We start from the raw sequence: 57,671 nt of genomic DNA, 5'->3' as shown, positions 1-57,671 counted from the left end.
AATACGGCGGCAAAGCTGATAATCCTCATCCACATGAAGTTCCTCACCTTCCCGCGCGCTTTCAAAAAATCCGTAATAGATCCGCTCCCGTCCCTTTAACAGCACCTGAATATCAATGTACTCCCGATGCTGCTCCGCTTTTTTCGCATCCGGCGGCTGGGTGGAAAATTCCATAACGTTCATAAACAGCGTCTCGCCCCGCAGGGGATAGCTGCCCGGCGCCATATGCTCCGGTTTGTGCGCAAGCGCCAGACGAATGGCGTTAATCAGCGGCTCGGGTAGCCCTGCGGATTCAGGGTAAAGACTCTCTCCGGTAATCATGACATAACTTCCTGTGCTAACAGCGCGGCCCCAAGCAGGCCCGCATTATGTTGATGGCGAGCGGCCAGCAGCCGGCTACGATAGGTTGCCGGCTCCTCGTTAAGAAAGGTGCGGACCAGTTCCAGGTAGCCTTCGCTCAGGCCAACGCTGCCGCCGATGACCACGCACCGGCAGTCCGTTGCCGCCTTAATATCGGCAATCAGGCGCGCCAGGGTTTGCGCCGAACGCTGCCTTAGCGCATTGGCCTGAGGATGTCCCTGAGCCGCCCTGACAAAAATCGCTTTTGCGTCGCTTCCCGCCAAATCGCCCTTTGCCGCCGCCGCAATACCACGGCCTGAAGCTATAGCCTCTACGCAGCCGATGCGCCCGCAGCCGCAGCGCGGGCCGTTTGGATCCGCAAGGGTGTGGCCGAGATGACCGGCAAGCCCGCCCGCTCCGACCAGCAGCCGGCCATTGCTGACGATGCCGCCGCCGACGCCGGTCGAGACCGTCAGAAATACCATGTCGTTGATATCTTCGCGCAGCGGGTGATATTCCGCCCAGGCAGCCGCCTGGGCATCGTTGACGGCGATGCACGGAAGCCGGGTCAGGCGCGTGACGACCTCAACCAGCGGGAAGCGGGCAAGGCCGCCGAGATTTTCGGGGTTAATAGCGTTCAGCACGCCGTCCTGAATAATGCCGGTCGAGGCAATGGCTACACGCTGCGCGCGAGACGCAAAGGGTGCGACCACTTCCGCCAGACAGGCCTGCAAAGCTTCCTGCGTTTTGCTGGCGGGCGTCGCCGCTTCGCATCTGTCGATAATGTGCATGTTCTTATCGATCAGCGCGGCGGCAAGCTTGGTGCCGCCAAGGTCAATGGCAAGCGTCGTCATTTCACCGCCTTGTGCACTAAAGCGCTTTTGCTGCCCGCGCGCACCGCGCCGCTAAAAGGCTTGCCGTCAATGGCGTCGTGGGTGCGCAAGGCTTCAGGGTGGATCCAGCGCTGAACGCGCGATGGCATATCAAGCCCGATAAGCAGGATGACGACAAAGGTCAGGCTGAATGAGAGCGAGCCCAAAGCGGTTCCCAGGTCCAGCCGCTGGGCGATGGTGGCGCCGATAACCGGCGCCAGCGCGCCGCCGAGAGCGCCGACGTTGTAGGTAAAGCCTAACCCCGCCGCCCGCTGCTCGGTATCGAAATAGCCGCCGATGAGTTTTGGCAGGATGCCCGAAATCCCCTGGCCAAGCATTTGCTGGAAGAACAGCAGCAGCCCCAGCACCCAGATATTTCCGCCGCCGATGGCGAACACGGGCACGATCAGCAGCTGGGAGACCAGCAGGCTGCAAACGTAGGCTTTGCGCGTGCCCAGCCAGTCGCCAAGGAAGCCGCCCACGCAGCATCCTACCGCCGCGCCAAAGCCGCTAAAGAAGAGTACGTGGGCGACGGTGGTGGGATCGTAGGCCAGCTCGGTTTTCAGATAGGTCGGCAGTAGCGCCTGAATCGGCCATGAATAGAGGAAGGCGAAGAGCACCACGAACATAAGGGTGACGCCCGTCGGCCAGCGTTTACCGCTGCTTTGCACCATAAAGCTGATGAATACGGCGGCGCAGATAAGCCCCAGTACGGCGATGACGGCCGCATTGCCCACGTCGCCCGCAAAGCAGAAGTAGAGCGCCGTCGCCACCACGGCAGTCAGGCCCATATTGATAATCCGGTGTTCGCCGCGATAAAGAATATCGACCATGGTTTTAACCGGCTTTTTATCGGCGAACTTCTCGTGCCAGTCTTCCGCCTCGGGGATATTTTTACGCAGCCAGAGCGCGAAAATAATAGGCACAATGCCGATGAAAAACAGCGCGCGCCAGCCCCATTCGGGCACCACTACGCTGTAGACCTGCGCCGCCAGCACGGCGCCGACGGAGAAACCTGAGATTAAGAAGCCGCTGGCCTTGTTACGCAGATGCTTTGGCCAGCTTTCAATGACGTAGGTCGCGCTGGAGCCATATTCGCCGGCCATTCCCATGCCGATAACCAGGCGGGCGATAAACATGGTGGTAAAACCTGGCGCGAAACCGCAGGCCAGGGTGCCGACGGAAAACAGGACGATGCTGGCGATCATCGCAAGCTTACGCCCGTAGCGATCGCCCATCGCGCCCAGCACCAGGCCGCCAAACCAGCGGGAAATAAACGCCGCAGAGATCAGGCTTGCGGCCTGTACGGTGGTCAGGCCAAATTCACTTTGTATTTCAGTCAACACTAACGCTATCAGGACAAAATCAAAACCATCCAGCAGGTAGCCAATCCAGGCTGCGGAAAATGCCTTCCATTGCGGCTTAGTTAAATGGCGATACCAGGGGATCTGTTGGGCAGTGTTATTCATAAAGCACTCCCGGCGCGGGTTAGCAGTAACCCGCCCTTTAGTGAGGTCCGATTAGGTTTGATAAACGCCGGTCGCCCGGCATCGCGTATCAGAACGTGGCGCGTTCCGCCTGCAGCTCAGCCGCCAGCGCCTTAAGTTCCGGCTGGTGCTGCTCGTCCACCGGAGAGAAAGGCCTGCGGCATAGCGGCACGGCGACGATATCCATGTAGTGCAACAGCGTTTTCAGCCCGCGGAAGACGCCGACCTTAATCAGCAGATCGATAACTTTGTTGCACTCGCTTTGCAGCTGCATTGCGCGCTGCACGTCCCCTTCTTCGACGGCCCGCTTAATGGCCAGATAACGCCAGCCCATCACGTTATAGGTGCTGCCGATACCGCCATCCGCGCCCGCCATCAGGCCGGAAGCGAAGATTTCGTCGTAGCCGTTGTAGAGCACCAGATCGGGATGCGCGCGGCGGATCTTTTCCATTTCATACAGATCGCCGGAGGTTTGTTTAAGCGCACCGACGCCGGGCAAGTTCACAAGCGTTGTCACCTGATCCAGCGTCAGCTTCACGCCGCTTAAGGCTGGAATATTGTAGACCACCATCGGCAGGCCGCCGGATGCGTCAATCACCGCGCGATAATGATCGCAGTGCTCGTTAAAACTAAACGGATAGTAGAACGGCGTCACGGCGGACACGGCGTCAAAGCCATAGCGGTGTGCCGCGCCTGCCAGGGCCTGGCTCTCCTCGGTGCTGATAGCCCCTACGTGAGCAATCAGCGTCAGCTTGCCTTTCGCCTCCTCGGCGACGACTTCCAGCACCTGCTCGCGCTCCTTCGCGCTTTGCAAAAACGCCTCGCCGGTAGAGCCGCCGACGTACAGGCCGTCCACGCCCTGCTCTATGTTGAAGCGTACAAGACGGCGCAGGCTGTCCGTGTCCACCTGCTCGTGTTGATTGAAGGGGGTCAGCAGTGCCGGCATCACGCCCCGAAGATTCTGTGTCATAAACATCTCCTGGTGGTCTGGTTTTTAAACATAACGATATACCTTTATACCTGTTATACCAGAGCGAAAAGTAAACGCCATACGGCCAGAGCATCAGGATGTGATCTTGTTCATATGAAATTACTATAGTTGATCGCGTATTGCAGAAAGTCGTGCAGCAGATCGCAACTCAGCGGGCGTTATTTTTTCAGGCTGCGCCTGCGCGGGGCGGCATAATAAGCGGCGAATACGCTTTTCAGATGGGCTTTCAGGGCGGCTTCCGCGGCATCGGGATCCCGCGCCTGGATAGCTTTAAGGATTTCAATATGCTGCTGGTAGCTCACGTTGTTATGCGCGTGCAGCTCTTCCTGGGGAACGGCGGGACGAGCCGCTATCAGCCAGTCCAGCAAGGCGACATGCACGGCCATAAAAATTGGGTTGGCGGGGATTTCGGCCAGCTCGCGATGAAATTCGATATCGGATCGAATAAAGAGCTCGTTGTCGTCCAGCGCCTGGCTGTTCATCTCCAGCGCCTTGCCAAGGCGGGCGATCTGCTCATCGGTGGCGAATTCCGCGGCATAGCGCACCAGGCTTGATTCAAAAAACAGCCGCAGCTGCTCGAAATGGGCGATACCGCCGGGACGAGAAAGGAAATCTTTCGCGACGCCAGACAGCTCGCCAATAATGGTGTCCGCGGAGGGGCGTGAAACACGGGCGCGCTCGCCATTGCTGATTTGCACCAGGCCTTTACGCTTGAGGGCCGCCAGCGCTTCACGAACGGAGGGACGCCCGACGTTAAAAAAGGCCATCAGCTCGCGTTCGGAGGGCAGCTGTTCGCCTTCGGCAAACTCGCGCCTGCGGATCATCTGCTCAAGCTCTTCTTCCACCATTTCCGAAAGCTTTTTACGCGCCAGCGGGCGACGGCGCATCGCATGGCCGATGGTTTCAGTCGTCTGGTCTGCCTGGTCGTCAAATGTGCTCATAGCGTCAGAAAGGGACCGTTTTTAAGGAAAGAAAAAGAGTAACCTTTTGGATCATAACACAGCAATTCCAGACTTACGAAAGAAGAGCTCGGCGGGCGCAGGCAATAAAAAAGCCAGTCAACAGACTGGCTTTCAGCTTTACTTCACCACGCGCAGAGCCGGACGGCCACCGCGCGGAGGGGGATCGTCATCCGGGCTATTGTCATCTTCTTCGCGATCCGGGCGATCGCCATCGATCACCTGCATTACCGTTTCCGGATCGGCTGCGGCCTGTTCGTCATCGTTGTGGCTTTCAACGTCGTCATAGCTGGCTTCCGGCTCAAACATAGTGCCGGCGCCGTTCTCACGAGCGTAGATCGCCAGCACCGCCGCCATAGGAACAAAGACCTGGCGCGGCACGCCGCCAAAGCGCGCGTTAAAACGCACTTCGTTGTTGGCCAGCTCCAGGTTGCCTACCGCGCGCGGCGCGATATTCAGCACAATTTGCCCGTCGCGCGCATATTCCATCGGCACATGCACGCCTGGCAATGTCACATCCACAACCAGGTGCGGTGTGAGCTGGTTGTCCAGTAGCCACTCGTAAAAAGCGCGGAGCAGATAGGGACGACGCGGTGACAATTGCGACATATCCATCAATTAGCCTCGGGTCTGCAGACGCATTTCGCGCTCGGGTTCGGTCAAAGAGGCGAGGAAGGAATCACGCTCGAATACACGAGTCATGTAGCCTTTCATCTCTTTAGAACCCGCGCCGGTGAGCTCGATGCCCATCTGCGGTAAACGCCACAGCAGCGGCGCCAGATAGCAATCCACCAGGCTGAACTCGTCGCTCAGGAAGAAAGGTTTCTGGGTGAAGACGGGCGCAATGGCCAGCAGCTCTTCGCGCAGCTGCTTGCGCGCATTGTCCGCTTCCTGAGCAGAACCGTTCAGCACGGTGTTCATCAGGGTGTACCAGTCTTTTTCGATGCGGTGCATGTACAGACGGCTTTCACCACGTGCCACAGGGTAAACCGGCATAAGCGGCGGGTGCGGGAAACGCTCATCAAGATATTCCATGATGATGCGGGATTCCCACAGGGTCAGTTCGCGGTCAACCAGGGTCGGTACGCTGTGATTTGGGTTGAGGTCAATCAGATCCTGAGGCAGGTTATCCGTTTCCACATGCTCAATTTCAACGCTGACACCTTTTTCAGCCAGTACGATACGTACCTGATGGCTATAGATGTCAGTAGGACCGGAAAACAGCGTCATCACCGAACGTTTGTTGGCAGCGACAGCCATGAAAACCTCCAAGTTTATTCAGAAAATTACTGCTAATAGCCGCAAGCGGCGACTAACCTGACTGTTTATTACCCAACTCACTCGGACTCCCATCAGCCGCCAGAAAACAAGGCGAAAACAAACTGATGCCGACATTTGGGCAGAAAATTGGTTGATAGTTTACCAGATTTTACCAGTTTTGTGGGGAGCGGATCCAAAATTAGCGATAAAGTTGAATAGTTTCAAACAGTTAAAACAAATAATATAAATTCAGGCATAAAAAAACCCGGTACAGGACCGGGTTTTTTGCCAATTGTTTTCTGCGCAATGCAGAACAATTAACGTTTGGAGAACTGAGGACGACGACGTGCTTTACGCAGACCGACTTTCTTACGTTCAACCTGACGAGCATCACGGGTAACGAAGCCAGCTTTACGCAGTTCGCCACGCAGGGACTCATCATACTCCATCAGAGCGCGGGTGATACCGTGACGGATCGCACCAGCCTGACCAGAGATACCACCACCTTTAACGGTGATGTACAGATCCAGTTTCTCAACCATGTCGACCAGTTCCAGCGGCTGACGAACTACCATGCGGGCAGTTTCACGACCGAAGTACTGTTCCAGAGAACGTTGGTTGATAACGATTTTGCCGCTGCCTGGTTTGATAAACACGCGAGCTGCGGAACTTTTGCGGCGACCAGTGCCGTAGTATTGATTTTCAGCCATTGCCATAATCCCGATTAAATGTCCAGAACTTGCGGTTGCTGCGCCGCGTGGTTGTGCTCGTTGCCCGCGTAAACTTTCAGCTTACGGAACATAGCACGACCCAGAGGGCCTTTCGGCAGCATGCCTTTAACCGCGATTTCAATCACACGCTCAGGACGGCGGGCAATCATCTCTTCAAAGGTCGCTTGTTTGATACCACCGATGTGGGCCGGTGTGATGGTAATACACTTTGTCAGTACGCTTGTTGCCGGTTACAGCAACTTTTTCTGCGTTCAGAACGATGATGTAATCACCAGTATCAACGTGCGGAGTGTATTCCGCTTTGTGCTTACCGCGCAGACGGCGAGCCAATTCAGTAGCCAGGCGACCTAAGGTCTTGCCGTCAGCGTCAACAACATACCAGTCGCGCTGTACGGTTTCTGGTTTAGCTGTAAAAGTTTTCATTAAAAGCTTACCCAATATATAGTTACACGTTGGTGAACACCCAAACGTTTAAAATCAGTTGAGGTTCACGCGACATTGTCCAGCAAACCTACCCCTTCGAATAGCCTATGCCGGCACGACAAAAGTTTTGGGAAAAAAACTTTGGTTGTAACGTGGGGTCGCAAGATTATAGAGAAGTCGTCCCCAAAGATCGACCACAATTTATCTTTCGCGTTACATAACGATATTCAGGGCATATGCGGCAGGCGCAAATACTCTTCGCTTTGCATTTCCTGCAGGCGCGAAAGGCAGCGCTGGAACTCAAACTTAAGCCTTTCGCCTTGATATATATCGAATAATGACGCCTGGGCGGAAACGGCCAGCTTCACGTGCCTTTCGTAAAACTCATCCACCATGGCGATAAAGCGCCGGGCTTCGTTTTCATTGCGGGTGGTCATGACCGGCACGTTAAACAGCATAACCGTGTGGAAGAGGCGCGACAGGGCGATGTAATCATGCTGGCTGCGGGCGTCCGCGCACAGCGTCTGGTAATCCACCGCCAGCGTTTGGTTGGCGGTGCCAAGAGTCGCCAGCGGGCGATGGTTAATTTCCAGCACCGGCGCGCCTTCCCGCGGCGCGCCCGCCAGCGCGGTATATAAATGCTCCATTTGCCGCGTCGTCGCCTCATTTAGCGGCGACAGCCAGAGATGCGCCTGGGTCAGGGTGCGTAGCCGGTAATCGATTCCCGCATCCACATTCATTACGTCGCAGTGTCGTTTTATCGCTTCGATAGCCGGGATAAATCGCGGCCGCTGCAGACCGTTACGATAAAGTTCGTCGGGCGGAATATTCGACGTGGGCCACCAGGGTTATGCCGCGGGCAAACAGCGCTTTCATTAATGTGCCCAGGAGCATGGCGTCGGTGATGTCCGAAACGAAGAATTCATCGAAGCACAGAATGTCCGTTTCGGCTTTAAAACCGTCCGCCACGATTTCAAGCGGGTCGCTATGCCCCTGCAGCTGGGTAAGCTCTTCATGCACGCGCAGCATAAAGCGATGGAAATGCAGCCGCAGCTTGCGCCGGCCAGGTAAACTCTGAAAGAACATGTCCATCAGCCAGGTTTTGCCGCGCCCTACTCCGCCCCACATATACAGCCCGCGCACCGGTTCATCGTTAACGGGCGCGGTGCGCTTGCCCAGCAGCTTGCCAAACTTCGCCATGAATCCACCGGCTTCGGCGGGCGCGGAACTTTTATTTGTAAGCTCTTGATAAATAGCCTCAAGGCGCGTTACGGCCTCGCGCTGAACGTCGTCGGGCTGATAGCCGCCCTCGGCCAAAGCCTGCTGGTAGCGTGATGTAGGGGAAAGATTTTGCATGGTATTATGGTGTTCCCTTAAAAATCGTATTGCCGTTTACTGGTGTTCTTTAAGTACGGATGTCGAAAAAAAGGTCGTTCTACCCTAAGCGATGCTGCGTCAGGATTCCACTTCTCTTAGGTTAGCGGTTATAGTGGCTACATTACCCTACGGAAACACAAGATAACGGGAGAAGTTCATGACCTGGGAATATGCGCTAATTGGGTTAGTTGTCGGAGTTATCATTGGTGCCGTCGCCATGCGTTTTGGCAACCGCAAACTGCGCCAGCAGCAGGCTTTACAGTACGAGCTTGAGAAAAACAAAGCGGAGCTTGAAGAGTACCGCGAAGAGCTGGTCAGCCACTTTGCCCAGAGTGCAGAGCTGCTTGATAACATGGCACACGATTATCGCCAGCTGTATCAACATATGGCAAAAAGCTCCAGCAGCCTGCTGCCCGAGCTTTCAGCCGAAGCCAATCCTTTCCGCAACCGTCTGGCCGAATCCGAAGCCAGCAACGATCAGGCGCCGGTGCAGATACCGCGCGACTATTCGGAAGGCGCGTCCGGATTGCTGCGTACCGAGCGTGCAAAACGCGATTAATCACAGCGGTAAATTTTTTTCCCGGGGCACGCGTTTCGTGCCCCAATTCTCCCCTCGCCGCAGCTATCATTTAATAGTCTCGTCTCATCTCATAACGACATTGTTACCCGGCTGATATTTCAATAACATCGGAGTGTTATCGGGTTTTCCTTTTTCCAGGTCACGAGAGCAAGCCATCAATGAAGAAACAAACACGGTTATTGAGTGCGTTAGCGTTAAGTGTCGGGTTAGCTCTGGGCGCATCACCTTTTGCAGCTGCCGCTATCCCCTCCCAGGTTCCCGGACAGGCTGCGGTGCCAAGCCTTGCGCCGATGCTGGAAAAGGTGTTGCCTGCGGTAGTGAGCGTGCAGGTTGAAGGCACGGCCGCCGCGCCCACGCAAAAGGTCCCGGAAGAGTTTAAAAAATTCTTTGGCGACGATCTGCCGCCTTCCGAATCACAGCCGTTTGAAGGCCTGGGCTCCGGGGTGATTATTAACGCAGCCAAAGGTTATGTGCTTACGAATAATCACGTCATCAGCCACGCAGAAAAAATCAGCGTCCAGCTTAACGACGGGCGTGAGTTTGAGGCCAAACTTATCGGCGGCGACGATCAGAGCGACATCGCCCTTATTCAGTTGCAAAACGCGACGGGGCTTACGCAAATCGCCGTGGGCCGACTCCGATAAGCTGCGCGTGGGCGACTTCGCCGTGGCCGTGGGCAACCCCTTTGGGCTGGGCCAAACCGCGACCTCGGGCATCGTCTCAGCGCTAGGCCGCAGCGGCCTCAATCTGGAAGGGCTGGAGAACTTCATTCAGACGGACGCCTCCATCAACCGGGGTAACTCCGGCGGCGCGCTGCTGAACCTCAACGGCGAACTCATCGGCATCAATACCGCCATTCTCGCCCCAAGCGGCGGCAGCGTCGGCATCGGCTTTGCTATTCCAAGCAATATGGCGCAAACGCTGGCCAAACAGCTGATGGAGTTCGGCGAAATCAAGCGCGGCCTGCTCGGCATTAAGGGCACCGAAATGAGCGCCGACATCGCCAAAGCCTTCAACCTGACCACGCAGCGCGGCGCGTTCGTCAGCGAAGTGCTGCCGCAGTCCGGCTCGGCGAAAGCGGGCGTCAAAGCGGGAGATGTTATCACCAGCCTGAACGGTAAAAACATCAACAGCTTTGCGGAACTGCGCGCTAAAATCGCCACAACCGAACCGGGCACCGTGGTGCAGCTTGGCCTGCTACGCGACGGCAAGCCGCTGGAAGTAAGCGTGACGCTCGATAAAAGCACCGCTTCCTCAGCCAATGCAGAACTGATTATTCCCGCGCTGCAGGGAGCGTCGCTAAGCGACGGCCAGCTGAAAGACGGCGCTAAAGGCGTGAAGCTCGACAGCGTAGAAAAAGGCACGCCGGCCGCGCAGGTCGGGCTGCATAAAGACGATGTCATCATCGGCATCAACCGTGAACGCATTCGCACCATTGCGGAAATGCGTAAGCTGCTGGAAAACAAGCCGTCGGTAATCGCCCTGCGCGTCGTACGCGGCGAAGATACTCTCTATTTGTTATTGCGTTAATTTGCTCAGTAATCGGACATCGCGAGTGCGGTGTCCGATTAACTCATGCTATTCTGCGTTCGTTTTCTCACGGACTTTTACAAACCCATGTTTCTGAAGATATTACGTTCGGTGGCAATCGGCCTGATTGTGGCGGGCATTCTGTTGGTATCCCTGCCTTCATTACGCCAGAAAATTACGCCGCTGGCCCCTTCGAAGTTTGACAGTGCCGACGAAACGCCGCTGAGCTATAACACCGCGGTGCGGCGGGCCGCGCCTGCCGTAGTAAACGTCTATAACCGCAGCGTGGGAAGCAATACTCAAAACCAGCTGGAAATAAAAACCCTCGGCTCCGGGGTGATTATGGACGAGCGCGGCTACATCATTACCAATAAGCACGTAATTAACGACGCGGAGCAGATCATCGTTGCGCTGCAGGACGGTCGCGTCTTCGAAGCCTTGCTGGTCGGTTCCGACAGCCTGACCGATCTGGCGGTGTTAAAAATTAACGCCACCGGCCTGCCGCTGATCCCGATAAACAGTAAACGGCTGCCGCATATTGGCGACGTGGTGATGGCCATCGGCAACCCCTATAACCTCGGCCAGACCATTACCCAGGGCATTATCAGCGCAACGGGGCGCATTGGCCTGAGCCCTTCCGGCCGCCAGTCTTTCCTGCAGACCGACGCCTCCATCAACCGCGGTAACTCCGGCGGCGCGCTGGTGAACTCGCTTGGCGAGCTGATGGGCATCAATACGCTCTCCTTTGATAAGAGCAACGACGGTGAAACGCCGGAAGGCATCGGCTTTGCCATCCCAACGCAGCTGGCCACTAAAATCATGGATAAGCTTATCCGCGACGGTCGGGTTATCCGCGGTTATATCGGTATCGGCGGGCGCGAGATAACGCCGCTGCACGGCCCGGCAACCGGACTCGACCGCATCCAGGGCATCATTGTTAACGAAGTTTCTCCTGACGGACCTGCGGCGAAAGCGGGTATTCAGGTCAACGACGTAATTGTCTCGGTGAACAATAAACCGGCCATCTCCGCCCTTGAGACGATGGATCAGGTGGCAGAGATTCGCCCGGGCTCGGTGATTCCCGTAGAGGTCATGCGCGAGGATAAAAAGCTCACGATGCAGGTCACCATTCAGGAATACCCGGCGGGGAACTGATGGCAGGCATAAAAAAACCGGAACATTCGTTCCGGTTTTTTTTAACTGTCAGCTATCGGACCATCACTTGTTAACGAACTCTTCGCCCAGCGCGATGTCTTTTTTCAGCGTGTCCAGCATGCCTTCCAGCGCCTGATGCTCAAACGCGCTCAGGGTGCCGTAAGATTTGTGCTCGGCGATGCCGTTTTTACCCAGCAGCAGAGGCTGAGAGAAGAAGCGCGCGTGCTGGCCGTCGCCTTCCACGTAGGCGCATTCCACGACGTTGCTCTCGCCCTGCAGCGCGCGTACCAGCGACAGCCCGAAACGCGCGGCGGCCTGACCCATAGACAGGGTTGCAGACCCGCCGCCGGCCTTAGCTTCCACCACTTCGGTGCCGGCGTTCTGAATACGTTTGGTCAGATCGGCAACTTCCTGCTCGGTGAAGCTCACGCCCGGGATCTGGGACAGCAGCGGCAGAATAGTCACGCCAGAGTGGCCGCCAATCACAGGAACTTCGATATCGCCGGGCTGTTTGCCCTTCAGTTCCGCCACAAAAGTGTTGGAGCGGATGATGTCCAGCGTGGTCACGCCAAACAGTTTGTTCTTATCGTAGACGCCCGCTTTTTTCAGTACTTCGGCCGCGATAGCAACCGTCGTGTTCACCGGGTTGGTGATGATACCGATGCAGGCTTTCGGGCAGGTCTGGGCAACCTGCTGGATCAGATTTTTCACGATGCCGGCGTTAACGTTAAACAGGTCTGAACGATCCATACCTGGTTTACGGGGCCACGCCTGCGGAGATCAGCACAACGTCCGCGCCTGCCAGCGCCGGGGTTGCGTCTTCGCCGCTGAAGCCTTTAATTTTTACATCCGTAGGGATATGACTGAGGTCCACCGCTACCCCAGGGGTAACCGGTGCGATGTCATACAGGGAGAGTTCTGAACCTGAAGGCAGCTGGGTCTTGAGTAGAAGGGCAAGCGCCTGGCCGATACCGCCCGCCGCGCCGAGGACTGCAACTTTCATCCTAAACTCCTTATTATGGTTAGCAAAAACGTGCCGTAACTCCATACGGTGGCGACCATAATCCAGAGATGGGGTAATTACAATCTTCCCGCCTTCAGATTGCGAGCTTGCGCAATCATCATGCGTTACTGCTGCATTTACTCGCCGGGTGGAAACGACGCCTGGGCGCCCGGTCACTACCTGATGTTGTCACATCAACAGGCGGTTACATTACACCTTAGGCCCGCATCAAAACAACATCATTTTGATAACATTTGGTTTACTTAAAGCCTTATTTTCGAGTCGTGACACAGGCATGTTTCTCGATAACAAAATTTGATAAAATTCGCCTCTTTCATAACGTTATTTCAGGCTAACGCCCTTCCATGCATTTGCATAAAAATTCATTTAAATGCATAATAATGTTATCCGTTTACCTATGCTCAGGTGACTCATGCGTAATTCCTCAAAACAAGAAGAATTGATCAAAGCCTTCAAATCGCTTTTAAAAGAAGAGAAATTCAGTTCCCAGGGCGAAATCGTCCATGCATTGCAGAACGACGGTTTCGACAATATCAACCAGTCCAAAGTCTCCCGCATGCTGACCAAGTTCGGCGCGGTGCGCACGCGTAACGCAAAAATGGAGATGGTCTATTGCCTGCCCGCAGAGCTTGGCGTGCCGACCACTTCCAGTCCGTTAAAGAACCTGGTGCTGGATATCGACTATAACGACGCGGTGGTGGTGATTCATACCAGCCCAGGGGCTGCGCAGCTGATTGCGCGTCTGCTGGATTCATTGGGTAAAGCGGAAGGGATTCTCGGCACCATCGCCGGCGACGACACTATCTTCACCACGCCCGCCAACGGCTTTACCGTGAAAGAGCTTTACGAAGCGATTCTGGTGCTGTTCGAACAGGAGCTCTGAGAGCGTTAAGACCTGCTGTACCCGCCGCCTTCACGGCGGGTTATCCTTCTTTATGCCTGTCTACCTGTGTAATCTGCCGCTCCGCTCCCATCCTGTAGCCCGTATCTCTGGCGATAACCCACTAAAGCAACATTTGTTCTGTGAGAGATCGCACAAATAATCAAATTCCGCTATCCGCCTGATTTTTATTATATTTTTTCCAGAAAAAGCATTAAACATCCATTTTTAATAGCTAAAAGTAATAAAAAATAAGTCTGTTAACGTAAAGTTTCATTGTGAATTGTTAGCAGGGTATTAATTTTTTCCGTTACTAGTGTATACTTGATTTTGTGATGAGGGTCACGAAACGATGGCCCCAATAAAAGAATACGACGAGGTAAAAATTATGAACATGAAAAACACTTTAGTGACCGCAAGCCTGCTCTCCATGCTGTCGTTTGGCGCTTTTGCCGCCACGTCCATCAATGCAGAACAAGCGCAAAACCTGCAGTCGGTGGGTACCGTCTCCGTAAGCAGCGTCGGGAGTTCGCCGATGGATATGCACCAGCAGCTGGATAAAAAAGCCGATCGGGAAGGGGCTTCTTCTTATCGCATTATCGAAGCCCGCACCGGCGACCAGTGGCACGCAACGGCTGAGCTGTATAAATAACGCCCGGCTTTAGCAGCCCTGCAATAAGCACGCAGAAAAGACAATCTCAGACGGCGGCCCCAAGAACAAAAAACGCTATTTAGCCCTTCCGGCCGTTGAAAAACCTGTTCAGGAGTAGACATCATGAAAACCAAATTAACCATCGCAGCCGTTAGCCTTCTTTCCGTTCTCTCTTTTGGTGCCAGCGCCGCGGCGCACCAGATTTCCGACGAACAGGCGCAGGGCATGCAGCCTATGGGCAGCATCTCCGTAAGCCAGGTAGGCAGCGCGCCTATGGATATGCGTCATGAATTATCACAGAAAGCGACAGAGAAAGGGGCTTCAGCTTACCGCGTAACTGAAGCGCGTTCCGGCGATACCTGGCACGCAACCGCTGAACTGTATAAATAAACCCTCGTCGTCACGTCCGACGACCTTGCCCCCGCTCGCCGGGGGCTTTTTTATGCCTGCTTAACCGCGAATATTAAAACGCAGCTGTCCTTCGAGCTCTTCTTCTGCCTCATCAAACAGCAAAATCAGCGCGCCGTAGCGCCGCCGCTGTATCTCCGGCAGATGGAGAAACTCAATCTCTACCGGCACGGGCAGGCCTCCTCCCACCACCACGTCCCACAGGCTGTCGAGATCGTGCACCTTTTTTTTCTCCAGTGAGAATGCCTGGGTAAAGAGGCGATAGAATGCCGGTTGATCTTCTATCTCATTAAAATCAAAGCTATATTTTTTCATCTCTGGCCACCCCAACCGGAACAAGCCGTGCCAACGCGCGTCTACAGGCCGCCGATATGCAGGGTTTTGACTTCCAGATACTCCTCAAGTCCCAGCACCGACCCTTCCCGACCAAGGCCGGACTCTTTCACCCCGCCAAACGGCCCCAGCTCGGTAGACACGGCACATTCGTTAACGCCAATCATCCCGCTTTCAAGCGCCTGCGATACGCGGAATACGCGCTGCAGATTCTGAGTATAGAAGTAAGCGGCCAGGCCAAAGGGGGTATTGTTAGCCCGCCGGATCGCTTCTTCTTCCGTTTTGAAGCTAAAGCAGGCCGCCAGAGGACCAAAAGTCTCCTCCTGCGCCAGCTTCATGTCGTCAGCGGCATTGATAATGACCGTCGGCTGCCAGAAGTTGCCCCCAAGCTCGTGGCTTTTACCTCCCACCAGCGCCTTACCGCCCTTAGCCAGGGCATCTTCCACATGCTCACGCACTTTATCTACGGCGGACTTTTCGATAAGCGGCCCGACCACCACGCCCTCATCCATACCGTTGCCGACTTTGAGCGCCTTCACCGCCTCCGCCAGCTTATTGACGAAACGATCGTAAATGCCTTCCTGAATAAAGAAGCGGTTCACGCTGACGCACACCTGGCCCGCGTTACGGAATTTATTGGCGATGGCGCCTTTTACGGCTTCATCGATATCGGCATCGTCAAACACGATGTACGGCGCATTGCCGCCCAGTTCCATCGACACTTTTTTCATGGTTTCAGCGGCGTTGCGCACCAGCGTTTTGCCTACGGCGGTCGAGCCGGTAAAGGAAATTTTGCGCACCTCGGGGCTGGCCATAATCGCATCGCTGATTTCCTGGGTGTTGCCCGCGACCGCGTTCAGTACGCCATCCGGCACGCCGGCCTGTTTCGCCAGCGCCAGTAAAGCAAAAGCGGAAAGCGGCGTATTGTTGGCGGGCTTAATCACGCCGGTACATCCCGCTGCCAGCGCCGGGCCGAGCTTACGGGTCAGCATCGCCATCGGGAAATTCCACGGGGTGATAGCGGCTACCACGCCAACAGGTTCACGCGTTGCGAAGATTCGCGATCCCGGCCTGGCCGGTGGAATGATTTCGCCGTTGGCGCGTTTGGCCTCCTCGGCAAACCATTGAATAAAGCTTGCGGCGTATTCGACTTCCCCTTCGGCCTCTTTCAGCGGTTTGCCCTGTTCCGTGGTCATCAGCTGTCCCAGCCAGCTTTTGTTCTCAATAATCAGCTGGTACCAGCGATAAAGAATCGTCGAGCGTTCTTTTGCGGTTTTGGCTCGCCACGCCGGGAAGGCTTTTGCCGCCGCGGCGATAGCCTCCTCGGTCTCTTTCTTACCGGCTTTCGCCACTTTAGCTATCGCTTCGCCCGTGGCAGGATTCAGTACGTCAAAAGTGTCATCAAGCCTGCGCCATTCCCCGTTGACCAGATAGCCGGTGTTGAAGAGTTCACCGTCCTGGAGCGCCTGAATTGTCATAATTTTCTCCCGTTATAAATTGCACATCCGCTAAGTATAGATACAAAAAAGCCGACGCATGGCGTCGGCTCTGGGGCGCTGATTAAGCGTCGATGAGGGTGTGCTGATACTTATGCAGCATATCCGCCAGCCTTTTTACCGGCTCGGTCACCTGTAACGGCGCCTCCCAGATGCGCAGCTTTTCCTGGTAGATATCCAGCTCGCCCAGCAGCTGCCTGAAGTAACGCCGCCGCTTATCATCGCTGGAAGCGGAGGTGACTTTGTCCGCCGTGTTGCGCAGCTGGCGGTGGAAAGCGGACAGGTCAGCGTTCACCGGAATGGGCGCGTCGCGCAGCCTCTGGTGTGCGATTATCAGGGTTAAAGCCAGGCGGTAGCGATCGATATCCCCCGGGAAGGTGTTCAACAGCAGGAAAAGCTGCTGGTAAAGCGCCGGCAGGTGGTTCTCTTTGCGGCGGTTATTGTTAGTCGTCAGCGCGGACACCGCAGCCGAAACAAACTGATTGAGCAGCGTGCGTCCGGTACGCTCCTTAGAGTTATCCCGCACCAGGAGAATAACCATCATCGCCAGGAAACAGCCGACGATTTGCCCCAGCGCGCTGTCAAGGAAGCTGCTGAAGTGAAAGGTCATGGGATTATCCAGCACGATAACGTTAATCGTCCCGGCCAGCGCCCCCATCGAGCCCAGCCGCCGCTTTTGCACCTCAATGCCCATAAAGAATCCCAGCAGCGCGAGGCTGATACACAGCAGCAGCATGCTTTGCTGGGTGGAAGGTATGATGACCAGAAAATAGAGCGCGCCAAGCGGCAGGGCGACCAGCATCCCGTAAAGAAAATCCAGCGACACCATGCGTGGGTTGGGCAGGCGCATCGCAAGGGAGGTCACGACCGCGATCATCACCATCGCCCCGCTGCCGGAGGTCCAGCCGGTCCACAGCCAGAACAGGCTTCCCAGCAGGCATGAGAGGGTGGTGCGCCAGAAGTTAATCATCGCATGATGGCGCTCGGCCGACTGAACCTTAATCACCACCTCGTCGGTCAGGATCTCTTCTTCGATAGCGCTAATGCGGGAGTTGCTGGTAACGCCGCGTTTTAGCAGCAGGAAGCGCGTCGCGGCTCCGACCCAGCTGCTGATGGTCACCGGGGTGTTTTTCTCACCGGATGAAGAGATGTAGCGCCTTAACGCCTTCATCTGCTTATGAACGTCCGCCGCGGTTTCTACCGGCATTTCAAACAGCAGTTTGAACTCAGGCGGGACGAATTCAGGGCGAGTGTTCTGAATCAGGAAAGTTTCGCAGGCCTGGGTAATCAGCGTCAGGGAAAGGGTGTTGATGGCCTTCAGGCGGCGGTTGGCCTGCCCCCAGCGCGCAGATTCGATCTTGAGGTTGCTGCGCATGCCCTCAAGGGCGGTGGTGCGCCGCACCATGCCGCTCCAGGCTTTATCGACCTCTTCTTTATCGCCGTGCGCGACGCAAAGCTGCATCAGCCGATAGTGATCCACCAGCAGGTTATCCAGCTCGCGGTCGATTTCCTGTTTGATGGAGCGCGGGGAAAAGAGCAGGTCCGCAAGAATGGCGCAGACGATGCCAAGCACGATTTCGCTGCAGCGCTCAACGGCGAACTGCGGCGTGGTAACCGGATTGAGCTGGATAGTGACGACGATAATCAGCGCCGTGTAGCCTGAAAGCCCCCAGGCATAGGAGTTTTCTACTTTGACCAGCGAAGAGATCCAGGTGCAGAAGCCGGCCCAGATACAGCACACCAGCAGCATCACGACCGGCGCGCGAATCAGCGAGGTGATGATAACCAGCGCCGCGATACAGCCGATAAAGGTGCCGATAATACGCAGCATGCCGCGATAGCGAATCGCGCCGGAATAGGGCTCGCCGCCTGCCGCAAACGCGGGGCCGGCCGCCACAATCGCCGCGGTCAGTACCGCCCAGCGCGGCGTTTCAAGCTGAAAGTGGAAACCCACAAACAGCGCAAGCACGATGGCGAACGCCAGTTTGAACGCAAAGCGCAGATGCAGTCGGGAGATAAAATACATAGTCGCCAGGCTTACCCAAACTCACGCAGACGATGCATGAATTTCATAAATGCCGAATCGTGTTCGGTATCGCGATCTTTCTCACCGGTGACGACGACCGTAGCCGTGGTGCCGGCCGGATACAGGTTGCCCTGCTGCTCATCCAGACGAATACGCACCGGGACGCGCTGCGCCAGGCGAACCCATTCCAGATTGGAATCCACGGTAGCCATGCCTTTCGCATCGCTGGTGCTGCTGGCGTTGGTTACGCCGGCGGAGATGCTGTCCACGGTGCCGCGTAATATGCGGTTGCTGCCCAGCGGCGTTATCTGAACGCGATATCCCGGGCGGATGCCTTCAAGCTTGGTCTCTTCCATATAGGCGAGAATGTAAAACGAGTGCTGTTTTACCAGCGCCACCACCGTTGAGCCACGGGTAATAAACTCGCCGCCGTGCACGTTCAGGTTGGTTACCCAGCCGTCAGCCGGGGCGCGTACCACGGTACGCTGCAGGTCAAGCTCCGCCAGATCGCGCGTTGCCTGCGCCTTCGCAAGCTGATGCAATACGGTTTGCAGCACGTTGTTCGACTGGTCGATTTCTTCGCGCGACATCGCCTGGATGCCCAGCCGGTTACGGCGTCCGGCCTCGCGGCGTTTTTCGCTCGCCAGAGCTTCATAATAAGCCACGTCCGCCTGCGCCTCTTCCAGCGCCTTTTGATAACGCGGCTGGTCGATGGTAAACAGCACCTGGTCTTTTTTAACCAGCTGGTTGTCGTGCACGTTCACGGCGGTAATCAGCCCGGAAACGTCAGGCGCAATCGCCACAACATCGGCGGTAAAACGGGCGTCGCGCGTCCAGGGCGACTCGGTGTAAAACACCCACGCGCGGAAGATAGCGATGAAAGCCAGCAGCACCAGAATCAGCGTGATGGCGGTACGGATCATTTTTCTTGTTAGTGTTTTCACATCAACCTCAAACAAACAGCTGCGAGATCAGATAAAACAGGCAGCAATAGAGCGCCGTATTGAATAATGCCGGGTGCCAGACGAAATCATAAATACCCGTCGGGGTAAGCAAACGGCGCACCAGCCAGAAAACCGCCAGTGAAACGAGCAGCTCAAAAAATATCGGCGGAAAGGAAAGACCGAATACCACGATAACCGGAAATAAACTCATGTTAACCTTGTTAAGGATAGTGCAGGCGCCACAGACTCTGGACAGTTATCCGCGACTAAAGGTGGCCAGGAACGGCAGGCGAGAACGCGGTTTAGACTGTGTTAATAATAATATATTAACGTAACTGTTATCCTGTTATCTATAATATGTGATCTAAATCACTTTTAACTCAGAGTGAACAATGGAAAGACTTAAACGCATGTCGGTTTTTGCCAAAGTGGTGGATCTCGGCTCTTTTACCGCCGCCGCAAGGCAACTGCAGATGAGCGTATCGTCCATCAGCCAGACGGTTTCAAAGCTTGAGGATGAACTGCAGGTAAAGCTGTTGAACCGCAGCACCCGCAGCATTGGCCTCACCGAAGCGGGTAAGATTTACTATCTCGGCTGTCGCAAGATGCTGCATGAAGTCCAGGAGGTGCATGAGCAGCTCTACGCCTTCAACAACACGCCTATCGGCACGCTGCGCATCGGCAGTTCTTCAACCATGGCACAAAATGTCCTCGCCAATATGACGGCGGACATGCTTAAAGAGTACCCGGGCCTGACGGTAAACCTGGTGACCGGCATCCCTGCCCCGGACCTGATTGCCGATGGCCTCGACGTGGTTATTCGCGTGGGCGCGCTGCAGGATTCCAGCCTGTTTTCAAAACGCCTCGGCTCGATGCCGATGGTTATCTGCGCGGCGAAAAGCTATCTGCTGCAAAACGGCGTACCGGAAAAACCTGCCGATCTGGCGAACCATTCGTGGCTGGAATACAGCGTGCGTCCTGACAATGAGTTTGAGCTTATCGCTCCCGAAGGCATCTCCACGCGCATGCTGCCGCAGGGGCGCTTCGTGACAAACGATCCGATGACGCTTTCACGCTGGCTGAAAGCCGGCGCCGGGATCGCCTACGTGCCGCTGATGTGGGTGATCGATGAGATCAACAATGGCGAGCTGGAGATCCTGTTTTCCCGCTATCAGTCGGATCCTCGTCCGGTATATGCGCTGTATACGGAAAAAGACAAGCTGCCGCTGAAGGTGCAGGTGTGCATTAACTATCTGACGGAGTATTTTGTGAAGGTGGCGCAGCTGTACCAGGGCGTCCGGGAAACAAACGGGCGCGGAAAAGAAACCGGCCGGGGTTGACCCGGCCGTTTCGTTTTATGCCGTACCGCCAACCGTTAGGTTATCAACCTTAAGCGTTGGCTGGCCGACGCCTACCGGCAGGCTCTGGCCTTCTTTGCCGCAGACGCCCACGCCGTTATCCAGCGCCAGGTCGTTGCCGACCATAGAAATCTGCTGCATGGTTTCGATACCGGAACCGATAAGCGTCGCGCCTTTCACCGGCCTGGTGACCTTGCCTTTCTCGATGAGGTAAGCTTCTGAGGTTGAGAACACGAACTTGCCGGAAGTGATATCCACCTGGCCGCCGCCGAAGTTTGGCGCGTAGATACCGTACTCGACGGATTCAATAATTTCCTGCGGCGTGGATTTACCCGCCAGCATATAGGTGTTGGTCATGCGCGGCATCGGCAAATGCGCATAGGACTCGCGGCGCCCGTTGCCGGTTGGCGCAACGCCCATCAGACGAGCGTTTAGCTTGTCCTGCATGTAGCCTTTCAGAATGCCGTTTTCTATCAGCACGTTGTACTGACCCGGCACGCCTTCATCATCGATGGCGACGGAGCCACGGCGGTTAGCCATGGTGCCGTCATCCACCACGGTGCACAGCTCGGAGGCGACCAACTGGCCCATCTGGCCGCTGAATACGGAGGTGCCGCGACGGTTAAAATCGCCTTCCAGACCGTGGCCAACCGCCTCGTGCAGTAGCACGCCGGGCCAGCCTGCGCCAAGCACCACCGGGAACATGCCCGCCGGCGCCGCGACGGCAGAAAGAGCGATCAGCGCCATGCGCACGGCTTCTTTCGCCCACGCATCGGCACGCACTTCGCCGTTGATGGTTTCGAGGAAATAATCATAGCCAAAACGACCGCCGCCGCCGCTGGAGCCGCGTTCACGCTTGCCGTCTTCTTCTACCTGAACGCTGACGGACAAACGCACCAGCGGGCGAACGTCCGCCGCAAGCGTACCGTCCGTCGCCGCCACGAGGATGAGTTCATAAACGCCCGTCAGGCTGGCGGTGACTTCCTGAACGCGGGGATCCGCCGCACGCGCTACGCTATCGACGCGCTTAAGGATGTCCAGCTTCTCTTCGCGCGTCATGCTCTGCAGAGGATCGGCGCTGGTGTATAGAACGCTGTGCTCTACCGCACCGAGGGTGCGCGCGCGGCCGTCGCCCTGCTCACGAACGATGCTGCGCGCCGCGTGGGCGCTTTGTTCCAGCGCCAGCAGGCTGATTTGGTCGGCATAAGCAAAGCCGGTTTTCTCACCGCTGACGGCGCGTACGCCGACGCCCTGGTCAATATTGTAGGAGCCATCTTTGATAATACGGTCTTCTAATACCCAGGATTCGTGGTAGCTGGACTGGAAATAGAGATCCCCATAGTCGAGCCGACGCTCGGACAGCTGGCCGAGAATGGAAAACAGATCTTGATGGGTTAAGCCATTCGCAGACAGCAACTGCTCACTTACCAGGTTCAGACTCATCGTTTGAATACTCTTCTTGTCTATCGATTGGGGATATCTATTGAGCTTGCGGCAATTAGCAGCCCGCGTCAAATCACTTAGCTTTGTTCACCCGCGGCTGACGCAGCACTTCGTTGATCTGCGGATTATCTACCGGACCGGTGATGTGGTAGCGCAGAACGGAGATTTTGCTCCACAAAGGCCCGAGCACCTTGCTGGCGGCGAAGACCGCCGCGCCCACGATAGGGTTGACCACAAAGGCGGCCGCAACGCCGACCGTCGCGGAAATTTCCGGCGCGACCACGGCTTCCATATTGAGCTGGCGGCGCACTAAATCCACCGAGCCTTTCATCGCAATATCCGCTTCCAGGCCGTCTACCAGCGTGTCGTCGGTATGCAGCACGCCGTCTTTTATCCACGCCGTGCTGCGGATGGAGTCAAAGTAGAAGCCGTCGCCGAAGGTATCGCTGAAGTCAAAACGCAGCTTACGCATCAGCGCATCAAAGCTTACCAGGCGCAGCAGCTGGCCCGCATGGGCCGGTGCCAAGATCGGCGATTTGTCCTTTACCCAGCCGGGTATGCAAAATGCCGTTCAGGGAGGATTCCTGCGGCCGCCACGGCACGTCGCGCCAGTGTAAATCATAGTCCAGGTCGAATGAGGAGCCCTGCACCGGCGTTTTCACGCCGAAGAAGTTGGTGGCCGCGTCCAGCTTCTGGCCTTTGAGCTTGCCTTTCAGAGAGGTGCGCATTTCCGTCGGGCTGTTCACCCATTCGCCCTCGCCCGTCAGGCGCGCGAAGCCGGTATCGACCAGGCCGTTCGTGAGCGCCAGGTTGTCGCCTTTGATGGCTAAATCGGCGTCAACGCGGCCGTATTTTTGCCCCCACAGCCAGCATTCAGCGCAGCGCAGCTGCACATCAGGCCAGTCGCGGAAGCTGATTTTATCCTGCGCGGGCGGCTGAGACGTACCGCTCGGCGCGGCGGTGGGCTGGATAACGCTCCAGTCAGGGTTGAAATAAAGATATTTGATCGCCGCCTGCCATGGCGCGTTATTGCGCATATTCAGCGTCGCGTTGATTTCACGGCCCTGGGCATTAATTTGGGTGCCGCCCGGCGCGGCGCGCGAAACCAGGCTGAGGTTGTTCCATTGCTGTCCGGCCAGGGTTAAAGCCGGCGTGCGCAGCGTAATATCAGACGGGAAAACCGCCGAGTCGCTGACGCCCGTCGCTGCGCCCTGGCTGAACAGCGCCAGCCACTGCGCGCCGTCCATAGCGGGAAGATCTAACTCCAGCCCCGGCTGCCCGGGCAGCGGCGGAACCGTATGGCTGTCCGTCGCCCAGATAGCGCGGTCGAGCCTGAGCTTTTTACTCAGCAGCCAGCGGCTGGAGAAATGATTGTTTGCCCCGGCGCTGCCCGTCAGGTTAAAGCCATTAAGATTGCCTTTCACCGCAGCCTTTAACGGCAGCGGCTCCCCGGCGGATTTATTGACCGGCGCAGGTAAGCGACTGCTTACATTTTTCAGATCGGCATTCAAATCGACCTGATAAGTGGCGATGCCGCGATAAGGCAGCGTTACGCCGACCACGCCTTGCCATGCCGCGCTGCCGCTCAGGGCTTTATTTATCTGCTCCGGCAATACGCCGGTTTTATTGGGCTGCCAGTTACCGTTGAGATTAACGCCGATCTGATAATCTTTTTCACCGGTTTTCGTTTTAAAATCGATATTGACCGGCTGGTTAAACCAGGTCGCCCGCAGCGGCTCGCTTTGCAGGTCGCCGTTGACGAAGCTGAACTTACCGCTCAGGTTATGCAGGGTGCTGGACAGCGGCTTTATCAGCAGCGTGTTGTTGTTCAGCACCACATCGCCCTTCGCCGTGGTCAGGCTGCCGTTTAGCGGAATATCAAGATGTAAGCGAGCATTCACATCGCCGCCAATCTGGAGTTCGTCAAGGGCCGCGGCCAACGAATCGTCAAGCGGCGTCTCTTTGAAGTACGGCCCGATAGCGCTGCCCGGCCCGCTGATATCAGAGTCAATCAGCAGCTTATCCTGCGAGTAGTCCGGGATAGTGGCGGTGAGATTGCGGCCGGTGACGCCGCCGAGTTTTACCTCGTCGCTCTTCATCCACAGGCCGTCATTGATGAAATCCAGCTCTATATCCAGATTTTCCAGCGCCGGCCAGTCCGGCTGGAAGGCGAATTTCGCGTTGCGTAGCGGCACCAGCACTTCAAACTGACCTTCGTTGTGCTGATAAGGGAACAGATGCGGGTTGCCGCCGTAAACCAGCGTGGCGTTTTCCGCCCGGCCGCCCTGAATGGCTCCGCTCAGGTAATCGACCAGCTCTTTGCCCATCAGGTTTTCGGGGAAGTAGCGCCAGGCGTCCGCGCCGTTGTCGGTGTTGATGCCCGCCAGAATGCTCAGCCACGGATCGCCCTCGGCAGGCTGCAAGTAGCGGAAGTCGCCGCGCGCCCAGACCGAGCGGGCCTTAACGTCAAGATTTTTACCGTCAAGCTGGAAGCCTGCGGCATTTTTGCGCCACTCAAGCGTGGCCACGCCGCGTTCGACTTCCAGCGGGGCGCGGAATACCGTTTTATACGGCATGCTGGCGTCGATAACCTGCGCATTGAGCTGGCCGTGCTCCATGCCGCCGGTGACCGAGCCGGAGAAATGCTGGATGCCCGGCAGCATCTTCCACTGGTTCCAGCTGACGTCCTTCCAGCGCCCCTGCATGCGCGTTTTTTCGGTTTGCTGCAGCGGAATATCCACCGCCAGCACGTCGATATGCCCGCGCGGCTGCAGGGCGTTCCAGATTTCGCCTAAATCAGGAGAGATTTTGGCGGCAATCGGCAGCAGGCCGTAAAAACTTTCCAGCTCCATATTCGTTGCCCGCACGCGTAGCTCTTCGCTACGTTGGCTTTCCTTGCCGCCCACGTCCTGCGGTTCGAACCACGCAAGGCTCAGGGAGCCTTTCGGCCATTTTTTATCATCAAGCGTGATGTTGGTGGCGGGAATCGCAAGGTTCCAGCCCGCGGCGGAACGATTCACGTGGGCCACTAAATTATCGACGGATAAATGGTGGGTGGTCTGGTCGCCTTTCCAGCTTGCGCCGCCCTGTTTGAGCCAGATATTGCCGCCCGCGATATCGCCGCCTTTAATGTCCATCCAGGCTTCAAGGCTAAAATCCGCGTCCTGCAGATCGACGTTTTCCTGCATCCAGCGGCCCAGCCACGGCTTAACGTCCACCCGGTCGGCCTGCAGCCATACCTTACCGTTGTTGAGAATGCCGTTTTCGTCGCGCAGATCCATGCGCACGTTTGCCAGGCCGTGCTGACCATTGAAGCTCGAAAGGCTCACCTGCCCCTCGGCGCGGTGACGGTTCGCCGAGTTAAGCCAGGTCAGCTGCGGGATGGCGAGCTCGGCGCGCTGGCCGGAGAGCGTAAGAAAGCTCAGGGAGCTGTCGCGCAGATCGAAGTGATCGAACTGACGCAGGAAGAGATCGTTGATTTTACCGGATTCGATTTTATCGTCGCTGCCGTTCTGGCTAAGCGGCGTATTGGTGCGCATATGCAGCTGATAGAAGGTGAGATCGCGAAACTGCCAGCGCGCATGGAGCAGGCTTTGCCAGACGTCGAGCGCCAGGGTGACGCGCTTAACGCTCAGTTCACCGCCGTCCTTCAGCCCGGCCCTGATGTCACGGACATCGAGCGTGGGGCCGAAGTTCTGCCAGCCGGCCTGAATCTGGCTGGCGTCCACCGGCGTACCCGTCATGGCCTCGATCTTTTCCAGCAGCGCCGGACGCCAGGCGTCCAGGTGCGGCAAAACGAGACGCAGACCACTCACCAGCAGTGCGACGATAACAATCAGCGTTGCGCCAGTGAGCAGCAGAATGCCGGGCAGTCGCCTCACATATCTCTCCTTGTCAGCCTTGCGGCTCGGTACCTCAAAAAGTACGGCCCGTAGATGGTTACATCATCACGACGTCGAACTGCTCCTGATTATAAAGCGGCTCAATTTGTACCTTTACCTGCTTGCCGACAAAGATTTCCACCTCTGCCAGCGCGTGAGATTCTTCGCTTTTCAGCGCTTCGCCAACCGCCGGGGAGGCGTAAACCAGGAAACGATCGGAATCGTAGGCATGATGAACGCGCACGATTTCGCGCATGATCTCATAGCAGACTGTCTCCACGGTTTTTACCGTGCCGCGGCCGTGGCAGGTCGGGCAGCCGGCGCAGAGCACGTGCTCCACGCTTTCGCGGGTGCGCTTGCGCGTCATTTCAACCAGCCCCAGCTGCGAGAAGCCGTTCACGCTGGTTTTCACGCGATCTTTGCTCAGCGCCTGTTCCAGGGAGTGCAGCACGCGACGGCGGTGGTCTTCATTATTCATGTCGATAAAATCGATAATGATAATGCCGCCAAGATTACGCAGCCGCAGCTGACGGGCGATGGCTTGGGTGGCCTCGATGTTGGTATTAAAAATAGTATCGTCAAGGTTGCGGTGGCCGACAAAGGCCCCGGTGTTGATATCCACGGTGGTCATCGCTTCGGTTTGATCGATAACCAGATAGCCGCCGGATTTCAGCTCAACCTTTCGCTCAAGCGCCCGCTGGATTTCATTTTCGACGTCAAAGAGGTCGAATATCGGCTGGCGGCCGCTGTAGTGTTCGATTTTGCTGGTCATTTCCGGCATATATTCCGCGGTAAATTCCAGCAGCATGTCGTAGGTCAGACGCGAGTCGACACGAATTCTGTCCAGCGCTGCGTCGGCGAAATCACGCAGCACGCGCTGGGCCAGCGCAAGCTCGCCGTAAAGCTGGCAACGCGTTTTGTTGCGTTTTTTACGCTCGCTGACTTTGGTCCAGACGCGTTTTAAATAAGCGGCATCGGAAGAGAGATCTTCTTCGCATACGCCTTCAGCCGCGGTACGAATGATAAATCCGCCCTGCTCGTCGCAGTAGGCGCTGACCACGCGCTTGAGACGATCGCGCTCTTCTTCGCTTTCGATGCGTTGAGAAACGCCGACGTGCGAGGCGCCCGGCATAAACACCAGGTAACGGGAAGGAAGAGTGATGTCCGTGGTAAGGCGCGCGCCCTTGGTGCCAAGCGGGTCTTTAACCACCTGCACCATCAGATCCTGCCCCTGGCGGACCAGCTCGGAGATGTCGCGCACGGTAAAGTTTTTACGCTCCTCACCCGCAACGCATTCGGTGTGCGGCATGATGTCGGAGGCGTGAAGAAACGCTGCCTTATCAAGGCCAATATCTACAAATGCCGCCTGCATTCCTGGTAGCACCCGGCTGACACGACCTTTGTAGATATTCCCTACGATCCCACGGCGCGCTTCGCGCTCAATATGGATTTCCTGCAGTATTCCGCCGTCAATATAGGCTACCCGCGTTTCTGAAGGGGTAATATTGACCAGTAGTTCAGCCGTCATCTTTTCCTCGTCCATCACGCAATGCGTGAAAATTACTCAGTAGTTCATACGTTTCTACCAGCGGCAGCCCGACCACGGCATGGTAGCTGCCGTTAATCTTCCTGACGAAACAGCCGCCCAGTCCCTGAATACCGTATGCCCCTGCTTTGTCCATGGGTTCACCGCTGGCAACGTAACCGGCGATATCCTGTTCTGATAAGCTGCGGAATGTCACTTCGGTCATCACCAGACAGTCGAGCACCGACCGGCTGTCCGCCAGCGCAACCGCCGTCATCACCTGGTGCTGATGTCCGGAGAGCAATCTTAGCATCTGTGCCGCATGTTCCCGATCGCGCGGCTTTTCCAGCACCTCACCATTGTAGATAACAATGGTGTCTGCGCCTAACACCGGTAAATCCCGCTCGGGCCAGCGCCACGCCCGCCAGCGCCTTGTCCCGCGCCAGACGGCGGACGTACTGCTCCGCGCTTTCATGGCTCAGACGCTGCTCTTCCACGTCCGTTACGATGCGTTCAAAGGCCACGCCCAGCTGGGTCAGAAGTTCCTGGCGACGCGGTGAACCAGAGGCGAGATATAAAGATGTCATGTTTAACCCTACTGCACGGCAAATTGTTGGCGAATTTTTCGCATCAACAGGAAGATCCACGGCCAGAGCACGCCGTTCACTACGCTACTCCAGAACACTTCCGGCCGGAAAGAGACGTTAATCACCAAAAATTCCGACCAGAACACGATGACGTCAGTGACCAGTGATAAAAGCATCACCACCAGTGCCTGTTGCCAGAGCGCGAGGTTGCGGAACAGCTGGAATTTTAATGCGGCCAGGTAGGCGACAATACTCAGTGACAGGGCGCGAACGCCCAGCGTGGAGCCACTTATCAGATCAAGTATGGCACCCATGACAAAACCCGTGCCCACATTTACGCGATGGGGCAGCGCGAGGATCCAGTACAGCAGGAGCAGCAATACCCAGTCCGGACGATAGACCTTCATGTCGTCCGGCCAGGGCATAACCTGCAGCAACAGGGCAACCAAAAATGACAGCCAGATAACCCAACGGCCCTGGCTACGATAACTCCCCACTACTGCCCTCCCTGGGTACCAGTTGCGGGAGGATTCTCCACAGCAGGCGTGTGCGGCATACCAGTAGCCGGCGGCGGAACCGGAGCCGGCGGCCCGACCGAATCAGCCGGCGGCAGAACCTGCGGCATCATTTGCATCAGGCGCTCGTTAGCTACGCGGTGCACTTCGTCAGGCGGCATCGGCGTTTTGCCTTCGCGATCCGCGCCCCACAGCAGCAGCAAATAGCGCAGACGCTGCAGACCGGCGGTTGGGCGGGCCTGAATCACGGTATAGGCGCGCTGGGTATCAAGCTTCACGGAAGACACGACGCCCACCGGATAACCTTCAGGGAAACGACCGCCGAGGCCTGACGTCACAAGGACGTCGCCGACGCGGATATCCGTATTCGCCGGCAGATGCTCCAGCTGCAGATCGTCAGTACAGCCGTTGCCGGCGGCAATCACGCGAATATCGTTACGCAGCACCTGAATCGGCAGCGCGTGGGTTGCATCGCAAATCAGCAACACGCGGCTGGTGAGCTTCGCCACGGCGATAACCTGCCCGACGACGCCTTTGTCGCTGATAACCGGCTGGCCTTCGTAAACGCCGTTTACGCTGCCTTTATCAATCACCACCTGGTCACTGTAGGGATCGTTTACCGTAGAGATGACCTGGGTCACCATCTTTTGCTCGTCCTGTCGCAGCGGCGAGCCGAGCAATTCACGCAGGCGTGCGTTTTCCTGACGGTACTGGCCCATCATCAGCAATTCGCTGTTTTTCAGGATCAGCTCCTGACGCAACGCCCGGTTTTCAAGTTCCAGCTGGTCACGGGAGGCGAGCGTTTGCGACACGCTATCAAGCAGCTCACGGGGACCGTTTGAAACAAAATAGAAAGGACTGACGGCAGTATCCATGTACGTTCGAATCTGGCTGAACGTACCGAGGCGGCTGTCGGCGATAATGACGCCAATCGCCACCAGCAACGCCAGGATCAGGCGAAACTGCAGCGACGGGGCCACGGCTAAAAATGGGCTTCATAGGCTATGCGTATTCCCAGGCCAACAAGAAAGGGGCAGTCAAAGACTCCCCCTTACCCGCGGCTGATTACTCTTCGCTGAACAAGTCGCCGCCGTGCATGTCGATCATTTCCAGCGCCTTGCCGCCGCCACGGGCTACGCAAGTCAATGGATCTTCTGCAACCACTACTGGAATACCGGTCTCTTCCATCAGCAGACGGTCAAGGTTACGCAGCAGTGCGCCACCGCCGGTCAATACCATGCCGCGCTCGGAGATATCGGAAGCCAGCTCCGGCGGGCACTGCTCCAGCGCAACCATCACCGCGCTAACGATACCCGTCAGCGGCTCCTGCAGCGCTTCGAGAATTTCGTTGGAGTTCAGGGTGAAACCACGCGGAACGCCTTCAGCTAAGTTACGGCCACGAACTTCGATTTCACGAACCTCATCGCCAGGATAAGCAGAGCCGATTTCATGTTTGATGCGTTCGGCCGTCGCTTCGCCAATCAGGGAGCCGTAGTTGCGACGCACATAATTAATAATGGCTTCATCGAAACGGTCGCCGCCGATACGAACAGAGGAGGAGTAAACCACGCCGTTCAGAGAGATAACGGCCACTTCGGTAGTACCGCCACCGATATCCACCACCATGGAACCGGTTGCTTCGGAAACCGGCAGGCCGGCGCCGATAGCGGCCGCCATTGGCTCTTCAATCAGGAACACTTCACGCGCACCGGCGCCCTGAGCGGATTCACGGATGGCGCGACGTTCTACCTGAGTGGCGCCAACCGGCACGCACACCAGCACGCGCGGGCTTGGGCGCATGAAGCTGTTGCTGTGAACCTGCTTGATGAAGTGCTGCAGCATTTTTTCCGTCACGAAGAAGTCAGCGATAACGCCGTCTTTCATTGGACGAATAGCCGCGATGTTGCCGGGCGTACGACCCAGCATCTGTTTTGCGTCATGACCTACGGCAGCGACGCTTTTTGGTGAACCGGCACGATCCTGGCGAATGGCCACGACGGAGGGCTCATTCAGTACGATGCCTTGTCCTTTTACATAAATCAGGGTATTCGCGGTACCCAGGTCAATGGACAGGTCATTGGAAAACATGCCACGAAATTTTTTCAACATACTAAGGGATAATCCTGAAAGCTGGGGCGGAAACAAAATCCGCTTACTTTACCAACCACACGCTGCAGCGACAAGGCGCATAAATGTTCTGCAACGGTGAAAATTTGTGCAGTTTACTTCACCTGATACACCTGACAAACACTGGTTCGCAAACCGCTCGGGAAGTGAACAAACGCTGTAGGTTAAACGAACAGGCCTAAGTAGCAAACCAATACATTAAATGCTGCGACAATCTGACCGGCAGACGCACGCGCCCCCATGAGATGCAGCGCGCGTTATTCTACGTGAAAACTTGCTAAACGGCAGGTTAAACCGAGTATCTTTGAGAATATTTTTTCACGTTACTGTCCAGCGGCGCTGAAGCGGCAAAAAAATCGCCCTGGGCGCCGCTTACCCCTTTCTCCACCAGCGTCTGCCATTCGCCACGCTTCCTGATACCCGTGGCGAAAACCTGCGTTTGCGTTCCATTACAGGCCTCAACAAGGCTCTGTACAAATAACTGGTTTTCGGTGCGCTTCTCAATATTTCTCACCAGCCCCGGATGGAGCTTGATCAGCTCTACATCCAGCGCCTTGATATAGGCTGTGCTGACCACGGTTAACCCCGCCTGCACAATCGCCACCCGCGAGCCCAAAGCCTTTATTAAGCGTATAACCGACTGTAAGCGGCTGATGTGTTGACAAACATCTGCCTCTGCAAGTTCAAAAATAATTCGTTTCCGCAGCGATTTTTCACACTGCATTAACGTATCCCTGAGCCAGCGCTGGAAAGGCGCGCGGATCAGCGAGTCGACGGTAATCTGCACGGCCAGCGTCTCTTCCGGCCAGAAGCCGAGCAGCGGCAGCGTGCGCGTTATCAGCTGGCGGTCATACTGCTCGAAAAGCCCGAACTGCCTTACCATCGGCATATACTCGGCCGAAAGCACCTCCTGCTCGCCGTCGAAGATACGGCACATGATTTCCCGATGATGGGTATAGCCATCGCGCATTACCGCCGGCTTTTGGTAGAAGCGCGGGCCGCCGCGTCGCAGCGCCTGTTCAATGAGCGTACGCCACTTAACGTTTCCACGCCCCTTTTCAGGCAGCTTATCGTCATACACCGACCAGCTATTGGCGCCCTGCAAAGAGGCATGGCGGGTCGCCACCTCAGCATTTTCCATCACCTGCTCCTTGGTCTGCCCGCTGCGCCATGCGCAAATGCCAATGTGCAGCATGTCGCTGCTGTCCAACATGCGGGTCGGAGGCAGGGTATCTATGGCCGTCAGAAGCTGGCTGGCGATGCCATCGGCTTCTTTTAACGTGCGGTGGGGCAGCAGGACGGCGAAATCGCTGCGGAAGTAGCGCGCCAGCAGCGCGCCGGGATAGCGCATCACAAAGGTCGAGAGCATATTAATCAGCGTAAAGAGATACTCTTCGGTCGCCGGACGGCCCCAGGTGTCGTGCAGGGTGTCAAAATCCGGCAGGCGAATAATCATGACGACGCCGTAGGCGCCAACCTGCTCCTGGTCCTCAAGCAGCGTCGCCAGCTGATTGTCGAAAAACAGACGGTTGTTGAGTCCGGTTTTGGCATCCTGGGCGGCGAAGGCGCGTATCAGCGTATCCATTCTGCTGCGCTGTTCGCTCGCATTTTGTAAATCAGAAAGCAGCACATCAAGCGCGCTGCTGGCGCGGGTTGGCCACTCAAGCACCGAACCTCTGACTTCTGAACTGCGCTCGCCGTTCAGGATGCGCGTTGCGCGCCTTTCCAGCAGCTCCTGTCCCGCCAGCTGCTTTTTCATCCAGCGAATGGCGAAAAACAGCACCACGATCATAAAGGCGACGGCGAGAGTCAGCGGCACGGTGTTAAACAGGGAATTGTAGTAATTGGACACCGGATCGCGGAAGGTCAGGCTGACGAACATACCGGGGTGCTTCATTAACTCAACCGTCACGCTGCGGTAGCCGTAGTGGTTGCCGGCCGGGTTATAAACCTGCTTTAGCTCATGCTCATAGACGACTTTGTCGCCGAGGCTGAGATGAATTTCCGTGATATCGACAGGGACCATCACCTCATTGAGGCGGGCGAGCAAAATTTGTGGGGAAGAGGTGACCAGCTCGTTATCAATAATGCTGGCAACGGCCAGCACCCGCTGGTTCACTTTTTCATGCGCCGCGTTAAAAAAGCTCAGCGAGCAGCCGACCAGCGTGGCAAAGATCGCAAGGCCAGTCAGTAACGTCATGAAAGCTGAAAGTTTCGTCGTTAATCGCATCCTTGAGTTAACTCCGTATGATGAAAATTGTCGCCTTAAACCGGGCCGGGATTGACGCGGCATTACATAGCAAAAGGCTTTGCCTGGCAAATGCCCGCAGGCGAAATATCGCCGTTTATTGCGAAAAAGGGACGCGACGCGCCAGTTAGCGAGTATAGCCCTCCGCGCGTTTTTTCCCATCGCCGTTCCGCGCAGGACGGGAAGCGGCCTTAAATTTCAATTTTTCGTGACATATTCGCCGGGAAGCAACTTCTCCGTCATGCTTAGGTAAAAGCATACCGGAGACTGCCATGAAGAAGGTTACCGATCTGACCGAAGCGGACGTTACGCCAGAAAACGTTTTTTTGCTCAAGCGCCGCCAGATAATTAAAGCTCTGGGGATCGGCGCGGCGGCGCTGTCCCTTCCGCGTACGGCCGAAGCGGACGTCCTTTCGTGGTTTAAAGGAAACGACCGGCCGCCGGCGCCGGCGGGTAAACCTTTGCAGTTCAGCAAGCCCGCGCAATGGCAGGCAAAGCTGCCCATGACGCCGGAGGATAAGGTTACCGGCTACAATAATTTCTACGAGTTCGGGCTGGATAAAGCCGATCCTGCCGCCAACGCGGGCAGCCTGAAAACCGATCCCTGGCAGGTGAAAATCAGCGGCGAGGTCGCAAAGCCCCTGACGCTCGATCTGGATGATTTGTATAAGCGCTTCCCGCTGGAAGAGCGCATCTACCGCATGCGCTGCGTGGAGGCCTGGTCAATGGTTGTGCCGTGGATTGGCTTCCCCCTTAGCAAGCTGCTGGCGCTTGTCGAACCTACCGGCAACGCGAAGTATGTCGCCTTTGAAACGCTCTATGCGCCCGAACAAATGCCGGGTCAGAAGGATCGCTTTATCGGCGGCGGCCTGAAATATCCTTATGTAGAAGGCCTGCGTCTTGATGAGGCCATGCATCCGCTGACGATGCTGACCGTCGGCGTCTACGGAAAAGCGCTGCCGCCGCAAAATGGCGCGCCGATCCGCCTCACCGTGCCGTGGAAATACGGCTTCAAGGGCATTAAGTCTATCGTCAGCATCAAACTGGTTCGCGACCTGCCGCCGACGACATGGAATATGGCCGCGCCGGACGAGTACGGCTTTTATGCCAACGTGAATCCACACGTCGATCATCCCCGCTGGTCGCAGGCGACGGAAAGATTTATCGGCTCCGGCGGCGTGCTGGATGTAAAACGCCAGCCGACGCTGCTGTTTAACGGCTATGCCGAGCAGGTCGCCTCTTTGTATCGCGGACTGAATCTTAAGGAGAATTTTTAAGTGAGGCTCACAGCGAAACACATTACCTGGCTGAAAGTGATTTTACACCTCGCGGCATTTTTACCTTTTATATGGCTGTTCTATGCCGCAAGCCAGGGGCTGTTCAGCGCGGATCCCGCAAAAGATATTCAGCATTTTACCGGCAGAATGGCGCTGAAATTACTGCTGGCGACGCTGTTGGTCACGCCCCTTGCCCGCTACGCCAGGCAGCCCCTGCTGATTCGTACGCGTCGGCTGCTGGGCCTGTGGTGCTTTGCCTGGGCGACGCTGCATCTGGTCAGCTACTCGTTGCTTGAATTAGGGATCGATAACCTGCGCCTGCTCGGCCAGGAACTGGTGACGCGCCCTTACCTGTCGCTGGGCATTATCAGCTGGCTGGTGCTGCTGGCCCTGGCGGCGACCTCGACGCAAAAAGCGCAGCGTAAGCTCGGCTCGCGCTGGCAAAAACTGCATAACTTCGTCTATCTGGTGGCTATCCTTGCGCCGATTCACTACCTCTGGTCGGTAAAGATTATCTCTCCGCAGCCCTTGCTTTATGCGCTGGGTGCCTTCATTCTCCTCGCTCTGCGCTACAAAAAATTCCGTCAATGGTGGCGGTAATTCTGAAAATGTGAACCCTGCCGCACAAAAATCCCCCTGCCGGCGGGCCTTCAACGTGATATGGGTTGATCATCTTCCCTGATAAGACCAGTATTTAGCTGCCAAATGCTACGAAATCGTTATAATGTGCGACTTTGGTTTTTCCGAGGGGCCATTTTCAGGCTCTGAAGGTGACAACCGGGCAACTTAGGTATATTTTGTAAAATGCCTACAAATTGCGGGAGATGGCAGCACGATGTCGGGTAAATTTCACATTTTGCTTTTGAACGGTCCAAATCTGAATATGCTGGGAACGCGCGAGCCGGATAAGTACGGCAGCCAGACGCTGGCACAGATTGTTAACACGCTTGAAGAAGAAGCGAAAACCCTCAATGTGTCGCTCAGCCACCTGCAGTCGAATGCGGAATATGCGTTAATCGATCGAATTCATCAGGCTAAAGACAACGTGGACTTTATCCTGATCAATCCGGCCGCGTTTACGCATACGAGCGTTGCCCTGCGCGATGCCCTGCTGGCGGTGGAGATCCCGTTTATCGAGATCCACCTCAGCAACGTGCATGCGCGCGAACCGTTCCGCCATCATTCCTATCTTTCTGATAAAGCTGTCGGCGTTATCTGCGGATTAGGCGCTGACGGTTATTTATTTGCACTACAGACGGCGGTAAAACGCCTGTCAAAATCCATCTAAACAAGAGTACGGAACCCACTCATGGATATTCGTAAGATTAAAAAACTGATCGAGCTGGTTGAAGAATCAGGCATCGCTGAACTGGAAATTTCTGAAGGCGAAGAGTCTGTACGCATCAGTCGCTCACCGGCAAACAATGGTTTCCCGATGATGCAACAGGCTTATGCCGCACCAATGTACCAGCCACAGCCGCAACCGGGCCTGTCTAACGCTGTTGCTCCTGCCGCTACGCCGGTTATGGAAGCGCCGGCGGCTGCTGAAGTCAGTGGTCACATCGTACGTTCCCCGATGGTCGGTACTTTCTACCGCACCCCAAGCCCGGATGCGAAAGCATTCGTTGAAGTTGGCCAGAAAGTTAACGTTGGCGACACCCTGTGCATCGTTGAAGCAATGAAAATGATGAACCAGATCGAAGCCGACAAAGCCGGCGTGGTGAAAGCCATCCTGCTTGAAAACGGTCAACCGGTAGAATATGACGAGCCGCTGGTCGTCATCGAGTAACGAGGCGAACATGCTGGATAAAATTGTTATCGCTAACCGTGGCGAGATTGCTCTGCGAATTCTTCGTGCCTGTAAAGAACTGGGTATCAAGACCGTCGCCGTGCACTCAAGCGCGGATCGCGACTTAAAACACGTACTGCTGGCGGATGAGACGGTCTGTATCGGCCCGGCTCCGTCCGTAAAAAGCTATCTGAATATCCCGGCGATCATCTCCGCCGCCGAAATTACCGGCGCGGTGGCGATTCACCCGGGCTACGGCTTCCTGTCTGAAAACGCCAACTTTGCCGAGCAGGTTGAGCGTTCAGGCTTTATTTTCATCGGCCCGCGCGCCGAAACTATTCGCCTGATGGGCGACAAAGTTTCCGCTATCAACGCGATGAAAAAAGCCGGCGTACCTTGCGTACCGGGCTCCGACGGCCCGCTGAATGACGATATGGATAAAAACCGCGCCCATGCGAAACGCATCGGCTATCCGGTGATTATCAAAGCGTCCGGCGGCGGCGGCGGTCGCGGTATGCGCGTGGTGCGCAGCGATGCGGAACTGGAACAATCCATTAATATGACCCGTGCGGAAGCGAAAGCGGCTTTCAACAACGACATGGTCTATATGGAAAAATACCTTGAGAACCCACGCCATATCGAAATTCAGGTACTGGCAGACGGTCAGGGTAACGCCATCTATCTGGCAGAGCGCGACTGCTCGATGCAGCGTCGTCACCAGAAGGTTGTTGAAGAAGCGCCGGCGCCGGGCATCACCCCTGAGCTGCGTCGCTTCATCGGCGAGCGCTGCGCAAAAGCCTGCGTCGATATCAACTATCGCGGGGCGGGCACCTTCGAGTTCCTGTTCGAAAACGGCGAGTTCTATTTCATCGAAATGAACACCCGTATTCAGGTTGAGCATCCGGTAACCGAAATGATCACCGGCGTTGACCTGATTAAAGAACAGCTGCGCATTGCCGCCGGTCAGCCGCTGTCAATCAAGCAGGATGAAGTTCACGTTAAAGGCCACGCGGTGGAATGCCGTATTAACGCCGAAGACCCGAACACCTTCCTGCCGAGCCCGGGTAAAATCACCCGCTTCCACGCGCCGGGCGGTTTTGGCGTGCGTTGGGAATCGCACATTTACGCCGGTTACACCGTGCCGCCGTACTACGATTCCATGATTGGCAAGCTGATCTGCTACGGTGAAACCCGTGAAGTGGCTATCGCCCGTATGAAGAACGCCCTGGCGGAGCTGATCATCGACGGTATTAAAACCAACGTTGAGCTGCAGACCCGCATCATGAACGACGAACATTTCCAGCACGGTGGCACCAACATCCACTATCTGGAGAAAAAGCTGGGTCTTCAGGACTAAGTTTTTCCACCACGTCGCTAAAAAGGCCGCTCCCGCGGCCTTTTCTTTTTTGATCCCCCGCCCGCCGCTATGCGTTACAATCGCCGCTTTCCGCGAACTCAAGGGATAACAATGGACACGCGTTTTGTTCAGGCCCATAAAGAAGCGCGCTGGGCGCTGTGGCTAACCTTGGCCTACCTCGCAGCTTGGTTAGTGGCTGCTTACTTACCTGATAATGAGATCGGCCCGACCGGCCTGCCGCACTGGTTTGAAATGGCCTGCCTGCTGGTGCCCGTGGTCTTTATCGGGCTGTGCTGGCTGATGGTAAAGCTTATCTTCCGTGACATCCCTCTGGAGGATGATCATGCAGCTTGAAGTCGTTTTGCCTCTGGTCGCCTATCTGCTGGTGGTGTTTGGCCTCTCCGTGTACGCCATGCGCAAGCGGAGCACGGGCAATTTCCTTAATGAATACTTCCTGGGCAGCCGTTCAATGGGCGGATTCGTGCTGGCAATGACCCTTACGGCCACCTATATCAGCGCCAGTTCATTTATTGGCGGGCCGGGCGCCGCCTACAAATACGGGCTGGGCTGGGTGCTGCTGGCGATGATCCAGCTTCCCGCCGTCTGGCTGTCGCTGGGCATTTTGGGCAAGAAGTTCGCCATTCTCGCCCGCCGTTATAACGCGGTAACGCTCAATGACATGCTCTACGGACGCTACCAGAGCAGGCTGCTGGTGTGGCTGGCAAGCCTGAGCCTGCTGGTGGCCTTTATCGGCGCGATGACGGTACAGTTCATCGGCGGCGCCCGCCTGCTCGAAACCGCGGCGGGTATCCCTTACGAAACCGGCCTGCTGATCTTCGGCATCAGTATCGCGCTCTACACCGCGTTCGGCGGCTTTCGCGCCAGCGTGTTGAACGACGCCATGCAGGGGCTGGTGATGTTGCTGGGCACCATCCTGCTGCTGGTGGGCGTGATTCACGCCGCAGGAGGGCTGGAAAGCGCGGTGGATAAACTTCAGCATATCGATCCGCAACTGGTTTCCCCGCAGGGCGCTGACCATATTCTCTCGCCTGCCTTTATGACCTCCTTCTGGGTGCTGGTGTGCTTTGGGGTGATTGGGCCTGCCGCATACCGCCGTGCGCTGTATCTCCTATAAGGACAGCAAAGCGGTGCACCGGGGCATTATCCTGGGCACCGTCGTGGTGGCGGTATTGATGCTGGGAATGCACCTGGCGGGGGCGCTGGGCAGGGCCGTGCTGCCAGATTTGCACGTGCCGGATCTGGTGATCCCAACCTTGATGGTGACGGTGCTGCCGCCCGTTGCGGCCGGGATCTTCCTCGCCGCGCCGATGGCCGCCATTATGTCCACCATTAACGCGCAGCTGCTGCAGTCTTCGGCGACGATCGTAAAAGATCTCTATCTCAACATGCGGCCAGAACAGATCCATAACGAGAAACGCCTGAAGCGAATGTCTTCGCTTATCACGCTGATTCTGGGCGCGCTGCTGCTGCTTGCCGCCTGGCGTCCGCCGGAGATGATCATCTGGCTTAACCTGCTCGCTTTTGGTGGCCTGGAAGCCGTCTTCCTCTGGCCGCTGGTGCTGGGCCTGTACTGGGAAAGCGCAAACGCAACGGGCGCGTTAAGCGCGATGATCGTCGGCGGCGTGCTGTATGCCGCGCTGGCAAGCTTTAATATCCAGCTGCTCAGCTTCCACCCGATCGTTCCTTCACTATTATTAAGCCTGCTGGCCTTCATCATCGGCAACCGTTTCGGCCACAGGGTGCCGGAGCCAGCGCTTGTTTCATCTACTGATAAATAAAGAGTTTCGCCATGCCATGGATTCAACTGAAGATTAATACCACCGGCGCCAACGCTGAAGAGCTCGGCGATGCCCTGATTGAAAGCGGATCGGTGTCCGTTACCTTTCAGGACACGCACGACACGCCGGTATTTGAACCCCTGCCGGGTGAGACTCGCCTGTGGGGCGATACCGATGTCATCGGCCTGTTTGACGCAGAAGCCGATATGCAAGAGGTGGTGGCCATTTTAGAAGGCCACCCGCTGCTCGGCCAGGGCTTCCGTCATAAAATCGAGCAGCTCGAAGACAAAGACTGGGAGCGGGAGTGGATGGATAACTTCCACCCCATGCGTTTCGGCCAGCGTTTATGGATTTGCCCAAGCTGGCGCGACGTGCCTGACGTAAACGCCGTGAACGTGATGCTCGACCCGGGCCTGGCGTTCGGCACCGGCACGCATCCCACCACTTCTCTTTGTCTCGAATGGCTGGACGGCCTGGATCTGGCAGGCAAAACCGTTATCGATTTCGGCTGCGGCTCCGGCATTCTGGCCATTGCGGCGCTTAAGCTTGGCGCGGCGAAAGCGATCGGCATCGATATCGATCCCCAGGCCATTCAGGCCAGCCGCGATAATGCCCAGCGCAACGGCGTTTCCGAGCGCCTGGAGCTTTATCTGCCGCAGGATCAGCCAGAAGCCATGAGCGCCGATGTGGTGGTCGCTAACATCCTCGCAGGCCCTTTGCGTGAGCTGGCGCCGTTAATCAGCGTGCTGCCGGTGCAGGGCGGTTTGCTGGGTCTTTCCGGCGTGCTGGCAAGCCAGGCGGAAGGCGTGTGCGAAGCCTATGCCGATAAGTTCACGCTCGACCCGGTGGCTGAAAAAGAAGAGTGGTGTCGTATCACAGGCAGCAAACGCTAAAATTCCGGGGGCGGTTACGCGCCCCCTGCAGCAAAAGCCTTTTTCACGGGTTGTTTTACCACGCAGCCGCGCCTGCAACAGCACACTTATCAGACAACGTTTCCGGCAGTAAAATGAGACCTTGCTCGCATAAAAACACCGAAACAGCGCAAGAATCCAGCAGTTTATCTGGCAACAACCGCTTTAATATCGGTGAGTTATTGATGATTTTCAGCAAAATTTAAAAGAGCACAAATCAATCAAAATTATTTAAGTGTTTGATAATGAATATAAATAAAATCAATAACCGCTACAGCTTGAGGATTCATTGATCTACAACAGCGGATTGCTCAAAGTTTGTCCTTTCATCTCTGGTAAAAAATGCGTAATATACGCCGCCTTGCAGGTACAGTATGGTCATTTCTTAACTCATGCGCATCGGACACCACCAGCTCAGAAATCGCCTTATCGCAGCACCTATGGCTGGCATTACCGACAGACCGTTCAGAACGCTGTGTTATGAGATGGGAGCAGGTTTAACCGTTTCCGAGATGATGTCTTCTAACCCGGAAGTCTGGGCGAGCGACAAATCCCGTTTACGGATGGTGCATGTCGATGAGCCGGGTATCCGCACCGTGCAGATTGCCGGAAGCGATCCCGAAGAAATGGCACAAGCCGCACGCATTAACGTGGCTAATGGCGCTCAGATTATTGATATCAATATGGGTTGCCCGGCGAAGAAAGTGAATCGCAAACTGGCAGGTTCAGCCCTTCTGCAGTACCCGAGTCTGGTGAAGTCTATCGTGACGACGGTGGTGAAGGCAGTGGACGTTCCTGTGACGTTAAAGATTCGCACTGGCTGGGACACGGCGCACCGTAACTGTGTAGAGATTGCCCAACTGGCTGAAGACTGTGGCATTCAGGCCCTGACAATTCATGGACGCACCCGCGCCTGTTTATTCCAGGGAAACGCTGAGTACGACAGCATTCGGGCAGTTAAGCAGAAAGTTTCCATTCCGATTATCGCGAATGGCGACATTACTGACCCGCTTAAAGCCAGAGCTGTGCTCGACTATACGGGGGCTGATGCCCTGATGATAGGACGCGCAGCTCAGGGAAGACCCTGGATCTTTCGGGAAATCCAGCACTATCTGGACACCGGAGAGCTGCTTCCACCCTTACCTCTGGTAGAGGTGAAGCGCTTACTTTGCGCGCACGTTCGGGAACTCCATGACTTTTATGGTCAGGTAAAGGGATACCGAATCGCACGCAAACACGTATCCTGGTATCTCCAGGAACACGCTCCGGATGACCAGTTTCGGCGCACATTCAACGCCATTGAAGACACAAGCGAACAGCTTGAGGCGTTGGAGGCATACTTCGAAAATTTTGCGTAAACAGAAATAAAGAGCTGACAGAACTATGTTCGAACAACGCGTAAATTCTGACGTACTGACCGTTTCTACCGTTAACTCTCAGGACCAGGTTACCCAAAAACCCCTGCGTGACTCTGTGAAACAGGCACTGAAGAACTATTTTGCTCAACTGAATGGTCAAGATGTAAACGATCTGTATGAGCTGGTACTGGCTGAAGTAGAGCAGCCATTGTTGGACATGGTGATGCAATACACCCGTGGCAACCAAACCCGTGCTGCTCTGATGATGGGCATCAACCGTGGTACGCTGCGCAAAAAGCTGAAAAAATACGGCATGAACTGATACTAATCAGTTAGGTTGCTGTTTAAGAAGGCGCTACTCGGCATGGGGAAGCGCCTTTTTTATCTTCTGCCATCGCCCCGGCCTCCATTTTTTCTCCTCAGTTTTTCGCTGTAATGCGCTTTTCTCCACTTTGTTTACACTGCACATGAATTGCAATTATTCCCTGCTCCTTACGCGGTTATGGCGGTGATAAAATCAGCACATTCATATCGGGGTGAATACCGTGAAGACTCAGCGTTGTTAGATCGCCAATGAAAGTATCCCTGCCCCTGTGTTTGTATTAATGAGGTTGAAAATGAAAAAGCTTATTGCCGCTGCTGTGCTTTCCACCCTGCTAGCCGGCTGTGCTACCAACTCGCCTTGCGTACCGGTCTATGATGACCAGGGCCGTCTGGTGCATACCAATACCTGTATGAAAGGCACGACTCAGGATAACTGGGAAACAGCCGGCGCTATCGCCGGCGGCGCTGCCGCTCTTGCAGGCCTGACGCTGGGCATCGTTGCACTGACTAAATGATTCTGCAGTAACATGAAAAAGCGCGGGTCTTTACCCGCGCTTTTTGTTGCTTTGCCTTATTGAGGTGCAACTTTTTAATACGGCGTGAAATTTTAGCGCCATCAGCGATCGACGCTAATAATGAAACGTGAAACTAATCACTCAAAATCACGTCAGTTTATTCAATTGCATTTCACAGCGTGATAATTCTCACATCCCGGCGCAGTTCCTGTCCCTGCTACTATTAACGTCTGCAATCAGTTCCTTTCCCCCGATCAAATTCTGAAACTTTTTTGCTCTGAAATGTGGCACAGGTTTCAATTTTGCACCGTCAAAGGGCGTTGTGCGCATATTTTCCTGTCTACACTCAGCTTACCGCGGCGAACGTACACGCAATACGCCCGTCGCAAACCTGGCATTCCCTTTGCTTTAGAAAGACTGGCAGTTGCCACAGATTGAAAACGGCGCCTCAGGGGAGCCACAAATATAACGATAATTTCGCCACACAGGATGCATTATGAAAAAGATGATGATCGCCACTCTGGTTGCAGCCGGCTCGTTGTTAGCCCTTGCAAATCAGGCTCATGCCGGTACCTCGCTTGATGCCGTGAAAAAGAAAGGTTTTGTGCAATGCGGCATCAGCGACGGCCTGCCGGGCTTCTCGTATGCCGATGCGAACGGCAAATTTACCGGTATTGATGTGGACGTTTGCCGTGGCGTCGCCGCCGCGGTATTTGGAGACGCTTCTAAAGTTAAATACACGCCGCTGACCGCCAAAGAGCGCTTCACCGCCCTGCAGTCAGGCGAAGTCGACATCCTTTCCCGTAATACCACCTGGACCTCTTCGCGCGACGCGGGCATGGGGATGATCTTCACCGGTGTAACCTACTATGACGGCATCGGTTTCCTTACGCACAATAAAGCGGACCTGAAGAGCGCCAAAGAGCTGGATGGCGCAACGGTTTGCATCCAGGCCGGTACCGATACCGAGCTGAACGTAGCGGACTACTTCAAAGCCAATAACATGAAGTACACGCCGGTAACGTTTGACCGTTCCGATGAATCAGCGAAAGCGCTGGAGTCCGGCCGTTGCGATACCCTCGCCTCTGACCAGTCCCAGCTGTACGCGCTGCGTATCAAGCTGAGCAACCCGGCTGAATGGATAGTGCTGCCGGAAGTGATTTCTAAAGAGCCGCTGGGGCCGGTCGTTCGCCGTGGTGACGAAGACTGGTTCGCCATCGTGCGCTGGACGCTGTTCGCCATGCTGAACGCCGAAGAGATGGGCGTGGACTCTAAAAACGTCGACCAGATGGCGGCTAACCCGACAACCCCGGATATGGCGCATCTGTTAGGCAAAGAGGGCGACTTCGGCAAGGATTTGAAGCTCGACAATAAATGGGCTTACAACATCGTGAAGCAGGTCGGTAACTACGCCGAAATTTTCGAGCACAACGTTGGTTCCGAAAGCCCGCTGAAAATCAAACGCGGCCAGAACAACCTGTGGAACAAAGGCGGCATCCAGTACGCTCCGCCAGTTCGCTAAGCGAAACGTCAGGAATGGGCGCTGCATAAGCAGTGCCCAGGGTTAGAGTTTCTGTTACTGAGGTTTGCTTATGCTCCAACGCCGCCCAACCGTAAAAGGAGACCTCTCCTTTTCTAATCCCGCGGTTCGTGCCTGGCTGTTTCAGATTATCGCCGTCGCCATCGTTGTTGGCATCGCCGCTTACCTGATACACAACACCGTCACTAACCTTAATAATCGTGGCATTACCTCAGGTTTTGCGTTTCTCGACCGCGCCGCCGGCTTCGGCATCGTCCAGCACCTCATTGACTATGAGCAGGGCGACACCTACGGCCGGGTGTTTGTCGTCGGGTTGCTAAATACCCTGCTGGTATCCGCGTTATGTATCGTGTTTGCCTCCTTTATCGGGTTCTTTCTGGGCCTTGCCCGCCTGTCAGAAAACTGGCTGTTACGCAAACTGTCGACCATCTACATTGAGACATTCCGCAACATCCCGCCGCTGCTGCAAATCTTCTTCTGGTACTTTGCCGTACTGCGCAATCTGCCCGGCCCCCGGCAGGCGGTAAACGCATTCGATCTGCTCTTTCTGAGCAACCGCGGTTTATATATCCCTTCGCCGCAGATGGGGGAAGGCGCGCTGGCCTTCATCATTGCGATAGCCGCCGCGCTGGTCGTTTCCGCCGGCCTGTTTCGCTATAACAAAATGCATCAGATGAAAACCGGACAGCTGCGCCGCACGTGGCCCGTGGCTTTGGGTTTACTGATTTTGCTGCCGGCAATAGCGCAGTGGATTTTCGGCGCGGCCCTGCACTGGGACGTGCCTGCCCTGCGCGGCTTTAACTTCCGCGGCGGGATGGTTCTGATTCCGGAGCTTGCGGCTTTAACGCTGGCCCTTTCGGTTTATACCTCCGCTTTTATCGCGGAGATTATCCGCTCCGGTATACAGTCGGTCCCGCACGGCCAGCATGAAGCCGCCCGTTCCCTTGCGCTGCCAAATACGGTGACGTTACGCCAGGTCATTATTCCCCAGGCGCTGCGGGTCATTATTCCGCCGCTGACCAGCCAGTACCTCAACATAGTGAAGAACTCCTCTCTGGCGGCCGCTATCGGCTATCCGGATATGGTGTCGCTGTTTGCGGGAACCGTGCTAAACCAGACCGGGCAGGCCATCGAAACCATCGCCATTACGATGTCGGTTTATCTGATTATCAGCCTGACCATCTCGCTGCTGATGAATATTTATAACCGCCGCATAGCCCTGATCGAGCGCTAAGGACCCACGATGACGAAAGCATTAACCTCCCATCAGGCGCCCCCTAAAGCCGTTCGTACGGGTGCGCTGCAGTGGGCTCGTAAAAATCTGTTTTCCAGCTGGTCCAACGGTCTGCTGACAATATTCTGTTTATGGATGATGTGGGAACTCATTCCGCCGTTGCTTAACTGGGCGCTTTTCCAGGCCAACTGGACGGGCGAAACGCGTGCGGACTGCACCAAAGAGGGAGCCTGCTGGGTGTTTATTCACGCCCGTTTCGGCCAGTTTATGTATGGGCTTTACCCGCATGACCAACGCTGGCGCATCAACCTTGCGCTGATTATCGGCCTGCTCTCGATAGTACCTATGTTCTGGAATGCTATGCCGCGCCGCGGGCGCTATATCGCGGCCTGGGCGGTTGTTTATCCGCTGGTAGTCTGGTGGCTGATGTACGGAGGCTTTCTGGGGCTTGAGCGGGTGGAGACTCGCCAGTGGGGCGGGCTGACGTTAACGCTGATCATCGCCTCGGTCGGCATCGCCGGCGCTTTGCCGCTGGGCATTTTACTGGCCCTTGGGCGCCGCTCAACCATGCCGGTGGTGAGGATCCTGTCGGTCATATTTATTGAGTTCTGGCGTGGCGTTCCGCTGATAACCGTGCTGTTCATGTCGTCGGTCATGCTGCCGCTGTTTCTTTCTGAAGGAACCAGCATCGATAAGCTGATCCGCGCCCTGGTGGGGGTCATCCTCTTCCAGTCGGCTTACGTTGCCGAAGTTGTTCGCGGCGGCCTGCAGGCCCTGCCTAAAGGCCAATACGAGGCGGCGGAGTCGCTGGCGCTGGGATACTGGAAAACCCAGGGGCTGGTTATTCTGCCTCAGGCGCTAAAACTGGTTATCCCGGGCCTGGTCAATACCATTATTGCGCTGTTTAAAGATACCAGCCTGGTGATCATTATCGGCCTGTTCGATCTGTTTAGCAGCGTGCAGCAGGCGACGGTGGATCCCGCCTGGCTGGGAATGTCCACGGAAGGCTATGTCTTTGCCGCCCTGATCTACTGGGCTTTTTGTTTCAGCATGTCGCGCTACAGCCAGCATCTGGAAAAGCGCTTTAACACCGGGCGAGCACCGCACTGAGGATAAAAATGAGTCAAGTTACTATGCAACCTGCTGAGGCAATGATCCTGCTCGAAGACGTGAATAAATGGTTCGGGCAGTTTCACGTGCTAAAAGATATTAATTTACAGGTGAAGCAGGGCGAACGTATCGTGCTCTGCGGGCCGTCAGGGTCCGGAAAATCAACCACCATTCGCTGTATCAACCATCTTGAAGAGCATCAAAAGGGCCGCATTATCGTTGATGGAACAGAGCTGAATGATGACTTACGCAATATAGAAAAAGTGCGCACCGAGGTAGGAATGGTGTTCCAGCATTTTAACCTTTTCCCCCATCTGACCGTGCTGCAGAACTGCACGCTGGCGCCAATCTGGGTGAAAAAGATGCCGAAGAAAGAGGCCGAAGCGCTCGGTATGCACTATCTGGAGCGGGTGCGGATCGCTGAACACGCTCATAAATTCCCCGGGCAAATCTCCGGCGGACAGCAGCAACGCGTGGCGATTGCCCGCTCGTTGTGTATGAAGCCTAAAATCATGCTGTTTGACGAGCCCACTTCCGCGCTCGATCCGGAGATGGTAAAGGAAGTGCTGGACACCATGATTGGCCTTGCCCAGTCAGGAATGACAATGCTGTGCGTAACGCATGAAATGGGCTTCGCAAGAACGGTGGCCGACAGGGTTATCTTTATGGATCGAGGAGAAATCGTCGAGCAGGCGCCGCCGGATGAATTCTTTGCCCATCCCAAGTCAGAACGTACCCGCGCATTCCTCTCGCAGGTTATCCACTGATATGCAAAGGCCGCCTTCGCGGTCTTTTTTAGTATGCTGCAAAACAAAAAGGCCATCCTTGCGGATGGCCTTTTTGTTGATTTGGAGCCTGGCAGTTCCCTACTCTCGCATGGGGAGACCCCACACTACCATCGGCGCTACGGCGTTTCACTTCTGAGTTCGGCATGGGGTCAGGTGGGACCACCGCGCTGTTGCCGCCAGGCAAATTCTTTATTAAATCGACGAGCTTTAACTTAAAAAGTGGTGCTGATACCCAGAGTCGAACTGGGGACCTCACCCTTACCAAGGGTGCGCTCTACCAACTGAGCCATATCAGCACGCTAATTCTTAACAGCCTGCTTTAAAAGCAAACTTTACTAATTTGGAGCCTGGCAGTTCCCTACTCTCGCATGGGGAGACCCCACACTACCATCGGCGCTACGGCGTTTCACTTCTGAGTTCGGCATGGGGTCAGGTGGGACCACCGCGCTGTTGCCGCCAGGCATATTCTGTTCTCCGGCCGTCACTGCTCATGACCACCGGCTTAAAATCTCGGTTCAGGCTGAAAATCAAATTATTCTGTCTCTCACAAAACACCTTCGGTGTTGTAAGGTTAAGCCTCACGGATCATTAGTACTGGTTAGCTCAATGCATCGCTGCACTTACACACCCAGCCTATCAACGTCGTCGTCTTCAACGTTCCTTCAGGAGACTTGAAGTCTCAGGGAGAATTCATCTCGGGGCAAGTTTCGCGCTTAGATGCTTTCAGCGCTTATCTCTTCCGCATTTAGCTACCGGGCAGTGCCATTGGCATGACAACCCGAACACCAGTGATGCGTCCACTCCGGTCCTCTCGTACTAGGAGCAGCCCCCCTCAATTCTCCAGCGCCCACGGCAGATAGGGACCGAACTGTCTCACGACGTTCTAAACCCAGCTCGCGTACCACTTTAAATGGCGAACAGCCATACCCTTGGGACCTACTTCAGCCCCAGGATGTGATGAGCCGACATCGAGGTGCCAAACACCGCCGTCGATATGAACTCTTGGGCGGTATCAGCCTGTTATCCCCGGAGTACCTTTTATCCGTTGAGCGATGGCCCTTCCATTCAGAACCACCGGATCACTAAGACCTGCTTTCGCACCTGCTCGAGCCGTCACTCTCGCAGTCAAGCTAGCTTATGCCTTTGCACTAACCTCACGATGTCCGACCGTGATTAGCTAACCTTCGTGCTCCTCCGTTACGCTTTAGGAGGAGACCGCCCCAGTCAAACTACCCACCAGACACTGTCCGCAACCCGGATTACGGGTCTACGTTAGAACACCAGCCATTAAAGGGTGGTATTTCAAGGTTGGCTCCACGCAGACTGGCGTCCACGCTTCAAAGCCTCCCACCTATCCTACACATCAAGGACCAGTGTTCAGTGTCAAGCTATAGTAAAGGTTCACGGGGTCTTTCCGTCTTGCCGCGGGTACACTGCATCTTCACAGCGAGTTCAATTTCACTGAGTCTCGGGTGGAGACAGCCTGGCCATCATTACGCCATTCGTGCAGGTCGGAACTTACCCGACAAGGAATTTCGCTACCTTAGGACCGTTATAGTTACGGCCGCCGTTTACCGGGGCTTCGATCAAGAGCTTCGCCTTGCGGCTGACCCCATCAATTAACCTTCCGGCACCGGGCAGGCGTCACACCGTATACGTCCACTTTCGTGTTTGCACAGTGCTGTGTTTTTAATAAACAGTTGCAGCCAGCTGGTATCTTCGACTGGCTTCAGCTCCATCCGCAAGGGACTTCACCTACGCGCCAGCGTGCCTTCTCCCGAAGTTACGGCACCATTTTGCCTAGTTCCTTCACCCGAGTTCTCTCAAGCGCCTTGGTATTCTCTACCTGACCACCTGTGTCGGTTTGGGGTACGATTCTGTGTTACCTGATGCTTAGAGGCTTTTCCTGGAAGCAGGGCATTTGTCACTTCAGCACCGTAGTGCCTCGTCATCACGCCTCAGCCTTAAAGTGTTCCGGATTTGCCTGGAACACAAGCCTGCACGCTTAAACCGGGACAACCGTCGCCCGGCCAACATAGCCTTCTCCGTCCCCCCTTCGCAGTAACACCGAGTACAGGAATATTAACCTGTTTCCCATCGACTACGCCTTTCGGCCTCGCCTTAGGGGTCGACTCACCCTGCCCCGATTAACGTTGGACAGGAACCCTTGGTCTTCCGGCGAGCGGGCTTTTCACCCGCTTTATCGTTACTTATGTCAGCATTCGCACTTCTGATACCTCCAGCAGACCTCACAGTCCACCTTCAACGGCTTACAGAACGCTCCCCTACCCAACAACACATAGTGTCGCTGCCGCAGCTTCGGTGCATGGTTTAGCCCCGTTACATCTTCCGCGCAGGCCGACTCGACCAGTGAGCTATTACGCTTTCTTTAAATGATGGCTGCTTCTAAGCCAACATCCTGGCTGTCTGTGCCTTCCCACATCGTTTCCCACTTAACCATGACTTTGGGACCTTAGCTGGCGGTCTGGGTTGTTTCCCTCTTCACGACGGACGTTAGCACCCGCCGTGTGTCTCCCGTGATAACATTCTCCGGTATTCGCAGTTTGCATCGGGTTGGTAAGCCGGGATGGCCCCCTAGCCGAAACAGTGCTCTACCCCCGGAGATGAATTCACGAGGCGCTACCTAAATAGCTTTCGGGGAGAACCAGCTATCTCCCGGTTTGATTGGCCTTTCACCCCCAGCCACAGGTCATCCGCTAATTTTTCAACATTAGTCGGTTCGGTCCTCCAGTTAGTGTTACCCAACCTTCAACCTGCCCATGGCTAGATCACCGGGTTTCGGGTCTATACCCTGCAACTTAACGCCCAGTTAAGACTCGGTTTCCCTGCGGCTCCCCTATACGGTTAACCTTGCTACAGAATATAAGTCGCTGACCCATTATACAAAAGGTACGCAGTCACCCCATAAAGAGGCTCCCACTGCTTGTACGTACACGGTTTCAGGTTCTGTTTCACTCCCCTCGCCGGGGTTCTTTTCGCCTTTCCCTCACGGTACTGGTTCACTATCGGTCAGTCAGGAGTATTTAGCCTTGGAGGATGGTCCCCCCATATTCAGACAGGATACCACGTGTCCCGCCCTACTCGTCGAACTCACAGAAGGTGTGCCTTTGTGTACGGGAGTATCACCCTGTACCCTGCGACTTTCCAGACGCTTCCACTGACACACAAACTGATGCTGGTTCTGGGCTGCTCCCCGTTCGCTCGCCGCTACTGGGGGAATCTCGGTTGATTTCTTTTCCTCGGGGTACTTAGATGTTTCAGTTCCCCCGGTTCGCTTCGTTAAGTTATGTATTGGCTTAACGATAGTGCAACGGATTGCACTGGGTTTCCCCATTCGGAAATCGCCGGTTATAACGGTTCATATCACCTTACCGGCGCTTATCGCAGATTAGCACGTCCTTCATCGCCTCTGACTGCCAGGGCATCCACCGTGTACGCTTAGTCGCTTAACCTCACAACCCGAAGATGTTTCACTTCAGATTATGAAAATTTGAGAGACTCGAACATATCGTAAACCCATTCTTTATTACGGAAGAATGAGACGACATGTCGTTTCAATTTTCAGCTTGTTCCGGATTTTTAAAGAGCAAATATCTCAAACGTGATTCCTGAGAATCAGTTTTGAGATACCGTTGAGCATGAAATGATGGTGGAGCTAAGCGGGATCGAACCGCTGACCTCCTGCGTGCAAGGCAGGCGCTCTCCCAGCTGAGCTATAGCCCCATCGATTTCGTAAAACCTTTGATTTACCGAAAATTGTTCGCTGGTCAAGGCGCAGCGTCACGAAGCATATTTTGATATGCGAGTGATGCTGTAACGCAGGATAGCGGAGAATTTGGTAGGCCTGAGTGGACTTGAACCACCGACCTCACCCTTATCAGGGGTGCGCTCTAACCACCTGAGCTACAAGCCTATAAGGTTTTACTGCTCGTTTTCTATCAGACAATCTGTGTGAGCACTGCGCGGGTTGTATCTTTAAGGTAAGGAGGTGATCCAACCGCAGGTTCCCCTACGGTTACCTTGTTACGACTTCACCCCAGTCATGAATCACAAAGTGGTAAGCGCCCTCCCGAAGGTTAAGCTACCTACTTCTTTTGCAACCCACTCCCATGGTGTGACGGGCGGTGTGTACAAGGCCCGGGAACGTATTCACCGTGGCATTCTGATCCACGATTACTAGCGATTCCGACTTCACGGAGTCGAGTTGCAGACTCCGATCCGGACTACGACGCACTTTATGAGGTCCGCTTGCTCTCGCGAGGTCGCTTCTCTTTGTATGCGCCATTGTAGCACGTGTGTAGCCCTACTCGTAAGGGCCATGATGACTTGACGTCATCCCCACCTTCCTCCAGTTTATCACTGGCAGTCTCCTTTGAGTTCCCGGCCTAACCGCTGGCAACAAAGGATAAGGGTTGCGCTCGTTGCGGGACTTAACCCAACATTTCACAACACGAGCTGACGACAGCCATGCAGCACCTGTCTCAGAGTTCCCGAAGGCACCAGTCCATCTCTGGAAAGTTCTCTGGATGTCAAGAGTAGGTAAGGTTCTTCGCGTTGCATCGAATTAAACCACATGCTCCACCGCTTGTGCGGGCCCCCGTCAATTCATTTGAGTTTTAACCTTGCGGCCGTACTCCCCAGGCGGTCGACTTAACGCGTTAGCTCCGGAAGCCACTCCTCAAGGGAACAACCTCCAAGTCGACATCGTTTACGGCGTGGACTACCAGGGTATCTAATCCTGTTTGCTCCCCACGCTTTCGCACCTGAGCGTCAGTCTTTGTCCAGGGGGCCGCCTTCGCCACCGGTATTCCTCCAGATCTCTACGCATTTCACCGCTACACCTGGAATTCTACCCCCCTCTACAAGACTCTAGCCTGCCAGTTTCGAATGCAGTTCCCAGGTTGAGCCCGGGGATTTCACATCCGACTTGACAGACCGCCTGCGTGCGCTTTACGCCCAGTAATTCCGATTAACGCTTGCACCCTCCGTATTACCGCGGCTGCTGGCACGGAGTTAGCCGGTGCTTCTTCTGCGAGTAACGTCAATTGCTGAGGTTATTAACCTCAACACCTTCCTCCTCGCTGAAAGTACTTTACAACCCGAAGGCCTTCTTCATACACGCGGCATGGCTGCATCAGGCTTGCGCCCATTGTGCAATATTCCCCACTGCTGCCTCCCGTAGGAGTCTGGACCGTGTCTCAGTTCCAGTGTGGCTGGTCATCCTCTCAGACCAGCTAGGGATCGTCGCCTTGGTGAGCCGTTACCCCACCAACAAGCTAATCCCATCTGGGCACATCTGATGGCAAGAGGCCCGAAGGTCCCCCTCTTTGGTCTTGCGACGTTATGCGGTATTAGCTACCGTTTCCAGTAGTTATCCCCCGCCATCAGGCAGTTTCCCAGACATTACTCACCCGTCCGCCACTCGTCGGCAAAGAAGCAAGCTTCTTCCCGCTACCGTTCGACTTGCATGTGTTAGGCCTGCCGCCAGCGTTCAATCTGAGCCATGATCAAACTCTTCAATTAAAAGCTTGATGTGCTTCAACACGTGAAGCGGTGCTCAAAGATTACATTCACATAATTCACTAATGAATTACTGTCTGGTCACTCTTCAAGGCTTGATATTTTTTTGCACCCGGAGGTGCTGAGATATCAATCCTGCGAGTGCCCACACAGATTGTCTGATAAATTGTTAAAGAGCGGTGCAATCAGCGGCGAAGCCTGCTGTTGCGAGGTGGCGTATATTACGCTTTCCTCTTTCAGAGTCAACCCTGAAATTCAGGATTTTTTCTCTTTATCGAAGCGGCTGTTTGTGTGAAGTGATTCACATCCGCCGTGTCGATGGAGGCGCATTATAGGGATCCCGTTTTTTTGCACAAGCATTTTTTCGATCTTTTCTCTCAAGTGTTTAGTTTTCACCCTTTTCGATGAGATCTTGCCCGATCCGCCCCTTTTATAGCGCTTTACCCGCTTGCCAATGCTCAAAAAAGCAGCCAGAGTTTATCTATCCACTGAATTTCCCGAGGTTGTTATGTCCGCTGTATTACGTTCATTTCAGAAAATTTCGCCCAAAATCGGCCAGCGCGTGATGTTGGATCCTTCCAGCGTGGTGATTGGCGACGTGCATCTTGCCGATGACGTCAGCATCTGGCCCTTGGTGGCGATACGCGGCGACGTGAACTATGTCACCATCGGCGCAAGGTCCAACATTCAGGACGGCTGCGTTTTGCACGTCACCCATAAGTCGTCTTATAACCCTGATGGGAACCCGCTCATCGTTGGCGAAGACGTTACCGTCGGCCACAAGGCGATGCTGCACGGCTGCACTATAGGGAATCGTGTTCTGGTCGGCATGGGAGCGATTTTGCTTGATGGCGTAGTAGTAGAAGACGACGTCATGATCGGAGCCGGCAGCCTGGTTCCCCAGAACAAGCGTCTGGAAAGCGGCTTTTTATATCTGGGCAGCCCGGTGAAGCAGATTCGGCCTTTGAAGGAAGCGGAGCTTGAGGGTCTGAAATACTCCGCTAATAACTACGTGCGCTGGAAAGACGACTATCTGGCTCAGGACAGCCAGTACCAGCCCTGATCGTCTTCCTGCTCATCAAGGATCAGGGCATGCGCTTCTTCTTCCAGATCCCACCGGTGCGTGCGGAACAGCGCAAGCCATTCCTGAGCGCTGTCGCCGCCGTAGCGGCTGGCGACAGCCTCGCCTGAAATTGCACAGGTCATCTGAAAGCCATTAACCAACGCCGGAAAGCAGACGGCATTGCGTCGCTCATCCCACTCTTCCCGATCGGGGAACTGGATCGCCTGATTCACGCCGCCATTTCCTGCTTGAGCTTTTCGATTACCGGCGCGACTTCAGGCAGGACTCCATGCCACAGCAGGAAAGCATGCGCCGCCTGGCCCACCAGCATCCCCAGCCCGTCTGCATAATATTGAACGCCGTGCTGCGCGCTCCACTTCAGGAAAGGGGTAAGCCCCTTCTCATAGAACATATCGTAGCAGCGTACATTATGCGAAAGCACGGACGCGGGGATCGCCGGAATAGCGCCCTCCACGCCGCTTGATGTCGCATTGACGATGAGATCAAATTCGCGTCCATCCAGCTTTTGCTGCTCAACAGCCTGGACGCTGCCGGTGTGGCTGAACAGTTTTGCCAGCTCTTCCGCCCGGGCACAGGTACGGTTGGTAATTGTCACCGCGCAGTCCAGGGAAAGAAGCGGAAGCAAAACGCCGCGGGCCGCGCCGCCTGCGCCCAGTAAAAGAATGCGATCGCCAGGTTTAATAAGCGACAGGCGTTGCAGATCGCTTAATAAGCCGATGCCGTCCGTGTTATCTCCCAACAGCCGCCCGTCTTCCAGACGCTTTAAGGTGTTGACCGCGCCCGCCAGAGCGGCGCGTTCAGTAAGCTCGTCAGCCCGGGCAAACGCCTGTTCTTTAAAGGGCATGGTGATGTTCGCCCCTTTCCCGCCGGCGTTAAAGAACGATTCGAGAGTTTCCAGAAACGCATCCACAGGCGCAAGGATCCGGCCATAGGGATGATCGATATGTCGTTGCTCAGCAAACAGCTTATGAATCTGCGGCGATTTGCTGTGTTGAATCGGGTTACCAAAAACGGCGAAAGTGTCCATCATTTTACCCCTGGCGGAAGAGCTCGCCGGTTAAGGCATCGCGAATTTCAGAAGGATTCTGGCGCCCGCCGGTTTCGCCATGCAGCACCGGAAAATCATCGCCAAACTGCGCCAGCACTTCTGCAGCGGTGCGGCATGGAGGCAGACCGGACAGGTTGGCGCTCGTTGAAACAAGCGGCTTGCCGTATTCCTGGCAGAGCGCTTTTACCAGCGGATGGTCCGTCACCCTGACGGCCAGAGAATCAAAACGGCCGGTAAGCCAGCGCGGCGTGGAAGGCAGCGCCGGGAAGACGAACGTGACCGGCCCGGGCCAGCGGGAGAATACAGCCTCACGCTGAGCGGCGGTCAACGCCTGCTCGTCAATATAAGGCCTGAGCTGTTCAAAACTTGCCGCAATCAGGATAAGGCCTTTCTCTACCGGGCGCTGTTTTAAGGTAAGCAAACGGGAAACCGCAAGCTCGCAGTCAGGGTCGCAGCCGACGCCGAAAACGGCTTCGGTTGGATAAGCGATGACATTTTTATTTTTCAGGGCGGCGACGATTTCCGCAAGCTGCCCCTGTTGCAGGTTATTATTCACAATCTTATTCCGCCGTGACCGGCTTTCCACATTGTTTACTGGCGCACAGACGTTTAACTCCCTGCGCCGTTTTCTTTTCGATTAATAACGGATAGTGGCATTCAGGACAAACGCCGGCGATGGGTTTGAAATTGATGACGAACTGGCAGTCGGGGTAGCGGTCGCATGACCAAAATGTTTTGCCATAGCGCGAGCGGCGCTGCACCAGCTGACCCTGTGCGCATTGTGGACAGGTTATCGCCGTTTCGTCCGGCTTATCAATAACTTCCGTATGTTCACATTCAGGATAGTTACTGCAGGCGATAAACATGCCGAAACGCCCCTGGCGCAGAACAAGCGTCGAGCGGCATTCGGGGCACTGCTGCCCTTCGAGCACTTTAACCACGTGCCCGTCTGACTGGCCTTTTAAAGGGCGCACATAATCGCATTCCGGGTAATGTGAACAGCCAAGAAAAGGACCGTTTTTACCGGAACGAATGACTAACTCTGCCCCGCATTGGGGGCAGGGTTCATTTTTAGGCACCGTGAAGAGTGCTGATTTGGTCATAACGTCTCATGCTGCACAAAAATTTAATGCAGCATACCTTCATTTACTTCGAAGAGTAATTCTTCCATTTGCTGATAGGCATTTTCGCAACCGGGAATATTGAACAGCACCATCAATACCACCCATTTTAAGTCTTCCAGCTCAAACTCGGCGGTATCGAGCGCCAGCACGCGTTCAATCACCATTTCACGGGTTTCGAGGTTCAACACCTGAATCTGCTCAAGGAACAGTAAAAATCCCCGACAGCTGGCATCCAGACGCAGGCTTTCTTCTTCCGTATAGATGCGCATGGAAAGTGGATCGGCGGCTAACTGCATCGGCTCGGTGAGCCCTTCCTGATAATCAGCCAGCTTTTCAAGCCATACCAACGCGTTATAAATGTCTTCGCGATCAAAACCGGCATCGGTGAGATCGCGCGTCAGCTTATCTTGATCAACGCGCATTTCCGCTTCGTTATGGATGTAGGTTTCAAATAAGTACATTAGTACGTCGAACATGGCATGCCCTCCTCAATCGGACATAGCCGCCGGGTACAGCTGCGATCCATCCTGCTAACTCCAGTTCGAGCAGTTGGGCTACCGTTTCTGGCACAGGTTGGCCGGCACGTTCAGCGACGACGTCAACAGGTGTAACCTCATCTCCTACGTTAGCCAACAGCTCAGGAAATGGCAATGTATGTTCCCCTTCATCGCGTGAATATATTAAGGTTTTGTGCGCCAGCGAGAGCCAGTGCAATTCGCTTTCCAGGTACTCAAGGATATCGGAAGGATGGCTTACCAGAATCGCGCCCTGCTTTATCAACCAGTGCGGGCCTTCGCTGCCCGGACTCCCAACCGGCCCCGGGCAGCGCGAACACCTCTCTTCCCTGCTCGATAGCGTACCTTGCGCTCACCAGCGAGCCGCTTCTTTCCGAGGCTTCGACCACCCATACGGCCCGGCTTAAGCCGCTGATAATACGGTTTCTTCTGGGAAAATTACCCGGCCAAGGCGTGGTCGCCAGCGGAAATTCAGAAACAACAGCTCCGCCTTCGTCGAGAATAGCGCAAGCCAGCGGCTTATGGCGCCGGGGATAAATATCCGCCAGGCCATTGCCTAATACAGCGACGGTCTTGCCATGCACCCGTAAAGCCGCCCGGTGCGCGACCGCATCTATGCCCAGCGCCAGGCCGCTGGTTATCGTCAGCCCCGCCGTGGCTAGCGGTTCGCAGAACATGCGGCACCACCTTTCGCCATACAGGGAAAGATTACGGCTGCCGACTACCGCTAACTGGTTGCCTGAGAGGAGTTCGACATCGCCGGCGACGAACAGCGCGGCGGGGTAGCAATCTATCGCGCGAAGCTGTGCCGGGTAATCCGGGCTATCAGCGGTAAGGAGGTGATGATTCGGCTCCTCAAGCCAGGCGAAAGCGGTATCCAGCTGCCGCTCGCTAAACCCGATAAACTGCGTAATTTGCCGGGATGATAAGCCGGCTTTTGCAAGCGATGCGGGGCCGCAATCGGCCTCGGCTTTCAGCAAACACGCCGTTTCCAGCAGCTTATCGCCGCTCAGGCTGTTAACCGCCATCAGGCGCAACCAAATCTCCGTTGGTGACACAGTTTCCCCCTGCCACAGGCAGTAAAAGCAATCCTTGCGATTGGTCACTGATGCTGTCAATCAGGGGGGGTTTTGTCTAGAATAGAGAGAATAATCTTTTCATCAATTGAACACAGCTCTGGATAAATATGGCAGTTTTGCAAGTGTT

45 protein-coding genes, 3 tRNA genes, 4 rRNA genes and 9 pseudogenes (2 of these 61 running past the window's edge) are annotated in these 57,671 nt (G+C 55.5%); 24 read left to right on the top strand and 37 right to left on the bottom strand.

Annotated elements, in window-relative coordinates:
- The 10 genes and pseudogenes from nanQ to zapE all read right to left on the bottom strand — a co-directional run.
- Nucleotides 1–321, bottom strand: the 5' portion of a protein-coding gene (nanQ, locus tag WLO32_RS02215; RefSeq protein ID WP_435947025.1) for an N-acetylneuraminate anomerase. 147 nt of this gene lie to the left of the window's left edge; only the first 321 of its 468 coding nucleotides appear in the window; the start codon lies at nucleotides 319–321; its stop codon lies off the left edge, out of view.
- Nucleotides 318–1,193 carry an N-acetylmannosamine kinase gene (gene nanK, locus WLO32_RS02210; protein WP_435947024.1) on the bottom strand — a complete coding sequence of 292 codons (876 nt, stop codon included), beginning with the start codon at nucleotides 1,191–1,193 and terminating at the stop codon, nucleotides 318–320. Before nanK ends, nanQ begins: the two co-directional genes overlap by 4 nt.
- A complete protein-coding gene (locus WLO32_RS02205) occupies nucleotides 1,190–2,680 on the bottom strand; it encodes an MFS transporter (RefSeq protein ID WP_435947023.1) in 1,491 nt (496 codons plus the stop codon). Before WLO32_RS02205 ends, nanK begins: the two co-directional genes overlap by 4 nt.
- An 88-nt stretch (nucleotides 2,681–2,768) precedes the next feature.
- Nucleotides 2,769–3,668 (bottom strand): N-acetylneuraminate lyase, encoded by a 900-nt coding sequence (nanA, locus tag WLO32_RS02200; protein ID WP_435947022.1) that lies wholly within the window; start codon nucleotides 3,666–3,668, stop codon nucleotides 2,769–2,771.
- A gap of 179 nt (nucleotides 3,669–3,847) precedes the next feature.
- Nucleotides 3,848–4,630 carry a transcriptional regulator NanR gene (locus tag WLO32_RS02195; protein WP_435947021.1) on the bottom strand — a complete coding sequence of 261 codons (783 nt, stop codon included), beginning with the start codon at nucleotides 4,628–4,630 and terminating at the stop codon, nucleotides 3,848–3,850.
- A gap of 138 nt (nucleotides 4,631–4,768) precedes the next feature.
- The gene (gene sspB / locus WLO32_RS02190; RefSeq protein WP_435947020.1) at nucleotides 4,769–5,263 is read right to left on the bottom strand and encodes a ClpXP protease specificity-enhancing factor; all 495 of its coding nucleotides are present in this window, start codon (nucleotides 5,261–5,263) and stop codon (nucleotides 4,769–4,771) included.
- Between the two features lie 3 nt (nucleotides 5,264–5,266).
- Nucleotides 5,267–5,908 (bottom strand): stringent starvation protein SspA, encoded by a 642-nt coding sequence (sspA, locus tag WLO32_RS02185; protein WP_435947019.1) that lies wholly within the window; start codon nucleotides 5,906–5,908, stop codon nucleotides 5,267–5,269.
- Nucleotides 5,909–6,225: 317 nt separating this feature from the next.
- Complete coding sequence (gene rpsI / locus WLO32_RS02180; RefSeq protein ID WP_003025138.1) at nucleotides 6,226–6,618, bottom strand: 30S ribosomal protein S9; 393 nt, start codon at nucleotides 6,616–6,618, stop codon at nucleotides 6,226–6,228.
- Nucleotides 6,619–6,632: 14 nt separating this feature from the next.
- Nucleotides 6,633–7,062, bottom strand: a pseudogene (gene rplM, locus WLO32_RS02175) (50S ribosomal protein L13).
- A 227-nt stretch (nucleotides 7,063–7,289) separates the two neighbouring features.
- Nucleotides 7,290–8,418: pseudogene (gene zapE / locus WLO32_RS02170) on the bottom strand (cell division protein ZapE).
- 178 nt (nucleotides 8,419–8,596) lie between these two features.
- On the opposite strand from zapE, the gene zapG reads away from it, so the two are divergent.
- From zapG to degS, 3 genes and pseudogenes are all read left to right on the top strand, one after another.
- Entirely contained in the window at nucleotides 8,597–8,998 is a 402-nt protein-coding gene (gene zapG, locus WLO32_RS02165) for a Z-ring associated protein ZapG (RefSeq protein ID WP_435947018.1), read from the top strand.
- 179 nt (nucleotides 8,999–9,177) lie between these two features.
- A pseudogene (degQ, locus tag WLO32_RS02160) lies at nucleotides 9,178–10,549 on the top strand (serine endoprotease DegQ).
- An 87-nt stretch (nucleotides 10,550–10,636) separates the two neighbouring features.
- Nucleotides 10,637–11,704, top strand: a complete 1,068-nt coding sequence (degS, locus tag WLO32_RS02155; protein WP_435947017.1) for an outer membrane-stress sensor serine endopeptidase DegS — start codon at nucleotides 10,637–10,639, stop codon at nucleotides 11,702–11,704.
- A gap of 63 nt (nucleotides 11,705–11,767) precedes the next feature.
- Here degS and mdh read toward each other — a convergent pair.
- A pseudogene (mdh, locus tag WLO32_RS02150) lies at nucleotides 11,768–12,707 on the bottom strand (malate dehydrogenase).
- 433 nt (nucleotides 12,708–13,140) lie between these two features.
- Between mdh and argR the strand changes: the two are divergent.
- The 3 genes from argR to yhcN (WLO32_RS02135) all read left to right on the top strand — a co-directional run bounded on the left by argR (nucleotide 13,141) and on the right by yhcN (WLO32_RS02135) (nucleotide 14,650).
- Entirely contained in the window at nucleotides 13,141–13,611 is a 471-nt protein-coding gene (argR, locus tag WLO32_RS02145) for a transcriptional regulator ArgR (protein WP_121266444.1), read from the top strand.
- A gap of 385 nt (nucleotides 13,612–13,996) precedes the next feature.
- A complete protein-coding gene (gene yhcN / locus WLO32_RS02140; RefSeq protein WP_435947016.1) occupies nucleotides 13,997–14,260 on the top strand; it encodes a peroxide/acid stress response protein YhcN in 264 nt (87 codons plus the stop codon).
- Between the two features lie 123 nt (nucleotides 14,261–14,383).
- A complete protein-coding gene (gene yhcN / locus WLO32_RS02135) occupies nucleotides 14,384–14,650 on the top strand; it encodes a peroxide/acid stress response protein YhcN (protein WP_435947015.1) in 267 nt (88 codons plus the stop codon).
- Between the two features lie 60 nt (nucleotides 14,651–14,710).
- Here yhcN (WLO32_RS02135) and WLO32_RS02130 read toward each other — a convergent pair whose 3' ends face one another.
- The 5 genes from WLO32_RS02130 to aaeX all read right to left on the bottom strand — a co-directional run bounded on the left by WLO32_RS02130 (nucleotide 14,711) and on the right by aaeX (nucleotide 19,678).
- A complete protein-coding gene (locus WLO32_RS02130) occupies nucleotides 14,711–14,983 on the bottom strand; it encodes a barstar family protein (RefSeq protein WP_435947014.1) in 273 nt (90 codons plus the stop codon).
- 41 nt (nucleotides 14,984–15,024) lie between these two features.
- Nucleotides 15,025–16,479, bottom strand: coding sequence for an NAD-dependent succinate-semialdehyde dehydrogenase (locus WLO32_RS02125; protein ID WP_435947013.1), 1,455 nt, complete (start codon nucleotides 16,477–16,479; stop codon nucleotides 15,025–15,027).
- A gap of 82 nt (nucleotides 16,480–16,561) precedes the next feature.
- Entirely contained in the window at nucleotides 16,562–18,523 is a 1,962-nt protein-coding gene (gene aaeB / locus WLO32_RS02120; protein ID WP_435947012.1) for a p-hydroxybenzoic acid efflux pump subunit AaeB, read from the bottom strand.
- Between the two features lie 11 nt (nucleotides 18,524–18,534).
- A complete protein-coding gene (gene aaeA / locus WLO32_RS02115) occupies nucleotides 18,535–19,467 on the bottom strand; it encodes a p-hydroxybenzoic acid efflux pump subunit AaeA (protein WP_435947011.1) in 933 nt (310 codons plus the stop codon).
- 7 nt (nucleotides 19,468–19,474) lie between these two features.
- Nucleotides 19,475–19,678 (bottom strand): p-hydroxybenzoic acid efflux pump operon protein AaeX, encoded by a 204-nt coding sequence (gene aaeX, locus WLO32_RS02110; RefSeq protein ID WP_121266454.1) that lies wholly within the window; start codon nucleotides 19,676–19,678, stop codon nucleotides 19,475–19,477.
- A gap of 181 nt (nucleotides 19,679–19,859) precedes the next feature.
- On the opposite strand from aaeX, the gene aaeR reads away from it, so the two are divergent.
- A complete protein-coding gene (gene aaeR / locus WLO32_RS02105) occupies nucleotides 19,860–20,807 on the top strand; it encodes an HTH-type transcriptional activator AaeR (RefSeq protein WP_435947010.1) in 948 nt (315 codons plus the stop codon).
- A gap of 15 nt (nucleotides 20,808–20,822) precedes the next feature.
- On the opposite strand, the gene tldD is transcribed toward aaeR, so the two are convergent.
- The 8 genes and pseudogenes from tldD to csrD all read right to left on the bottom strand — a co-directional run bounded on the left by tldD (nucleotide 20,823) and on the right by csrD (nucleotide 33,133).
- Nucleotides 20,823–22,268: a metalloprotease TldD gene (gene tldD / locus WLO32_RS02100; protein WP_435947009.1), complete on the bottom strand. Its 1,446-nt coding sequence runs from the start codon at nucleotides 22,266–22,268 to the stop codon at nucleotides 20,823–20,825.
- 73 nt (nucleotides 22,269–22,341) lie between these two features.
- A pseudogene (gene yhdP / locus WLO32_RS02095) lies at nucleotides 22,342–26,149 on the bottom strand (AsmA2 domain-containing protein YhdP).
- A gap of 58 nt (nucleotides 26,150–26,207) precedes the next feature.
- Nucleotides 26,208–27,677: a ribonuclease G gene (gene rng, locus WLO32_RS02090; RefSeq protein WP_435947008.1), complete on the bottom strand. Its 1,470-nt coding sequence runs from the start codon at nucleotides 27,675–27,677 to the stop codon at nucleotides 26,208–26,210.
- A pseudogene (locus WLO32_RS02085) lies at nucleotides 27,667–28,261 on the bottom strand (Maf family protein). Before WLO32_RS02085 ends, rng begins: the two are co-directional and overlap by 11 nt.
- Nucleotides 28,262–28,269: 8 nt before the next feature.
- Nucleotides 28,270–28,758 (bottom strand): rod shape-determining protein MreD, encoded by a 489-nt coding sequence (gene mreD, locus WLO32_RS02080; protein ID WP_121266466.1) that lies wholly within the window; start codon nucleotides 28,756–28,758, stop codon nucleotides 28,270–28,272.
- Nucleotides 28,758–29,775, bottom strand: a pseudogene (mreC, locus tag WLO32_RS02075) (rod shape-determining protein MreC). Before mreC ends, mreD begins: the two are co-directional and overlap by 1 nt.
- 66 nt (nucleotides 29,776–29,841) lie before the next feature.
- Nucleotides 29,842–30,885 carry a rod shape-determining protein MreB gene (gene mreB / locus WLO32_RS02070; protein ID WP_000913396.1) on the bottom strand — a complete coding sequence of 348 codons (1,044 nt, stop codon included), beginning with the start codon at nucleotides 30,883–30,885 and terminating at the stop codon, nucleotides 29,842–29,844.
- Nucleotides 30,886–31,192: 307 nt separating this feature from the next.
- The gene (csrD, locus tag WLO32_RS02065) at nucleotides 31,193–33,133 is read right to left on the bottom strand and encodes an RNase E specificity factor CsrD (RefSeq protein ID WP_435947007.1); all 1,941 of its coding nucleotides are present in this window, start codon (nucleotides 33,131–33,133) and stop codon (nucleotides 31,193–31,195) included.
- A 290-nt stretch (nucleotides 33,134–33,423) separates the two neighbouring features.
- On the opposite strand from csrD, the gene msrP reads away from it, so the two are divergent.
- From msrP to WLO32_RS01990, 15 genes and pseudogenes are all read left to right on the top strand, one after another.
- Nucleotides 33,424–34,428 (top strand): protein-methionine-sulfoxide reductase catalytic subunit MsrP, encoded by a 1,005-nt coding sequence (msrP, locus tag WLO32_RS02060; RefSeq protein ID WP_435947006.1) that lies wholly within the window; start codon nucleotides 33,424–33,426, stop codon nucleotides 34,426–34,428.
- A complete protein-coding gene (gene msrQ, locus WLO32_RS02055; RefSeq protein ID WP_435947005.1) occupies nucleotides 34,429–35,028 on the top strand; it encodes a protein-methionine-sulfoxide reductase heme-binding subunit MsrQ in 600 nt (199 codons plus the stop codon).
- Nucleotides 35,029–35,263: 235 nt separating this feature from the next.
- Complete coding sequence (gene aroQ / locus WLO32_RS02050) at nucleotides 35,264–35,716, top strand: type II 3-dehydroquinate dehydratase (RefSeq protein ID WP_435947004.1); 453 nt, start codon at nucleotides 35,264–35,266, stop codon at nucleotides 35,714–35,716.
- Nucleotides 35,717–35,737: 21 nt separating this feature from the next.
- A complete protein-coding gene (accB, locus tag WLO32_RS02045; RefSeq protein WP_121266478.1) occupies nucleotides 35,738–36,217 on the top strand; it encodes an acetyl-CoA carboxylase biotin carboxyl carrier protein in 480 nt (159 codons plus the stop codon).
- A 10-nt stretch (nucleotides 36,218–36,227) separates the two neighbouring features.
- A complete protein-coding gene (accC, locus tag WLO32_RS02040; RefSeq protein ID WP_121266479.1) occupies nucleotides 36,228–37,574 on the top strand; it encodes an acetyl-CoA carboxylase biotin carboxylase subunit in 1,347 nt (448 codons plus the stop codon).
- A 111-nt stretch (nucleotides 37,575–37,685) separates the two neighbouring features.
- Complete coding sequence (locus tag WLO32_RS02035; protein WP_435947003.1) at nucleotides 37,686–37,928, top strand: YhdT family protein; 243 nt, start codon at nucleotides 37,686–37,688, stop codon at nucleotides 37,926–37,928.
- A pseudogene (panF, locus tag WLO32_RS02030) lies at nucleotides 37,918–39,373 on the top strand (sodium/pantothenate symporter). Before WLO32_RS02035 ends, panF begins: the two are co-directional and overlap by 11 nt.
- A gap of 11 nt (nucleotides 39,374–39,384) precedes the next feature.
- The gene (gene prmA, locus WLO32_RS02025; RefSeq protein WP_435947002.1) at nucleotides 39,385–40,266 is read left to right on the top strand and encodes a 50S ribosomal protein L11 methyltransferase; all 882 of its coding nucleotides are present in this window, start codon (nucleotides 39,385–39,387) and stop codon (nucleotides 40,264–40,266) included.
- Between the two features lie 410 nt (nucleotides 40,267–40,676).
- The gene (gene dusB / locus WLO32_RS02020) at nucleotides 40,677–41,642 is read left to right on the top strand and encodes a tRNA dihydrouridine synthase DusB (protein WP_435947001.1); all 966 of its coding nucleotides are present in this window, start codon (nucleotides 40,677–40,679) and stop codon (nucleotides 41,640–41,642) included.
- Nucleotides 41,643–41,667: 25 nt separating this feature from the next.
- Nucleotides 41,668–41,964: a DNA-binding transcriptional regulator Fis gene (gene fis, locus WLO32_RS02015; RefSeq protein ID WP_000462905.1), complete on the top strand. Its 297-nt coding sequence runs from the start codon at nucleotides 41,668–41,670 to the stop codon at nucleotides 41,962–41,964.
- A 295-nt stretch (nucleotides 41,965–42,259) separates the two neighbouring features.
- On the top strand, nucleotides 42,260–42,481 hold the full coding sequence (locus tag WLO32_RS02010) for a hypothetical protein (protein ID WP_121266489.1): 222 nt from the start codon (nucleotides 42,260–42,262) through the stop codon (nucleotides 42,479–42,481).
- Between the two features lie 496 nt (nucleotides 42,482–42,977).
- Nucleotides 42,978–44,003: an amino acid ABC transporter substrate-binding protein gene (locus WLO32_RS02005; protein ID WP_121266491.1), complete on the top strand. Its 1,026-nt coding sequence runs from the start codon at nucleotides 42,978–42,980 to the stop codon at nucleotides 44,001–44,003.
- 70 nt (nucleotides 44,004–44,073) lie between these two features.
- Complete coding sequence (locus WLO32_RS02000; protein WP_435947000.1) at nucleotides 44,074–45,255, top strand: amino acid ABC transporter permease; 1,182 nt, start codon at nucleotides 44,074–44,076, stop codon at nucleotides 45,253–45,255.
- 9 nt (nucleotides 45,256–45,264) lie between these two features.
- Nucleotides 45,265–46,365 (top strand): amino acid ABC transporter permease, encoded by a 1,101-nt coding sequence (locus WLO32_RS01995; RefSeq protein WP_435946999.1) that lies wholly within the window; start codon nucleotides 45,265–45,267, stop codon nucleotides 46,363–46,365.
- Between the two features lie 8 nt (nucleotides 46,366–46,373).
- Complete coding sequence (locus WLO32_RS01990; RefSeq protein WP_435946998.1) at nucleotides 46,374–47,132, top strand: amino acid ABC transporter ATP-binding protein; 759 nt, start codon at nucleotides 46,374–46,376, stop codon at nucleotides 47,130–47,132.
- An 86-nt stretch (nucleotides 47,133–47,218) separates the two neighbouring features.
- Here the strand turns inward: WLO32_RS01990 and rrf (WLO32_RS01985) are convergent.
- The 7 genes from rrf (WLO32_RS01985) to WLO32_RS01955 all read right to left on the bottom strand — a co-directional run bounded on the left by rrf (WLO32_RS01985) (nucleotide 47,219) and on the right by WLO32_RS01955 (nucleotide 52,697).
- Nucleotides 47,219–47,334 (bottom strand): 5S ribosomal RNA (gene rrf, locus WLO32_RS01985).
- Nucleotides 47,335–47,373: 39 nt separating this feature from the next.
- Nucleotides 47,374–47,449: transfer RNA gene (locus WLO32_RS01980), tRNA-Thr, on the bottom strand.
- A 49-nt stretch (nucleotides 47,450–47,498) separates the two neighbouring features.
- Nucleotides 47,499–47,614 (bottom strand): 5S ribosomal RNA (gene rrf / locus WLO32_RS01975).
- Nucleotides 47,615–47,720: 106 nt separating this feature from the next.
- Nucleotides 47,721–50,626 (bottom strand): 23S ribosomal RNA (locus WLO32_RS01970).
- Nucleotides 50,627–50,821: 195 nt separating this feature from the next.
- Nucleotides 50,822–50,897, bottom strand: a tRNA-Ala gene (locus WLO32_RS01965).
- Nucleotides 50,898–51,010: 113 nt separating this feature from the next.
- A tRNA-Ile gene (locus WLO32_RS01960) sits at nucleotides 51,011–51,087 on the bottom strand.
- Nucleotides 51,088–51,155: 68 nt separating this feature from the next.
- A 16S ribosomal RNA gene (locus tag WLO32_RS01955) occupies nucleotides 51,156–52,697 on the bottom strand.
- The 16S, 23S and 5S rRNA genes sit together here with 3 tRNA genes alongside, the layout of an rRNA operon.
- Before the next feature lie 505 nt (nucleotides 52,698–53,202).
- On the opposite strand from WLO32_RS01955, the gene WLO32_RS01950 reads away from it, so the two are divergent.
- Nucleotides 53,203–53,757, top strand: a complete 555-nt coding sequence (locus tag WLO32_RS01950; protein WP_435946997.1) for a gamma carbonic anhydrase family protein — start codon at nucleotides 53,203–53,205, stop codon at nucleotides 53,755–53,757.
- Here the strand turns inward: WLO32_RS01950 and WLO32_RS01945 are convergent.
- The 6 genes and pseudogenes from WLO32_RS01945 to dprA all read right to left on the bottom strand — a co-directional run bounded on the left by WLO32_RS01945 (nucleotide 53,733) and on the right by dprA (nucleotide 57,523).
- Nucleotides 53,733–53,990, bottom strand: coding sequence for a DUF1488 domain-containing protein (locus tag WLO32_RS01945; RefSeq protein WP_435946996.1), 258 nt, complete (start codon nucleotides 53,988–53,990; stop codon nucleotides 53,733–53,735). The genes WLO32_RS01950 and WLO32_RS01945 overlap by 25 nt on opposite strands.
- Nucleotides 53,987–54,805 (bottom strand): shikimate dehydrogenase, encoded by an 819-nt coding sequence (gene aroE, locus WLO32_RS01940; protein WP_435948228.1) that lies wholly within the window; start codon nucleotides 54,803–54,805, stop codon nucleotides 53,987–53,989. The genes WLO32_RS01945 and aroE overlap by 4 nt, the downstream gene beginning before the upstream one ends.
- A 4-nt stretch (nucleotides 54,806–54,809) precedes the next feature.
- Nucleotides 54,810–55,382: an L-threonylcarbamoyladenylate synthase type 1 TsaC gene (gene tsaC, locus WLO32_RS01935; protein ID WP_435946995.1), complete on the bottom strand. Its 573-nt coding sequence runs from the start codon at nucleotides 55,380–55,382 to the stop codon at nucleotides 54,810–54,812.
- A 4-nt stretch (nucleotides 55,383–55,386) separates the two neighbouring features.
- On the bottom strand, nucleotides 55,387–55,929 hold the full coding sequence (locus WLO32_RS01930) for a DNA topoisomerase family protein (RefSeq protein WP_435946994.1): 543 nt from the start codon (nucleotides 55,927–55,929) through the stop codon (nucleotides 55,387–55,389).
- A 23-nt stretch (nucleotides 55,930–55,952) separates the two neighbouring features.
- Nucleotides 55,953–56,426 carry a DUF494 family protein Smg gene (smg, locus tag WLO32_RS01925; RefSeq protein ID WP_435946993.1) on the bottom strand — a complete coding sequence of 158 codons (474 nt, stop codon included), beginning with the start codon at nucleotides 56,424–56,426 and terminating at the stop codon, nucleotides 55,953–55,955.
- A pseudogene (dprA, locus tag WLO32_RS01920) lies at nucleotides 56,398–57,523 on the bottom strand (DNA-protecting protein DprA). Before dprA ends, smg begins: the two are co-directional and overlap by 29 nt.
- A 128-nt stretch (nucleotides 57,524–57,651) precedes the next feature.
- Between dprA and def the strand changes: the two are divergent.
- Nucleotides 57,652–57,671, top strand: the beginning of a protein-coding gene (def, locus tag WLO32_RS01915; protein WP_121264480.1) for a peptide deformylase. It continues 490 nt past the right edge of the window; only the first 20 of its 510 coding nucleotides appear in the window; it begins with the start codon at nucleotides 57,652–57,654; the stop codon falls past the right edge of the window.

The organism is Dryocola mayonis (genome assembly GCF_051307045.1).
Taxonomy (GTDB): Bacteria; Pseudomonadota; Gammaproteobacteria; order Enterobacterales; family Enterobacteriaceae; genus Dryocola.
Note: the sequence above shows the minus strand (reverse complement) of the source record. Positions and strands in the feature narration are given on the sequence as shown.

Coding starts and splice junctions, on each gene's coding strand:
- argR (WP_121266444.1), top strand. CDS start 13,141: ATGCGTAATTCCTCAAAACAAGAAGAATTGATCAAAGCCTTCAAATCG.
- aroQ (WP_435947004.1), top strand. CDS start 35,264: ATGTCGGGTAAATTTCACATTTTGCTTTTGAACGGTCCAAATCTGAAT.
- smg (WP_435946993.1), bottom strand. CDS start 56,426: ATGTTCGACGTACTAATGTACTTATTTGAAACCTACATCCATAACGAA.
- aaeX (WP_121266454.1), bottom strand. CDS start 19,678: ATGAGTTTATTTCCGGTTATCGTGGTATTCGGTCTTTCCTTTCCGCCG.
- tldD (WP_435947009.1), bottom strand. CDS start 22,268: ATGAGTCTGAACCTGGTAAGTGAGCAGTTGCTGTCTGCGAATGGCTTA.
- sspB (WP_435947020.1), bottom strand. CDS start 5,263: ATGGATATGTCGCAATTGTCACCGCGTCGTCCCTATCTGCTCCGCGCT.
- aroE (WP_435948228.1), bottom strand. CDS start 54,805: ATGGACACTTTCGCCGTTTTTGGTAACCCGATTCAACACAGCAAATCG.
- rng (WP_435947008.1), bottom strand. CDS start 27,677: ATGACGGCTGAACTACTGGTCAATATTACCCCTTCAGAAACGCGGGTA.
- nanK (WP_435947024.1), bottom strand. CDS start 1,193: ATGACGACGCTTGCCATTGACCTTGGCGGCACCAAGCTTGCCGCCGCG.
- sspA (WP_435947019.1), bottom strand. CDS start 5,908: ATGGCTGTCGCTGCCAACAAACGTTCGGTGATGACGCTGTTTTCCGGT.
- mreB (WP_000913396.1), bottom strand. CDS start 30,885: ATGTTGAAAAAATTTCGTGGCATGTTTTCCAATGACCTGTCCATTGAC.
- accB (WP_121266478.1), top strand. CDS start 35,738: ATGGATATTCGTAAGATTAAAAAACTGATCGAGCTGGTTGAAGAATCA.
- zapG (WP_435947018.1), top strand. CDS start 8,597: ATGACCTGGGAATATGCGCTAATTGGGTTAGTTGTCGGAGTTATCATT.
- fis (WP_000462905.1), top strand. CDS start 41,668: ATGTTCGAACAACGCGTAAATTCTGACGTACTGACCGTTTCTACCGTT.
- WLO32_RS01990 (WP_435946998.1), top strand. CDS start 46,374: ATGAGTCAAGTTACTATGCAACCTGCTGAGGCAATGATCCTGCTCGAA.
- aaeR (WP_435947010.1), top strand. CDS start 19,860: ATGGAAAGACTTAAACGCATGTCGGTTTTTGCCAAAGTGGTGGATCTC.
- WLO32_RS02205 (WP_435947023.1), bottom strand. CDS start 2,680: ATGAATAACACTGCCCAACAGATCCCCTGGTATCGCCATTTAACTAAG.
- accC (WP_121266479.1), top strand. CDS start 36,228: ATGCTGGATAAAATTGTTATCGCTAACCGTGGCGAGATTGCTCTGCGA.
- WLO32_RS02125 (WP_435947013.1), bottom strand. CDS start 16,479: ATGACAATTCAGGCGCTCCAGGACGGTGAACTCTTCAACACCGGCTAT.
- yhcN (WP_435947016.1), top strand. CDS start 13,997: ATGAACATGAAAAACACTTTAGTGACCGCAAGCCTGCTCTCCATGCTG.
- csrD (WP_435947007.1), bottom strand. CDS start 33,133: ATGCGATTAACGACGAAACTTTCAGCTTTCATGACGTTACTGACTGGC.
- WLO32_RS01930 (WP_435946994.1), bottom strand. CDS start 55,929: ATGACCAAATCAGCACTCTTCACGGTGCCTAAAAATGAACCCTGCCCC.
- WLO32_RS02035 (WP_435947003.1), top strand. CDS start 37,686: ATGGACACGCGTTTTGTTCAGGCCCATAAAGAAGCGCGCTGGGCGCTG.
- nanA (WP_435947022.1), bottom strand. CDS start 3,668: ATGACACAGAATCTTCGGGGCGTGATGCCGGCACTGCTGACCCCCTTC.
- rpsI (WP_003025138.1), bottom strand. CDS start 6,618: ATGGCTGAAAATCAATACTACGGCACTGGTCGCCGCAAAAGTTCCGCA.
- WLO32_RS02005 (WP_121266491.1), top strand. CDS start 42,978: ATGAAAAAGATGATGATCGCCACTCTGGTTGCAGCCGGCTCGTTGTTA.
- WLO32_RS02010 (WP_121266489.1), top strand. CDS start 42,260: ATGAAAAAGCTTATTGCCGCTGCTGTGCTTTCCACCCTGCTAGCCGGC.
- degS (WP_435947017.1), top strand. CDS start 10,637: ATGTTTCTGAAGATATTACGTTCGGTGGCAATCGGCCTGATTGTGGCG.
- dusB (WP_435947001.1), top strand. CDS start 40,677: ATGCGCATCGGACACCACCAGCTCAGAAATCGCCTTATCGCAGCACCT.
- yhcN (WP_435947015.1), top strand. CDS start 14,384: ATGAAAACCAAATTAACCATCGCAGCCGTTAGCCTTCTTTCCGTTCTC.
- prmA (WP_435947002.1), top strand. CDS start 39,385: ATGCCATGGATTCAACTGAAGATTAATACCACCGGCGCCAACGCTGAA.
- WLO32_RS02195 (WP_435947021.1), bottom strand. CDS start 4,630: ATGAGCACATTTGACGACCAGGCAGACCAGACGACTGAAACCATCGGC.
- WLO32_RS02000 (WP_435947000.1), top strand. CDS start 44,074: ATGCTCCAACGCCGCCCAACCGTAAAAGGAGACCTCTCCTTTTCTAAT.
- WLO32_RS02130 (WP_435947014.1), bottom strand. CDS start 14,983: ATGAAAAAATATAGCTTTGATTTTAATGAGATAGAAGATCAACCGGCA.
- WLO32_RS01995 (WP_435946999.1), top strand. CDS start 45,265: ATGACGAAAGCATTAACCTCCCATCAGGCGCCCCCTAAAGCCGTTCGT.
- aaeB (WP_435947012.1), bottom strand. CDS start 18,523: ATGTATTTTATCTCCCGACTGCATCTGCGCTTTGCGTTCAAACTGGCG.
- WLO32_RS01950 (WP_435946997.1), top strand. CDS start 53,203: ATGTCCGCTGTATTACGTTCATTTCAGAAAATTTCGCCCAAAATCGGC.
- msrP (WP_435947006.1), top strand. CDS start 33,424: ATGAAGAAGGTTACCGATCTGACCGAAGCGGACGTTACGCCAGAAAAC.